This is a genomic window from Paraburkholderia sp. GAS448 (genome assembly GCF_050435685.1).
Classification (GTDB): Bacteria; Pseudomonadota; Gammaproteobacteria; order Burkholderiales; family Burkholderiaceae; genus Paraburkholderia.
This window is the reverse complement of the sequence record NZ_JBNDKT010000026.1, coordinates 1-57,671: the sequence shown is the minus strand read 5'-3', so window position 1 is coordinate 57,671 and position 57,671 is coordinate 1. Positions and strand designations below refer to the sequence as shown.

Here is a 57,671-nt window from a genome sequence, read left to right as displayed (position 1 = left end):
GAGCGAACCGATAACGCCGATCTTGCCGCGCTGTCCAAGCGCGATCTCGCCATCGCCTACAGCTATGCGGGCGACCTCGACGATGCCGGGCGCTACGCAACCGAAGCGCTGGCGTCGCATCCGAAGGCGCCTGAACAGGTCTTTGCGCCCGCGAACAAGGTGCTCGGCGATATCGCGCTGCGCCGGGGCGATCCGCAGGCGGCGCTCGCCGCCTACAACCAGGCGCTCGAAACGGCCTCGGCGCGCTACCGGCCGCTGGTGCTGCTGTCGATCACCAACGCGCAGATCGCTGCGGGCGACACGGCCGACGCGCGCAAGACCTTCGACGCCGCCAGTCCTGCGCCGAGCGCGGAGCTCGCGCCGGCCTACCGGCGCATCGAGGGCAATCTGCTGCTGGCCGAAGGCAAACCGGAAGACGCGCGGCGCGCGTTCAGCGCGCTGCTGTCGGAAAGCGGCGGCAGCGACGCGAACTACGACCGCCTGTGGGCGTACGAAGGCATCGGCCGCGCCGACCTCGCGCTCGGCGAAAGGCAGCACGCGCGCGAAGCCTACCTGCAGGCCGTCGACGATTCGGAAAAGATCCGCGCGCGCTTTCGCAGCGACGAGTTCAAGACGGGCCTGTTCGGCGACACGCAGTCAGTGTTCGAAATGGCGATCGCGCTGACGGTCGAGGTGGGCGACTATGCGTCGGCATGGAACCTGTCCGAGCGCAGCCGGGCGCGCGCGCTGCTCGATGTCGTGCGCAACCGCGTCGACGCGGGCGTGGACGACCGGCAGCTGAACGGCGACGTGCCGGGCCTCGACGTAGTGCGTAACACGCTGAAGCCGAACGAGGCGATCGTCGAGTTTCACAGCCTCGAGAAGTCGATCATCGTGTGGGTGATCCGCAACGAAGGGCTGAAGGGCTATACGCTGCCGATCGCACGCGCCGACATGGATGCGGCGGTCACCGATTTCCGCAATGCGATCGTGCGCCGGCGTCCCACCGCGATCACCTACGGCGACAAACTGTATGCGCTGCTCATCGCGCCGCTTGGCCTGCGCGAGAACGACCGGCTCATCATCGTGCCGCACGGCGCGCTGCACTATCTGCCGTTCCAGGCGCTGCACAATGCGAAAGGCTTTCTGATCCAGAGCCATGCGATCGCGCTTGAGCCGTCAGCGAGCATCGCGGTCCAGCTGGCGCTGCGCCAGCAGCAGGTCGCGAGCAATCTGGTCGCGTTCGGCAATCCGCAGATCGCACCGGCGTATGCGCTGCCAGGCGCCGAAGCGGAAGTCGAGGGCATCGCGCCGCTCTTCGCGAGCAAGGAAATCTTCCTGAAAAGCGCCGCCACGCGTGTCAGCTTCAGCGAAAACGCGCCGGCCGGGCGCGTGCTGCATGTGGCGACGCACGCCGAGGCCGACACGATCGACCCGCTGCATTCGCGCATCCTGCTCGCGCCGCCCACGCAGCCCGCTGACGGACCCGATTCACTGCTTGCGAGGGACATCTATAACCTGAAGCTGAATGCCGTCGCGCTCGTTACGCTGTCCGCGTGCGAGACCGGGCTTGGCCGGATCGCGCGCGGCGATGAAATTCTCGGCTTCACGCGCGCCTTCTTTTATGCCGGCGCGACGAGTCTGATCGTGTCGATGTGGCCTGTCGCCGACGAATCGAGCGCGCTGACGATGCGCACGTTCTACGCGCAGTTGACCGAGGGTCAGGAAGCGATCGACGCGATGCGCACCGCGCAGCTGGCCGTGCTGCAAAACCCGCGGTTTGCGCATCCGTTCTTCTGGGCGCCGTTCGATCTGATGGGAGGCTGGCGCCTGACGATCGCGCGCTAAAACAATAATGAACAAACTCCGAATCCTTGCAGCGGCCGTGTCCTGTGGCAGTGCCCTTGCGTGGGGGCAGACGCTGCCGAATGCGGGCAGCATCCTCAATCAGACCCAGCCGCGCGAGACGCGCCCGGCGCCGCCGGGCGGCGCGGGCGCGCTGCCAGCGGTGCCGCCGGCAGCGCCGGTGCCGGGCGCAACAGCCGGTCCGACGTTCGTGTTGAAAGGCATCGCGTTAAAGGGCAACGATACGATTCCGACCGATCAGCTGCTGGCGCCGGTGCGCGACAGGATCGGCACTGAGATCGGCTTCGCGGATCTCGAAGCGATCGCCGCCCGCATTACGCAGGTGTATCGCGAGCGCGGCTATATCCTCGCGCAGGTGCTGATTCCGCAACAGGACGTGACCTCGGGCAATGTCCAGTTGAGCGTGCTCGAAGGCCGCATCGGCCATGTGCGGCTCGACGTGGCGGCCGGCACGCCGGTGCGCGAGGACCTGCTGCGCGCGCGCATCGAGCAGATCCCGGTGGGCGCGCCGCTGCAACAGCGCGACCTCGAGCGCACCATGCTGCTGCTGGCGGATCTGCCCGGCATCCAGGCCACGTCGGCGATCGAAGCCGGTAACGAGCCGGGCACCGTCGACCTGACGATCAGCGTGACCCCGGCCAAACGCTGGACGTTTTCGACCGACGTCGACAACTTCGGTGCGCAGTCGGCCGGCACGTGGCGTCTTGGGGCGCTCGCGCGGCTCAATTCGCCTTTCATGATCGGCGACAACCTGGACGTGCGGCTGCTGGGCAGCGAGCGGCTCGATACCGTGTATGGCCGCGTCGGCTACGAGGCGCCGGTCAACCTGGAGGGCACGCGGGTCGGCATTGCCGTGGCGCGGCTGAACTATGCGCTCGGCCAGGACTTCTCGTCGCTCGACGCCCAGGGCGAGGCGACTGTCGTGGACCTGACCGTCACGCATCCGCTCCTGCGCACGCGCAACCAGAATCTGCTCGCGCGCGCGAACCTCGAATATCGCGACCTGATCGACAACATCGGCGTCGTCGACCAGCACAGTCACAAGCAACTGGTCGAAGGCAGCATCGGCCTCAGTTACGAAAGTCGCGATACGTTGCTCGGCGGTGGCTTCAACAGCGCGGACGTCGAGCTGTTGCTCGGCAATCTGTATATCGAGGGAGAGCTGAACCGCGAACTCGACGCATCGGCGTTCGGACGCGATACGCAGGGCCGGGAACTGCGCGCGACGTTCTTTGCGAACCGGCTCAACGCGGTGACCGAGCGCATCAGCGTGTTCGTCGGTGTGTCCGGGCAGTGGGCCGCGACCAACCTCGACAATTCGTCGCGCTTCCTGCTGGGCGGCCCGCATGCGGTGCGCGCCTATTCGCCGTCCGAGGCACTGGTCGACGAGGGTTTTGTCGCGACGCTGGAAGGGCGTTATGCGGTCAATTCGAAGTTGACCGTGTTCAGCTTTTTCGATTTTGGGACCGGCTGGTACAACGCGAATTCGCGTCCGGATCAGGGGCCCAACAACATCACGCGCAGCGGCGTCGGCCTTGGCGCGTTCTGGGCCGCCCCGGGTGGCATCTCGCTGCAGGGCACGGTCGCGTGGCGCACGACTTCGGCCGACACCACCGGCAATGATCGCCTGCCGAGGTTTTACGTGCAGTTGACGAAGGCGTTCTAGGCGCCGTCGGAGAAAGGGACTTCCGCGCTCCTTTGCAGGGAACGGAAGATGGCCGTCGTAATGTTGCTCAAGCCGGGATCAGCCCGGCGGTGGGGCCTGCCATGAACAAGCAACGCGGTGCACTTTACCGGAATGCCTCGTGCATCGCCGGCATGGCAGCCATGCTGTTCGCTACGTCGTATGTGTCGTCGCTGTATGCGAACCCGACCGGTGCGCAGATCGTATCGGGTACGGTGAGCGTCAATCCGCCGGCCGCGGGCCAGATGACGATCACGCAGAAGACGCCCAAGGCGATCGTCAACTGGAATTCGTTTTCGATCGGCGCTAACGAATCCGTCAATATCGTGCAGCCGTCCGCGACAGCGGCGCTGCTCAACCGCGTGGTGGGCAGCGATGCGAGCGTCATCGCCGGGCGGTTGCAGGCGAACGGCAACGTGATCCTCGTCAATCCTGCCGGCGTGATCTTCGCGCAGGGCTCGTCGGTGAATGTGGGATCGATGATCGCGTCGACGCTCAATATCGCGGATGCGGACTTTCTGGCGGGAAACTACCACTTCATGCAGACCTCCGCCGCGCCGCTCAGTAACGCGGGCGCGCTCAACGCACAGTCCGGCGGCACGATCGCGCTGCTCGGCGGTACGGTCAGCAACACCGGCACGGTGACCGCGCGCCTTGGCACTGTCGCGCTCGGCGCGGGCAATGACATTACCCTCGACTTTGCCGGCGACGGGCTGACCCTGCTTAAGATCAATCAGGGCGCGGCCAACGCGCTGCTCGGCAATACCGGTACGCTGGCGGCGGATGGCGGGGCGGTCATCATGAGCGCGCAGGCGGCCGATGCGCTGGCGGGCACGGTGATCAATCAGCAAGGCATCGTGCGCGCGCAGAGCCTGAGCGAACGCAATGGCCACATCCTGCTCGACGGCGGCACGAACGGCGTGACCCAGGTGAGCGGCACGCTCGACGCGACGGGCGGCGCGGCGCTGACCGGCGGCCGCATCGATGTGACGGGTTATGACGTCGCGCTGCTGGCTGGCGCGCACGTCGATGCGAGCGGCGCGGCCGGCGGCGGCACCGTGCGTTTTGGCGGCGGCGCGGGCGGGGCGGATCCGGGCATTCGCAATGCCAACGCAATCTGGATGGCGCCGACGGCGACGATCCATGCGGATGCGCTCGTCAACGGGAGTGGCGGCAACGTGGTCGCGTACAGCAACGTGGCCAGCCGTATTTACGGCACACTGTCCGCCACCGGCGGCGCGCAGGGCGGTAACGGCGGCCTGATCGAAACGTCTGGACACTATCTCGACACCTCCGGTGCGACCATCGATGCTTCGGCCCCGCATGGCAAAGGGGGCACGTGGAAACTTGACCCGGCCAATATCGATATCGTGTCGGCGGCATCGGGCACCCAGGCGACCGACACGCCAGGCAGCGGCGGGTCGCCGACCATTTTCACCCCGGCCGCCGGCACCGACAGCCAGGTGGTCAATAACCTGATCGATAACGCACTGAACAGCGGGACCTCGGTGACGGTTACGACGGTCGGCTCGTCGGGCGCAAATTTCGGCAACATCAACATCCTGGCGCCGATCACGAAGACGTTGACCGCCGCCAACCCGAACGGCACGCCAACGCTGACGCTGAGCGCCCAGGGATCGATCTTTGACAGTGGGCAAAGCATCACGTCGACATCCGGCCCGCTCAATCTCGTGCTCGAGGCGAACGTGGGGGCAACCACCCCAGGATTTGGCCCCGTCTTGATCACCAACGGCGCGAATCTTGCCACCAACGGCGGATTCCTTTCGATCAGCGACAACGGTCCGGTTGACATCGAAAATTCGACCCTCTCCACCATGAATGGCAATGTGACGATCAGCGGGCCGCTGGCGCAGAGCACCGGCGTGACTATCGGAGGCTCGACCATCACAACAACAAGCGGCAACGTGACCATCAGTGGGCAAGGGACGTTCGGCGATGGTGTGGATCTCCGCAATTCCTTCATCACTACGTCGAGCGGTAACATCACCATCGCCGGCACGTCATCGAGTAGTGTGGAAGGCAGCACCTTCGGGGTGTTCATCTTCAACAACTTCGGGGCCGGCCCGACGATTACCACGTCCAGTGGCAGCGTGCTTATCTCTGGACAAGCGAGTGGAGGTTTTTCTACTGGCGTCGGCCTGTCGAACGCCTCGATTGGCACCAGTTCAAACACCAGTGCAAACGGTGCAGGTTCAGTCACCATTGCGGGTTCCGCCGACGACGGCGGGACCGGGATTGGCGGTGCTGTTGGCGTCTCGCTGTCTGGCGGCTCGGTGATCGCCACGAACAACAGCCCCGTGACGATCTCGGGGGCCGCTACGAATGGGGGCGCCATCGGTGTCGAGCTCTCGGGCCTTTCTTCGATCACGACCGTCGGCGGCGACATTACCGTCGCAGGGAGCGTGTCATCCAGTCCCTCCTTCGGCTTCGGCATCAACATCGATGGGTCATCGATCACGTCGTCGAGCGGTAATCTGCACCTGTTGGGGCAGAGCACCGGGACGCTTTCCTCGGGGCTCACAGTCGACGGCGTCGAACTTCACAACAGCCTGGGTATTCAGGGCACGCCAGCCACCGTGACAACCGGCAGCGGTGCACTGGACATCTGGGGTAGCGGCTCGGGCCCGAATGCCCAGGGAGTCTTGATCGCGGACGGCTCGTCGATTGTGACCAGCCAGGGGGGACCCATCGATATCCGCGGCGCGATGGTCGGACCGGCAGCGAGCGGGAGCAGCCCGAACCTGGTCTTTGACTACGGCGTGCTGGTCCTGAACGGCACCATTCAGGCGATGGCGCCTGGCAGCACAATCGCGCTCTCCGGGTCGACCAGCACGTCTGATGCGGGTGTGGCGATCGGCGCAGTGCCGCTGTCGTCCGACTTCGGATTCTCGCCCGGAACTGTCGCGATCACGGCGGCGGGACCGGGTTCGATTGTCCTGCGCGCCGCCAACGACGGTACGGCCAGCAGCCTGCTGAGCCGTTCAGCGACCCTCTCGTCACCGAACGGCGTATTGACAGCGATGCCGGCTTCGGTCGATCCGTCGAGCTTCAACATCACGCCACTTGATGCAACGCCGATTACATTGCTGGGTTCCGGCGCCGGTCTTGCCATCGACCCGGTTACCTTCCAGACCTTTTCGCCGACGCTGCAGACGTTGGTGCTGGGTTCCAGCACGCAGACGGGCCTGATCACGGTGAATGGGCAGTGCAGCGGAGCCAGCACGGGCTGCGTCCTGACGCGGCCTACCTTTACCACCAACCTCACGCTGTCCAATCCGGGCGCCGGCAGCCAGGGCATTACGTTGCCGTTTGGCGTGTCGTTGCCGGGAAAGACGTTGACGTTAGCGTCCGCAGGCCCGGTCACCGACCCGGGCGGCATACAGGCCGCGGGCCTGTTGCTCGCGGGCCCAGGCACATTCACGCTGACCGATCCGCAAAACGCGGTCGGCGTGCTGGCGATGGTGGGTGCGGGCAACGTGAACTTCCTGAACTCAACCGGCTTCGTCATCGGCCCGATCGTCAGTCAGACCTTCAATTCGGCCTCCAACCTGGTGACGACCATCGACGGCACGAATTCGACGCTGACCGGCAATCTGGTTGCGCAGGCTGCCACCGGCGGTATCGGACTGGGTGGCGGCACGGCGTCCGCGGGCGGACCAACGGGCGGCGCGAACACAAACCTGAGCGCGGGCGGCTCGATCGACCTCGTCATGGAGAATGGCGTGTTCACCAATGCCGGGACCGGCACCCTGAGCGCCGGCGGCGCATGGCGGGTCTGGGCGCTGACGTGGAATGGCGAGACCCGCGGCAACGTACAGCCCAATACGGCGCAGCCCAATTTCTATGGATGCACGTTCGGTGCGGGATGTGTCTGGGGTGGCGTCGTTCCCGGGACGGGCAATCATTTTGTGTACGTCGACAGACCCACGCTGACCGTGACGGCCAATGACGCACTGCGTTTCGCCCTTACATCGAATCCACCGTTTTCGTTCACGGTGCTCGGCCTGATCAACGGCGATACGGCGGCCGGCGCCCTGAGCGGCACCTTGACGACGCCGGCGACGCTGTTTTCGCCCGCCGGCCGATATGCGATCGACCCTGTTTTCGCCTCTGGCGTCGGCTACCTGGTCAACGAGATCCCCGGCACCTTGACGGTGCTGCCGGTCCCCGATTCGCAATTGCCTTTGGCGGTGAGTGGCCTGCAGTCGTTTTTCGGTAACGCAGAGCAAACGTTCGTCTACGAGAACAACCTGCAAGGCACGAACATCTGCATCGGCTCCAGCCAGCCGCTGTTCACCGGCACGCCGCCAGGCGATGCGCAGGACATTCTGGCGGTGGAATGGAAACGCGTTCGCTCGCAGCCGAACCTGAACAGTTGCCTGCTGGTGAACAGCCAGCATGGATGCGGCGATTTCTAGCCGATGCCGGGCTGGCGCCATACGCAGCGCAGCTGACGGGGGGCGCGGCGTCCCCCCGTTTCCGCATCCGTGCGTGTATCCGTGCGCGCATCGTCCGCTTATGCGTGTGCGCATTCGCCCAGGTGTTCGTCCGCGTATTCGTCGTTATGCAGGAGCCGGCGGCAGATGCAGCACGGTCTCTTCTGACGGGTCGGCGATCCACACCGCAAGGGCACTGTAGTTGTCGTGATTCGCCTTCGCCGTGGCGCGCACCTGCGCGGCCAGCGCGTCGAGCCATGCAAGCGGGGTGGCCGCCTGCGCGAGCGCGTTGAGCATGAAAGCCTCTTCCACGTATTCCCACAGCCCGTCGGAGCAGATCAGGAACGCATCCCGATCGTGGAGTTCGAAGGTGCCATCGAGGCCCGCGATGTCGAGCCCCTCGCGCGTTCCAAGCGCCGAAAACAGGACGTTGCGGCGCGGATGATGACGGGCATCCTGGGCAGCGAGCAACTGTGCATCGACCATTTCCTGGACCATGCTGTGATCGCGTGTTTGCGCACGAATCTGGCCGTCGCGAAAGCAATACAGCCGCGTATCGCCGCAATGTGCCCAGGCCGCTGTATTGAGTTCGCGGTCGATCGCGAGCAACACGGCGGTCGAGCGCATGTCCCGCGTGGCGCGACCGCCGCGCACCTGTTCGTCGAGGATGTCCTCGTTCGCGTGGGACAGTGCGTTCACGAGGCGCTTGCCGGTTGGCGGAAGTTCGTCGACCGTCAGGTATCGCAGGTCCGCCAGCGCAGTGTCGACCACGATGCGCGACGCGACATCGCCGCTGCCGTGGCCGCCGGCGCCGTCCGCCAGCACGCAATAGTAGAGACGTTCGCTCGACCATTCGCCGAGTGAGTCCTCATTGCGTGACCGGCCGCCCTGGTCGGTCAGTCTCGCCGTGGCAAGTTGCACGGATGGCCTCGCACGCGTCAGTCCGGTCCGAATGATTGCGCGGACAGGATGCCCAGTACCAGCAGGATCGCCGTTCGATTGTCCGGAGCGACGTCGATGCCGAGCTTGTGTTCGATCCACTGACCGATCGCGGTACGGGCAAAGTCGGCCGGCACCGCGCCTTTTCTTAGCGTGACGCCGAGCTTGCGCGCGCGATAGTGGTAAGACGCGATGCGATAGCGTGATGCGACCTGCGACAGGCCGCCTCTTGCGTTCGACAGCCAGCCGAGGCTGCCGCCCAGCAACAGGCGGTCCGGCTCGTCGAGTCCCGCAATGAATTCAGCGGCGGATTCGCGCACCGTGGCTTCGTCAAGTCCGTATTGCATCAGCACCGAGCCAACTGGATCAGCGTATACGGTCGCCTGTTGTTCGATCTCGAGCATGACGTCATCGTCATCGAGCGAGATATTGCGCTGATGGCTCGCGCTGCGCAGGTAGTCGATCAGATAGCGGCGAAAATACGCGCGCACCGCGTGACCGCTCGACGGCGCGCTGTGCAGCGGAAACGTTGCCGTTTGCGGGTGCCTCGCCTCGAGGCGGAACACCTTGAGGTAGATGAACTGCGAGATCAGCTCTTCCTTGTCTTCGGCGAGCGCCAGCAATTCGAGTGGATGATAGGTGGTCAGGGCGTGACGGACGATGGTGTAAATCGACGCCATTTCGTCATGGCTGAGCCGTGCGCGGCGCTGCCACAGTTCCGGCAGTGCGCTTTCCCCGACGCCGCAGACTGCATTTGTGCTTTCCATGTTCGCCACGTGTCACCCCGGCTTGGTCGGCCGCGCCCGGTTGTTCCGTAGCGAGGCTGTGCTGGTTTTACAGCAGATTTGTACTGGTTCCAGGGAACGGGTTGTCCAATCATAGCGAAAAAGTACGGAAAGGACGGTTTTTACCCGTTGAAAACCATCAACAATGAAAAATAGATGAAATGCAAAGCGATTTCATCTAATTGTCGTAGTCCAATGCGCCGAATCAAAACTAAGTCTATGACGCCGGTTCGTGATCCAGCAATGAAAAAATGGATAGGCGAAATCAACAGGACTATACGAAAAAATGAAAAGCCGGCGTGCATAATTTCGCGTTTCGTGCTGCAGGGTTTTCCTTAATCCAACCTGGCACGGTTGCGCATTAGTCGAGTCTGGCGCGGTTTGCATCGAACGCCCATCCCATCCGTTCCGGCCGGCGAAAACGAAGCACGGCCATGGCCGCGTTCGCTCGCGCCCTGTGCCCGAGGAATAAGGGCTAAATCACGCAATCCGGCATTGAATTTCACGGATAAAAACTTTGATTTTTCACGGAAATTGTTCTAAGCAGTTTAAATGGCATGGTGCGCATTTCTTTAAATAACTACTAAGTTTATTGAAGCGTATAGTTTCCAGAAATTTATTGTGCTCAGGGGCTTGCGTACTGCCTTTCCGATGTCACTTTCCTTTTGCAAATTGCGTGCTATTCTCCTATCGGACCGTCGTCCGAGAGGCGTGAAGGCGTGGGTAATGCCGCACGATGGGCGAGTGTGTAAGTAATCGAATTAGCCTTGTCGCGCATCAGGGGGAACCAGTTTCGGCAGTTACGGTGACGCGGGTCGTTCTCTTTACGACCGGCGGAGATTACTTATTTCACTAAATCCATTAAAAATGGCCACGCTTGATGCGGGCGTAATGCTTGCCGAAATATCACCGGACAATCCATGCGGAGACGATGTCGAGTACGCCCCAGAGTTTCTTGAACTGGAACAGGTGGTTCACGGAAAGCCCGAGGCGCAATACGGTGAGACCGTCGTCGCCGCTACTCCGCCGGACTGGAAAGCCGCAGAAGCGCTGTCGCTCGGCCTGCTGTCGAGAAGCCGCGACCTGCGCGTGGCCGGATATCTGACGCGCGCGTTGCTGAATCGCAGGGGCTTGACGGGTCTCGCCGAGGGGCTCGCGTTGATCGAAGGGCTGCTGGATCGGCAATGGGACCACGTCTATCCGCAGCTCGATCCTGACGACGACAACGATCCGACCGCGCGCATCAATGCGCTGGCGTTGCTGGTCGAGCAGGCCGGCACGCTCGTCGACGTGCGCGTCGCGCCGCTCGCAGCTTCCCGCCTGCACGGTGTGGTCACGTTGCGCGACATCGAATATGCAACCGGAGAAATACCCACGCCCGAAGGCGTCGAAGTACCGTCCATGGCGTCGGTCGACGCCATCATTGCCGATGCACGTGATGGCGCGATCGCCACTTATGAAGCGGCGCTGGCCGCACGGCGCAGCGCGACGCGCATCGAAACGCTGCTGACCGAGCGCGTGGGCGCCGCCCAGTCGATCGATCTGTCGCCGCTATCAAAACTGCTGCAGCATGCCGCGAGTTTTCTCGGCGAGCGCGTCGGTCAGGAAGAACCGGCGGCCGCCGCCGACGCGCTCGCGCAAGACACGGCCCTGAGCGGCGGCGTGAGCGCCGCGCCGGCGGCGGCGCCGGTGACGGGCGACGTGTCGAGCCGACAGGATGTGGTCAAGATGATCGACAAGATCTGCGCGTACTACGAGAAGCATGAGCCTTCGAGTCCGGTGCCGCTGCTGCTCGTTCGGGCGCGCCGTCTGGTGGACAAGAGCTTTATGGAGATTCTGGAGGACCTGGCTCCCGAAGGTCTGGGGCAGGCCCGGCAGATCGGAGGTATCGAGAACGAGTAACCGGCGGCATGTGTATCACGGCCGTCACGCTCCGCGCTGCTCGCGGCTCGTGCGGCGTCAACCAGGGGAATTGTCGTGGCCAAGGAAAGCAGCCAGAAATTCATTGCGCGCAATCGGGCACCGCGCGTGCAGATCGAGTATGACGTCGAAGTTTACGGGTCTGACAAGAAGGTGAATCTGCCCTTTGTGATGGGCGTGATGGCCGATCTGTCGGGACAGCCGGCGGATCCGCTCGCGCCGGTGGCCGATCGCAAGTTTCTCGAGATCGACGTCGACAATTTCGATGAGCGTCTTAAGTCGATGAAGCCGCGTGTGGCGGTGCAGGTGCCGAACATGCTGACAGGCGAGGGCAATCTCGCGGTCGACATGACCTTCGAGAGCATGGACGATTTTTCGCCGGCTGCGGTCGCCCGCAAGGTCGACGCGCTATCGAAGCTGCTCGAGGCTCGCGGCCAGTTGCAGAACCTCTTGACCTATATGGACGGCAAGACCGGAGCAGAAGAGCTTATCGCGAAACTGCTGAACGACCCGGCCCTGCTGCAATCTTTGGCGTCTGCGCCGAAGCCACAGGAATGAGCGCGACCAACAGGGGAGTTTGACCATGGCTGAACCCACCAGCGAAGGACAGGGACAAGCGCAACCGGGCGCAGTTGCGTTCGAAGCGAATGAATTTGCGAGTCTGCTGCAAAAGGAATTCAAGCCGAAAAGCGACAAGGCCAAGGAGGCCGTCGAGACGGCCGTGCGCACGCTTGCTGAACAGGCATTGCGCGACACCGCAGTCATTTCCGGCGACGTGCTGGCGACAATCGAAGCATTGATTGCGCAGATCGACAGGAAGCTCACGGATCAGGTCAACCAGATCATCCACTCGGAAGAGTTCCAGAAGGTCGAGAGCGCCTGGCGCGGCTTGCACTATCTGGTGAACAACACCGAAACGGACGAGACGCTGAAGATCCGCGTGATGAACATTTCGAAGGGCGATCTGCACAAGTCGCTCAAGAAATACAAGGGCACCGCCTGGGACCAGAGCCCCTTCTTCAAGAAGCTCTATGAGGAAGAGTACGGCCAGTTCGGCGGCGAGCCTTACGGCGCGCTGGTGGCCGACTATTACTTTGACAACAGCGGGCCCGACGTCGATCTGTTGACGCAGATGGCGAAAATCTCCGCTGCCGCACATGCACCCCTTATCACGGGGGCGGACCCGACGGTCATGCTGATGGATTCATGGCAGGAACTGGCGAATCCACGCGATCTGACGAAGATCTTCCAGACGCCGGAGCATGCCGCGTGGCGCTCGTTGCGCGAGTCTGAGGATTCGCGCTATGTCGGCCTTGCGATGCCGCGCTTTCTGGCGCGTGCGCCGTATGGCGCCAAGACCAATCCGGTCGACGAATTCGCGTTCGAGGAAGACACCGCCGGCGCGGACAGCAGCAAGTACGCGTGGGCCAATGCGGCGTATGCAATGGCGACCAATATCAACCGCTCGTTCAAGCTGTATGGCTGGTGCTCGCGGATTCGCGGCATCGAGTCGGGCGGCTCGGTCGAAGGGCTGCCGGTTCACGCGTTCCCGACCGACGATGGCGGCGTCGACATGAAGTGTCCCACCGAGATCGCGATCAGCGACCGCCGCGAGGCGGAACTCGCGAAGAACGGTTTCATGCCCCTCGTGCACAAGAAGAACTCGGATTTCGCCGCCTTCATCGGCGCGCAATCGCTGCATAAACCGGCGGAGTACGAGGACCCGGATGCCACCGCGAATGCGAACCTCGCGGCACGTTTGCCGTATCTGTTTGCCTGCAGCCGCTTTGCGCACTACCTGAAGTGCATCGTGCGCGACAAGATCGGCAGCTTCAAGGAAAAGGACGACATGCAGCGCTGGCTGCAGAACTGGATCCTTCAGTACGTCGACGGCGATCCACTGCATTCGAGCGAGGAGTCGAAGGCCCGCCGGCCGCTGGCTGCCGCTGAAGTGGTGATCGAGGAAGTCGAGGGGAATCCGGGGTACTACACGTCGAAATTCTTTTTGCGCCCGCATTACCAGTTGGAAGGCCTGACGGTTTCGTTGAGGCTGGTATCGAAGCTTCCGTCGGCCAAGGCCGCGTAACGGAAATCCTGAATCATTGACGAAATATTTTGAGCGGAGAGGAACATGGCCGTCGATATGTTTATGAAGCTGGGCGACATCAAGGGTGAGTCTCAGGACAAGACTCACAAGGAAGAGATCGAAGTGCTGGCGTGGAGTTGGGGGCTGAGCCAGAGCGGCACGATGCACATGGGTACAGGCGGCGGCGCCGGCAAGGTGTCGGTGCAGGATCTGTCGTTCACCAAATACACCGACAAGGCGAGCCCGCCCATCATGGCAGCCTGCACCAAGGGCTCCCACATCGCCACTGCGCTCCTGACCGTACGCAAGGCTGGCGGCGACAATCCGCTCGAGTACTACAAGATCACGCTCGAGGGGGTGCTGGTCAGTTCGTATTCGACAGGCGGCTCGGGCGGCGAGGAGCGCTTTACGGAGAACGTGACGCTTAACTTCGAGAAGTTCCACGTCGAATACCAGCCGCAAAATGCGAAGGGTGCGAAGGAGGGCGGCGTGGTCGAAGTGAAATGGAATATCCCGGGGAACGCTGAAACCTAGGCGGCAGGAAGGTTGCGCTGTGTCGCGCCGCGCTTGTCGGCGGCGACGCAGCGTCGCGGAGTCGAAGCAGCGCGCGGTATCGATCGGGCCTCTTGGAGCGAACCAGCATGACGGCAGAACAGAGTTTGCGCGAAGGCGATCTCGAAGAGAGCCTGCGGCAGTTGCAGGTCCAGGTTCGCAACGACCCCGCGAAGGTGGCGTACCGCGTGTTCCTTTTTCAGTTGCTGGCCGTGATGGGCGCATGGGATCGCGCGCTGACCCAGCTCAACGTGACGGGCGAACTCGATGCAGCCGCACTGCCGATGGTGCAGACCTATCGCGAAGCGCTGCAGTGCGAGGCATTGCGTGAAGAAGTGTTCAGCGGCAGGCGTGCACCGCTGATCTTCGGCGAGCCCACCGCGTGGCTCGCGCTGCTGCTCGAGGCATTGCGGCTCGACGCGGCCGGCGATGCCGGCGCGGCCGGGGCGTCCCGCGCGAAGGCGCTCGATGACGCGCCGACCACCGCGGGCGCGCTCAACGGCGAGCCTTTCGAGTGGATCGCGGACGCCGACAGCCGGCTCGGACCGACGCTCGAAACGGTCCTGAACGGGCGCTACTACTGGATACCGTTTTCGCGTATCCGGCGCATCGAGATCGAAGCGCCGTCCGATCTGCGCGATCGCGTCTGGACGCCGGCGGTTTTCACGTGGGCCAACGAAGGTCAGGCTGTCGGCCTGATTCCGACCCGCTATGCAGGCACGCTCGCCGAAAAGAAACACGCACTGTGGCTCGCCCACCTCACGGACTGGATCGACAACGGCACAGCCACGCCGCGGCCAGTCGGCCAGCGCATGTTGACGACCGATACGAACGACTACCCGTTGCTCGACGTGCGCACGATCGAACTGCAGGTCGAAGCGCCGCACGCAGGTCAGGATGGCGGCGACGCCGTGCCAGGCCATGGCTGAGCTGACAGCCCGTGATCGCCTGCAACCTTCGCTCCTCGATCGCCTGACGGATCTCGAGCCCGAGGTCAAACAGGAATCGCGCGAGCGTCGCGTGCTGTCGATGCGCGCGTTGCGCCACAGCGTGCAGCGTGACCTCGCGTGGCTGCTCAACGCCAATGGGCTCGCATCGGTGCAGGACCTGTCGCGCTATCCGTATGTGGCGACGTCTGTCATCAACTTTGGCTTTCCGGATATCGCTGGCAAGACCGCATCGGGCATGAACACCGCGGATCTGGAGCGGCTGATACGTGATGCAATCTGGGCTTTCGAGCCCCGGATCCTGCACGACTCGGTACGCGTGAGCTCTGTGCAGACGGGGGAAACCACGGCGCGCCACAACACCGTATCGTTCATCGTGGAAGGAGACCTGTGGGCGCAGCCGTATCCGGAGCGGCTCTACTTCCGAACGGAACTCGATCTGGAAGCCGGAGAAATCAGGGTGATCGATCAGAGCGGACCACGTTGAATCCATGAACCCGGAACTCATCAAGTACTACAGCCAGGAACTCCAGCATCTGCGGGAAATGGGGGGAGAGTTCGCGAAAGAGTTTCCGAAGGTCGCCGGGCGCCTTGGGATGGAGAGTCTCGAATGCGCGGATCCGTACGTGGAGCGTCTGCTCGAAGGCTTCAGCTTTCTGGCGGCCCGCGTGCAGCTCAAGATCGATGCCGAGTTTCCACGCTTCACGCAGCACCTGGCGGAACTGGTGTATCCGCACTATCTCGCGCCGACGCCGTCGATGGCCGTCGTGCGGATCCAGCCCGACCTGACGAATCCGAATCTCGCCCACGGTGTCCGGATTGCGCGCGGCAGCGCGCTGCGCAGCCTGCTCGACAAGACGGGCTCGACACGCTGCGAGTATCGCAGTGCGCACGAAGTTACGCTCTGGCCGCTGGAAATCGCCGAAGCGAAATTCTTCACCTATGCGGGTTCGCTCGGCGGCACCGAGATAGCCTTGCCGCCCGGCGTCAAGGCGGGCTTGCGGCTGCGCCTGCGTGCGGCCGGCGGCCTCAAGATCAATCAGCTGAAACTGGACCAGCTCGTGCTGTACCTGCGCGGCACGGACGCATTGCCCACGCGCATCTACGAACGTCTCTTGGGTTCGGCGGCCGGCGTGGTCGTGATGCCGGTCACGCGGCCCGCGACCTGGCACGCCCGCCTGCCCGCGACGGCCGTCAAGCCAATCGGTTTTGCCGACGATGAGGCGCTCCTGCCGATCAGCAAACAGTCGTTTCAGGGATACCGGCTGCTGCAGGAATACTTCGCGTTTGCGCAGCGCTTCATGTTCGTCGGCATCGACGGCCTGCAACCGGCGCTGCGGCGCTGCGGCGACAGCGAGATCGAAGTGATCGTGCTGCTCAACCGCAGCGACCCGATGCTCGAACAAACGCTCGATGCGTCGAACTTCGCGCTCTACTGCACGCCTGCGATCAATCTGTTCTCGCGGCGCACGGACCGCATTGCGCTGTCCGCCGAGCAGTTCGAATATCAGGTGATTGCCGATCGCACCCGGCCGATGGATTTCGAGGTATATCAGATCGAGGAGGTGACCGGCTACGGCGCGGGCGCGGGCGCCGAGCAGCGCTTCGAGTCGTTCTATCACGCCCGCGATCTCGGCACGGGGCATGATGCCGACGCGTACTACCAGATCCGGCGCGAAAAGCGTCTGCAATCGTCCCGGCAGCAGGAGCGCGGACCGCGCACCAGCTATCTTGGCAGCGAAACCTTCATCGCGCTCGTCGATGCGGCGAACGCACCGTTTCGCGGCGACCTGCGCCAGCTTGGACTGAAGGTGCTGTGCACGAACCGGGACTTGCCGCTGACGATGTCAGTCGGTGTGGGCCCGGCGGATTTCACGCTCGACGTCGAAGCGCCGGTCGAGAGCGTGCGCTGCGTGAGCGGCCCGAGCCGGCCGTTGCCGTCCTACGCGCACGGCGCGGTGGCCTGGCGTCTGTTGAGCCACCTGTCGCTGAACTACGCGTCGCTGCTCGATTCGGGGCGCGACGAAGGCGCCCGTGTGTTGCGCGATCTGCTCGGTCTCTATTGCCCGGCCGATGACGCCGCAGCGCAGCGCCTGATCGAAGGTGTGCGCTCGATCGATACGCTCGCGGTGACGCGCCGCCTGCCTGCCCACGGCCCGATTGTGTTCGGTCGTGGCCTGCAGGTGACGGTCACGCTCGATGAAACCGCCTTTGAAGGCGCGGGTGCCTTTCTGCTCGGTGCGGTGCTTGCGCACTATTTCGCGCAATACGTGTCGATCAATTCGTTTACGGAGACGGTCGTGAAGACGCTCACGCGCGGCGAGATCATGCGCTGGCCGGTGAGGGCAGGACAATGCCGGACCCTCTGACACTCCTGCGCCAACTGGAGGACGAAGCGTATCGCTTCGACTTCTTCCAGGCCGTGCGGCTGCTCGAAAACGCGCATCCCGACAAGCCGCTTGTCGGTGAATCGCTGCGTCCGCGCGACGATGCGGTGCGCTTCACGCAGGAACCGGAACTGGTGTTCCAGCCGAACACGCTCGGCGCGTTCACGCCGGCGCGCGACGGGCATGCTGCGCGGCTCGCGGTCAAGTTCTTCGGCCTTCTGGGGCCGCACGGTGCGTTGCCGACCCATCTCACCGAATACGTGCGCGATCGCGCGCGCAATTCGAACGATCCGACCTTCGCGCGTTTTCTCGACATTTTCCATCACCGCATGGTGGCGCTGTTCTACCGTGCGTGGGCCAATGCGCAGCCGGCAGTCAACCTCGACCGGCCGGGACGTGACCGCTTTTCCGTCTATGTCGGCAGCCTGTTCGGTCTGGGCGAGACCGCACTGCGCGATCGGGACACGGTGGCCGATTTCGCCAAGCTGCATTTCGCCGGGCTGCTCGCCGGGCCGACGCGCCCGGCTGCGGGGCTCAAGCTCGTGTTGTCGCGCTTTTTCGGGTTGCCGGTCGAAATCGAAGAATGGGTTGGCCACTGGATGACGCTGCCCGCGCAGACCGTTTCGCGGCTCGGCGCGCTGGACGGCTCGTCGGCCCTCGGCGTGTCGACGCTGCTCGGGGCGCGCGTGTGGGATGCCCAGCACAAGTTTCGCATCGTCATCGGGCCGTTGACGATCGCCGACTACGAGCGCTTCCTGCCCGGCGGCGACAGCCTGAGCCGTCTCGTCGACTGGGTGCGCAACTATGCGCGCGACGGCCTCGACTGGGATGTCAACCTGCGTCTCAGGCAGGCTGACGTGCCGCGCCTGAAGCTCGGACGGCATGCGCGCCTCGGTTACACGAGCTGGCTGCTGGGCGGCGCGGCCGCAGGCGACCAGGGTCAGTTGTTGCTCAACCCCGCCGACTCCACGGGCCATCCGCGCGCGTTTGCCCGGACCCCTGCGCAGGCGTCATCGGTGGAACCTCAGACATCGTCAAGGGACTAGCAAAAATGGCCGAGATCAAGCGGGCGGCATTGTTTGGCAAGCTGAACAAGCTGGCCTTCCGTGCAATCGAAAGCGCGAACGTCTTTTGCAAGTTGCGCGGCAATCCGTATATCGAACTGGTGCACTGGTTTCACCAGATCCTGCAACTGCAGGACTCGGATCTGCACCGCATCATCAAGCATTTCGGCATCGATCCTGCGGGACTCGCGCGCGATCTGACCGACGCGCTCGACCGGCTGCCACGCGGCTCGACGTCGGTGACGGATATCTCGTCGCAGGTCGAGGAAGCGGTCGAACGCGGCTGGGTATTCGGCTCGCTGATGTTCGGCGAGTCGCAGGTCCGCACCGGGCATCTGGTGGTGGGACTCCTGAAAACGCCGTCGTTGCGCAACGGGCTGTACGGCATCTCGCGTCAGTTCGAGCGGATCAAGCTCGATGCGCTCGCCGACGATTTTGGCAGCCTGCTCTCCGCGTCCCCGGAAGCGGCGATGACGGCCAGCGACGGCTTCCAGGCGAACGCCGCGCCGGGCGGCGCCCAGGACGGCGCCATGGCGCCCCCGGCGATGGGCAAGCAGGAAGCGCTCAATCGTTTCACGACCGACCTGACCGAGCAGGCGAGGAGCGGCAAGCTCGATCCGATCGTCGGACGCGATGAAGAGATTCGTCAGGTGGTCGACATCCTGATGCGCCGCCGGCAGAACAACCCGATCCTTACCGGCGAGGCGGGCGTCGGCAAGACCGCGGTGGTCGAAGGCTTCGCGCAGCGCATCGTGGCGGGCGACGTGCCGCCGTCGCTGCGCGACGTCCAGCTGCGCACGCTCGACGTCGGCTTGCTGCAGGCGGGCGCGAGCATGAAGGGCGAGTTCGAGAACCGGCTGCGTCAGGTGATCGAAGAGGTCCAGGCGTCGGAGAAGCCGATCATCCTGTTCATCGACGAGGCGCACACGCTGGTCGGCGCGGGCGGCGCGGCCGGCACGGGCGACGCGGCGAACCTGCTCAAGCCCGCGCTCGCGCGCGGCACGCTGCGCACGGTCGCGGCCACCACGTGGGCCGAATACAAGAAGCACATCGAAAAGGATCCGGCGTTGACCCGCCGCTTCCAGGTCGTGCAGGTGCAGGAGCCGGGTGAGGAGAAGGCGATCCTGATGATGCGCGGCGTGACCTCGACGATGGAAAAGCATCACAAGGTGCAGGTGCTCGATGAAGCGCTCGAAGCGGCGGTGCGGCTTTCGCATCGCTACATTCCGGCGCGGCAGCTGCCCGACAAGTCCGTGAGCCTGCTCGATACCGCCTGCGCGCGGGTCGCGGTGAGCCAGCATGCGACGCCGCCATCGGTCGATGATTCGAGAAAACACATCGCGGCGCTCGAGACGGAACTTGAAATCATCGGCCGCGAAACGGCCGTGGGCATTGATACGAAGGAGCGTGAAGCCGCGGCTTCGGCGAAGCTCGCCGTCGAGCGCGAGCGCCTCGCCGCGCTGGACGCGCGCTGGCAGGTCGAAAAGGAACTGGTCACGCGCATCCTTGATTTGCGGGCTCAACTGCGCGGCGAAACCGGCAAGGTTGAAGGCGCGGTTCAGGCGACCGGCGCGGAACAACCCGGCCAATCCGCAGGCCAACCCGCAGGCGCAGCCGCCCCTGAAGCGCTGCTCGCGGAACTGCGTGAGCTGCAGACGAAGCTCTCCGCGCATCAGGGCGAGGACCCGCTGATCCTGCCGACCGTCGATCAACAGGCGGTCGCTTCCGTGGTGCAGGACTGGACCGGCATCCCGGTGGGCCGGATGGTCAAGAACGAGATCGAGAGCGTGCTGAAGATCGCCGAGAACCTGAACCGGCGGATCATCGGCCAGGGGCATGCGACCGAGATGATCGCGAGGCGTATCCAGACCTCGCGCGCCGGCCTCGACAATCCGAACAAGCCGATCGGCGTATTCATGCTGGCAGGCACGTCAGGCGTCGGCAAGACCGAGACCGCGCTGGCGCTGGCCGAAGTGCTGTATGGCGGCGAGCAGAACGTGATCACGATCAACATGAGCGAGTATCAGGAGGCGCACACGGTGTCGTCGCTGAAGGGCGCGCCGCCGGGCTATGTCGGCTACGGCGAAGGCGGCGTGCTGACCGAGGCGGTGCGGCGCCGGCCGTATAGCGTGGTGCTGCTCGACGAAGTGGAGAAGGCCCATCCGGACGTGCACGAGATTTTCTTCCAGGTGTTCGACAAGGGCTGGATGGAAGACGGCGAAGGACGCGTGATCGATTTCAAGAACACCCTGATCCTGCTGACGACCAACGCCGGCACCGACCTGATCACCAGTCTGTGCAAGGATCCGGAACTGATGCCGGAGCCGGAGGGCATCGCGAAGGCATTGCGCGAACCTTTGCTGAAAGTATTTCCGCCCGCGCTGCTTGGCCGGGTCGTGGTGATTCCGTATTACCCGCTGTCCGACGAGATGCTCGGCGCGATCATCCGTTTGCAGCTGGGGCGCATCGAAAAGCGCATTCGCGCGTCGCACAGGATTCCATTCACCTATGACGACGACGTCGTGAAGCTGATCGCGAGCCGTTGCACCGAACTCGAAAGCGGCGGCCGCATGATCGATGCGATCCTGACGAACACACTGTTGCCACGCATCAGTACGGAGTTCCTCACGCGCATGATGGATGGCGGCGCCGTCTCCAGGGTCCAGATCGGCGCGCGTGACGGCGAGTTCGTTTACACCTTCGACTGAGCGTGCGGCGACGAAGCGCTCGCGCACGGTTAACCAGCGTCACGATTGGGAGCTTTCAGATGCCGCAACAGGTCAGCATGGGGGCAACGCTGCAATGCTCGTTCGGCGCGGCGCCGTCGAGCCTCGTCGTGCTGCCGGTCAACCGGGTGATGGGCGAGGGACCGCCGGCGGCGAACATCATGGACCACATTCCGCTCGTCAACATCATGCCGTTCGGTATGTGCAGCTCGCCCGCCAATCCGACCGTGGCGGCGGCGACGACCGCCGCGCTCGGCGTGCTCACGCCGATGCCATGCGTGCCGGCGACGCTGTCGCCGTGGGTGACGGGCGCGCCGACCGTGATTCTCGGCAACCAGCCATCGCTCGACAATGTGTCGAAGTGCATGTGCAACTGGGGCGGTGTCGTCACGATTGTCAATCCGGCCACCGTCAAGACGATGATTCCCTGATATGACCGCGCAAGATACGAACCGCCATGTCACTGTCAGCTGCGCGCCTGCCGGGCAGGACCTGCTGTTCCTGCGCCTTGCCGGCACCGAGGAACTGGGCCGGCTGAGCGAGTTCCATGTCGACCTGCTGAGCACGCGCAACGACCTTCAGCCGGGCGACCTGCTCGGCCAGGACATGTCGATCGCCGTGTCGCTGCCGGCGGGCGGTGAACGGCAGATCAACGGCATCGTCACCGCGTTTCGCATCACGGCGCCGGGCAACAGGACGGGCAATCAGCTGGCGCGCTACGAAGCGATCGTGCGGCCGCGGCTGTGGCTGCTCACGCGGGCGTCACACAGCCGCTTTTTCTACGAGATGACGGTGCCGGATATCGTCATGAGCGTGCTGAAGGATTACAACGTCGATGTCAGCAACAAATGCTCGGCGACCTATCCGACGCTGGAGCACTGCGCGCAATTCCGCGAGACCGATTTCGCGTTCGTCAGCCGGCTGATGGAGCACGAGGGCATCTATTACTACATCGAGCACCAGGGCGGCAAGCACACGCTCGTGCTGACCGATTCAGGCGATGTGCACGTGCCGATCGACCACTACGGCACGATCTCATACGACGCGTGGTACGAGCCGGGGAACGAGAAGGAGTGCGTGTATCAGTGGTCCTCAGGCGCCGAGCTGCAGACGGGCAAGTACGAGGTCAACGACTACGATTTCGAGAAACCGTCGTCGAGCACCCAGCAGGGATTGCTGTCGCGGGCGACGCGGCCGAAGGTCTACGATGCGCCGGTCTACACGATGCAGGAGCATCTGACTGGCCATATCCAGTCGAGCGACGGCGACCGCTACGCGAAGGTCGGCGTCGAGATTCGCCAGGCCCGCAACGACAGCATCTACGGACGTTCGAGCGCACGGGGCATCTGGCCGGGCGGCCTGTTCAGGCTGACGGGCCATGCGTGCGACGGGCAGAACCACGATTACCTGGTTGTCAGCGCCACCTATGAAGTCAACTCGGATACCTATGTCTCGACGCGCCACGACGAGGCCATCCTGCCGTTCTTCGACTGCACTTTCACCGCGCTGCGCAAGGAGAACCACTTCCGCTCGGAACGCCTGACGTCGAGGCCGGTGGTGGGCGGTTTGCAGACCGCGGCCGTGGTCGGGCCGGAGGGCGAGGAAATCCTCACCGACAAATACGGCCGCATCAAGGTGCAGTTCCACTGGGAGCAGTTCGCCCCGCCGGCGGATTCGAGCGCGCGCATGCAGCGCTGCTGGGTGCGCGTGGCGCAGGATTGGGCGGGCAAGCGATGGGGGACGTTCTTCGTGCCGCGCATCGGCCAGGAAGTCATCGTGGAGTTCATCGAAGGCGACCCGAACCGCCCGCTCGTCACCGGCTGCGTGTACAACGCGAACACGATGCCGCCGTATGACCTGCCGGCCAATGCGGCGCTGTCGACGCTCAAGAGCAATTCGACGAAGGGCGGCAATGGCTACAACGAGATGCGCTTCGACGACACGAAGGGCAGCGAGCAGCTGTTCTTTCACGCCGAGAAGGATCACGAGACGTGGATCATCAACGACACGCTGACGAATGTCGGGAACGACCGTCACCTGAAAATCACCGGCAATGAATTTATCGCCGTCAGCGGCGCGCGCCATGACGCGGTGACGGGCGACCAGAACACGAAGGTCGACGGCACGGCCTCGCTGAAGGTCGGTCAGAAGCTGCAGGAAAAGGTCGGCATGGACTACGCGATCGATGCGGGCATGAATATTCACATCAAGGCAGGCATGAACGTCGTGATCGAGGCGGGCGTGAGCATTACGCTGAAGGCGGGCGGCGCGTTCCTGGTCGTCGGGCCGGCGAGCGTCGCCGTATCGGGCACGCCGATCCTGCTGAATTCGGGGGGCTCGGCAGGATCGGGCGACGGCTCGTCGCCGACCGCCCCAACCGCACCAAAGGACGCCGATGACGGCACCAGGAAACTAAAATCGTAGAGTGACGCTTACCTGAAAAGGGTCCGGGGATGCAATCGAACTATCCGATGCTTTTGCTGCGCGTCGCCGCCTATAACGACGCGCCGCTTGCCGAACCGATCACGGTCGAGTTCGGGCCAACGGGCGGCACGATCGGCCGTGCGACCACCTGCACGCTCGTGCTGCCGGACCAGCAGCGGGCGATTTCGCGTGTCCATGCGCGCGTCGAGTTTCGCGCCGGCGACTATCTGCTGTGCGATCTCGGCAGCAATCCGAGCGTGCTGAATCAGCGTGCGCTCGGCGGCACCCGCGAGGCGCGCCTCACGGACGGTGACCGGCTGCTGATCGGCGCTTATCTGCTGGAAGTGACGCTGGCCGAACGGGGCGCGGGGCTGCAGGGCATGCCGGGCGCGCATGATCCGCTGGCGTCGGCCCAGGTGTTGAGCGGGGCAGCGCCTCAGGGTGCGCAGGGTGATCCGTTCAGCTCGGCGGCGCTCGATCCGCTTGGGCAACCCGGGTTCGGTGGAGAGCCGCGCATTTCGTCGCAACCGGGGTTCGCCGGATCGGAGAGCGACCACGTGTCGCCGGAGTGGCAGGCCTTCTCGGCGCCGGTGCCGGCAGCCATGCCGCAGACAGGTGGCGGGCAGGCGCCCGCCACCTCTGCCGCCGCGCCATTGGGCGGAGGGATTCCGGCTGACTACGATCCGCTGGCGGATGCCTTGGCGCAATGGGAGTCGCCGCAGCAGCCTGCGCATCCGTCCCCGCCGCCGATGCGGCAGCATGAGCCGGCGGACATATCCTCGCCGTTCGCGTTGCCGCCATTCGGTGCGCCGCACGCGGCGCCGACTGATCTGCAAACTGGGGCGCCAATTGCTTCGCCGACGCCGCCGGGCGGCCCGACCGGTTTGCCTGCCAGCCTGCTCGATGGACCTGCGACGGGCGGGGGTGCCACACCATTCGACGACCTGTTTGCAGCAACGCCGGCCGCAAAGCCGTCTACGCCAGGGTTTGCGATCCCGCCAACGGCTTTTCCGGGCGACGCGGCGAGCGCACCTCATGCGATGCCGCCGGCAGCGCCCGCACCGACGTTCCCTGCCGCAGCGACGAGCGCGGCGACGCCTGCCGCAGCGCCAGCAGCATTCGGGACCGCATCGGGACACTCGCCTGCGCCGGCACCCGTCGCCGCGCCGGCGCCTGAGGTTGAACCTGAACCTGCCGTCGCACCCGCGCGCGAGGCCCCAGCATCCGCTGCCCCAGCCACCTCATCCGCCACCCCCTCCGCCACCTCATCCGACAGCGCGGTAACCCGCGCGCTGGTCGAGGGTCTCGGCCTGGACCCGTCGCGTGCGCCGAACCTTCCGGCGCCGGAACTCGCGCGGCTGACCGGCGTGATGCTGCGCGAAGCGCTGCGCGGCGCAATGGCCGTGCTGCGTTCGCGTTCGATGACCAAGCGCGAGGCGCGCCTCGACGTCACGCTGATCGTCGCGCGCGATAACAACCCGCTCAAGTTTTTCCCGGACGTGGACAGCGCGTTGGCGCAGATGCTGACCGGCCGCGGCGCAGGCTATCTGCCGCCGGCCGAGGCCCTCGAACGTGCCTTCGACGATATCGAATCGCACGAGCTGGCCGTGATCGTCGGCATGCGCGCGGCGCTCGCGCATGTGCTCGGGCGCTTCGATCCCGCCTTGATCGAGAAGCAACTGAAAGAGCAGGGCCTGCTGGACAAAGTCCTGTCGAACCGCAAGGCGAAACTGTGGGACCGCTTCGTCGAATTGCAGGCGGGGATCGCACGCGAAGCGGAAGACGATTTCCAGAAGCTCTTCGGCGAGGCATTCAACGACGCGTACGAAGCGCAGATCGACGCATTGCGCAACGCCCGCAAGGCCGGCAAGACGGACCCGGCCGACAAGACCTGACCCACTTCAAAACGAGAACAACGTGTCCTGGAACAGCAAAGTTATCTGGTCGGAAGGCATGTTTCTGCAGCCGCAGCATCTGCAGCAACATGATCGCTATCTGCAAACGCAGCTGGAGACGCGCGCCTCGGGCTTGCGCCCGTATAGCTGGGGCTTCGCTTCGCTCGAGTTCGACGAGCAGTTGCTCAAACTGGGCAAGGTCGCGCTGCTGGCGTGCTCGGGCGTTTTTCCGGACGGCACGCCGTTCAACCTGCCGGCCGACGACGATCTGCCGGTGCCGCTCGATATTCCCGAAGGGGTGCGCAACGGGCTCGTCGCGCTCGCGCTGCCGGTACGGCGCCCGGGCGTCGCGGAGACCGGCAACGCCGATACCGAAGAGAACTTCGCGCGGCATCGTATCGCCGAAATCGACGTGCCCGACAGCAACGACCCGAACGCCGGAGCGGCGTTGATGCAGATCGGCAAGCTGCGCGTGCGTCTCGCGCTCGAGCCGGATGTCGCGAACGCCTATGCGGTGCTCGGCGTCGCGCGCGTGATCGAGCGTCTGCCCGACAACCGCGTCGTGCTGGAAAACGACTACAGTCCGCCGTGTCTCGACTATCGTGTGGCGCGGCGCCTCGCTGCTTTCGTCGACGACCTGGTCGGCCTGTTGCACCAGCGCGGCGAGGCGCTGGCCGCCCGCCTCGCGCAGCCGGGCGTGACAGGCGTGGCGGAGGTCGCGGATTTCCTGCTGCTGGAGCTGATCAATCGCCACGAGCCACTGGCGTCGCACCTGTCGACGATGTCCGGTCTGCATCCGGAAGACCTGTACCGGCTTGCCGTGCAGCTGGCCGGCGAACTGGCCACCTTCAGCCAGAAGTCGAAGCGCCCGCCGGCCTATCCGGTCTACCGGCACGAGCGGCTCAAGGAGACCTTCGCGCCGGTGATCGACGATCTGCGCGCGTCGCTCAGCATGGTGATCGACCCGCACGCCGTGCCGATCCCGCTCGAAGAACGCAAGTTCGGCCTGCGGGTCGCGGTCGTGCCGGACAAGAACCTGTTTGCCTCGGCGACCTTCGTGCTCGCGGTGCGGGCGCAGATGCCGGCGGAGAGCATCCTGACGGGCTTCGCGCCGCAGGTGAAGATCGGGCCGGTGGAACGCATCCGCGACCTCGTCAACCTGCAGTTGCCCGGTATCGGCCTGCGTGTGCTTCCCGTGGCGCCACGGCAGTTGCCGTTTCATGCCGGCTTCACGTACTTCGAACTCGACCGTGGTAACGAACTGTGGAAGCAGCTCGCGGCGTCGGCGGGCATGGCGCTGCACGTCGCCGGAGAGTTTCCGGGGCTCGCCATGGAGTTCTGGGCGATCCGCCGCTGACGCATTCATTGACGAGGATGTTCATCGTGACTCCTGAAGAACCGCGTGGCCCCACCGAGGATCCTGGCGCCACGATCCTGATTCCGACGCCCGGGGGCGCGCGCGCCGCGTACGTCGCGGCCGCGGCGGCGGCCCTGACGCCGATCCCGGCGACGGCGGGCGGACTCAATCCGCTGCTGCGCGCCGCGAACCCGCTGCTGGAACTGGCGCTGCCGCTGCGCCAGTTGCCGACCCATCCGAACGTCGAGGAGCTGCGCACGCAGATGATGCAGATGGTGCGGACATTCGAAACGCAAGGCCGCGCGAGCGGCTACGACGACGAAAAACTCGGCGCATCGCGCTACTGCCTGTGCACGTTTCTCGATGAAGCCGTCTCCAGCACGCCGTGGGGGGCGGGCATGTGGGCGAGTCGAAGTCTGCTCATCACGTTTCATAACGAAGGCTCGGGTGGCGAACGTTTTTTCGTGATCCTGCAACGGCTCGCCCAGAACCCGGCGGCGAACATCGATGTGCTCGAGCTGCTCTACGTGATCCTCGGTCTTGGCTTCGAAGGGCGTTACCGTCTGATCGACGGCGGACGCTCGCAACTCGACACCATCCGCGAGCGTCTCGAACAGATGATCCGCTCGCAGCGCGGCGCGGCCGAGCGCGATCTGTCGCCGCACTGGCTGCCGGTCAAGGTGGAACGCAAACCCCTGCTGCAACTGGTGCCGCTGTGGGTCGCCGCGGCGCTCGCCTGCGTCGTGCTGGTGATCGTCCACCTCGGCTTGAGCTTCAGCCTGAACGATGCCTCCGACAGCGTGTTCGGCGCGTTGCACGCGATCCGTGTGACGCCCGCGCTGGCGCTCGCACCCAGGCAGCCAGTGGCGCCCACACTCGCGCCGAAGCTGTCGCAGTTCCTCGCGCCGGAGATTGCGCGCGGTCTCGTGCGTGTCACGGAGACGCCGGACCGCACGGTCGTCGAGCTCAATGGCGACGGTCTGTTCGCGTCGGGCAGCGCCGAACTGGAGCCGGAGTATGCAGCGCTCGTCCAGCGCATCGGCGACGCACTGAAAGATGTGCCAGGCAATGTCGTCGTGGCGGGTCACACCGACAATCAGCGCCTGATCTCCGCACGCTTCCCGTCGAACTGGCATCTGTCGCAGGCGCGGGCGGAAGTGGTGAGGAACATGCTCGCCGCGCGCGCAGGCTCGCCCGGGCGCTTCACCGCCGAAGGGCGCGGCGACACCGAGCCGATCGCACCGAACGACTCGCCCGCGAACCGCGCGAAAAACCGCCGTGTCGACATCACGGTTCTGGCGCCGGGAGCGGCATCATGAGTGCGCTTGCGGTGCGTCCGTCAGGCACGGGAGGGCTCGCCCATGAAGCTGCTTAACTGGCTCAGACGGCCGATCGTGCTGTCGCTGTTCGGCGTGCTCGCACTGGCGCTGATCGTCTGGATCGAAGGGCCGCTCTTCGGGTACGCGGGCAGTGCGCCGCTCGAGACGTCCGGCAGCCGCTTTACCGTCATCGTTATTCTGCTGCTGCTGTGGGCGTTGTACTGGATCGTGCGCTGGCTGATGCTGCGGCTTGCGAACGTGAAGTTTACGCGTGTGGTGGCCGAAGGCGCGGCGCAGCCGGAACCCGGCACAAAGGAATCGGAAGCGGATGTCGCCGCACTGAAGCAGCGTTTCGAAGAAGCCATGGCGATGCTGCGCAAGGCGCGCGTGAAGGGCCGGTTCGGCAGTCAGTACGTGTATCAGCTACCCTGGTATGTGTTCGTCGGCGCGCCAGGCACGGGCAAGACGACGGCGCTCATGCACTCCGGGCTCAAGTTTCCGCTCTCCGACCGGCTCGGCAAGCAGGCTGTCGGCGGGGTGGGCGGCACGCGCAATTGCGACTGGTGGTTCACTGACGATGCCGTGCTGCTCGATACCGCCGGCCGCTTCACGACGCAGGACAGTTTCGCGGCCGCCGACCAGGCGGGATGGCTCGGCTTCCTGCAACTGCTGCGCAAGTACCGGCCGCGCCGCCCGCTGAATGGCGTGATCGTCGCGCTCTCCGCGCAGGATCTGCTCCAGCTGTCCGACACGCAGCGCGCGGTGCAGGCGAGCGCAGTGCGCGAACGCCTGAAGGAGCTGTACACGCAGCTCGGCATGCGCTTCCCGGTCTATGTGGTCGTGACGAAATGCGATCTGCTCGCCGGCTTCGCGGAGTTCTTCGACGATCTCGGTCGTGACGAACGCGAGCAGGTCTGGGGCATGACGTTTCCATATGCGGAGAACGGTACACCGGACGAAACGCTCACGGCGTTTCCCGCCGAGTTCGATGCGCTCGAAAAGCAGTTGCAGGCGCGCGTGCTGCACCGCATGCAGCAGGAGACCGACACGCGTCGGCGCGGGCTCGTGTACGGCTTTCCGCAGCAGTTCGCCGGGCTCGAGAATGCATTGCAGGGTTTTCTCAACGAGACGTTCAGCACGTCGCGCTTTGAGCAGTCGGCGTTGTTGCGCGGTGTCTATTTCACCAGCGGCACGCAGGAAGGGCGGCCGATCGACCGCGTGATGAGCGCGGTTGCAGCGGCGCTCGGCTTGCAGCGGCAGGTCGTGCTGCCCGATCCGTCCGGTGCGCGCGCGTACTTCATCACCCGGTTGCTGCGCGACGTGATTTTCCAGGAGGCGGGGCTCGCTGGCCTCAACCAGAAACTCGAGCGCCGCCGCGCGTGGCTTCAACGGATCGCGCTTGCTGTGATCGGCGTTCTGGTGGTGCTGGCGCTGGCCGGATTCTTTGTCAGCTATCAGCGCAATCGCACGTATATCGCGAACGTGCAGCAGCATGTGACCGAGTTGCAAAAGCTCGCGCAGAACACGCAGCCGGGCGACAACCCGCTCGCACTGTTGCCGCTGCTCAACGCGGTGCGCGATATTCCGGGCGGCTACGCGGACCGCGACCGAAGCGTGCCGTGGTTGTCGCGGCTCGGGCTGTATCAGGGCGACAAGCTCGGCCTCGAAGCGCAGGCGAGTTATCGCCGGCTGCTGCGCCAGACCTTGCTGCCGCTCGTCGTGCGCCGCATGGAAGAGGAATTGCGCCGCGGCGACGCGAACAATCCCGATTTCCAGTACGAAGTGCTGCGCGCGTATCTCATGCTCGGCGATGCCGCCCACTACGATGCCGATTCGGTGCGGCTGTGGGCCGACGTCGACTGGCGGCGCGGGCCGTTGCGCGATGCCAGCGACGAACAGCGCAATGACATCGACGGGCATCTCGCCGCGCTGTTCCAGCCGGCCCAGTTCGATCCGTCGCTGCCGCTCGACAAGGATCTGATCAGCGAGGCGCGCACGACGCTGGCGAAAATGCCGCTCGCCCAGCGCATGTTCAACCGCGTCGTGCGCGATCTCGAACAGGCGAAGCTGCCGGAGTTCAGCGTCGCGAACGCGGCCGGACATAACGCGGCGCTGGTGCTGACGCGCAAGAGCGGCGCGCCGCTGACGCGCGGCGTGTCCGGCGCCTATACGCGTGCGGGCTATCAGAAGTTCGGTGAGTTGCGCGATCAGGCGGCGATCGACGTCGCGCGCGACAACTGGGTGCTCGGCCGGGAAGAGTCGGTGCTGACGCCGACCGGCATTGCCGATCTGAAGGCCGGCATGACGCAGCTGTACTACGACGCTTATATCCAGCAATGGGACGCGTTGTTGAACGATATCCATGTTGTGCCGTTCGATGGTGTCGAGCAGGGCGCGCGCGTCGCCAATGCGCTCACGGCTCCCGATTCGCCCTTGCGTGCGCTGATGCTCGCCGCCGCGCAGGAGACCACGCTCAGTACGGTGAAGACCGGCGGCTCGCTGGCCGAACAGGGCACCGCGGCGTTGAGCGGCAAACTCGATGCGGTGAAGAAGCGCCTCGAGAGCGCACTCGGCAATCAGCCTGACGAAACGGCAGCGGCGCCCGCGCCGATCAATCCGGTCGACGCGCACTTCCAGTCGCTGCACGATCTCGCCGGCAAGCCGGGGGCGCAGGGGCCGGTTCCGCTCGACACCCAGCTCGCGGCGCTCAAGGATGCGGCCGCGTATCTCTCCGCAGCGGATGCGGCGCGCCGCCAGGGCCTGCCGCCGCCCCCCGGCGATGCGCTCAACAAGCTGAAGCTCGCGGCGCAAGGCGCGCCCGCACCGCTCGCCGCAGTGGTCGATGACGTGGCGACCGGTGGGTCGTTGCTGATGGTCGGCGGCGAGCGCGCGCGGCTCAATGCGCTGTGGCAGGCGAACGTGGTGCAGCTGTGCCGGCAGGCGCTCGATGGCCGCTATCCGCTGGTGCGATCGTCCACCCGCGATGCCACGCCGGATGACTTCGGCAAGATACTCGGGCCCGGCGGCCTGATCGACGATTTCTTCCAGAAGAACCTGGCGGCGAAAGTCGATATGTCGGGGCAGCAATGGCGCTGGCGAGATGGCGCCGATTCGCTCGGCATTCCGCCGGACGTGCTCGCGCAGTTCCAGCGCGCTGCGCAGATCAAGGATGCATTTTTCCGCGCGGGAGGGCACGACGTATCGGTTCGCTTCACGCTAAAGGTGCTCGATATCGATCCCGCGATCGACCACGCCACCATCGATATCGACGGGCAGCAGCTCGTTGCCGCCCATGTAGATCAGTCGATGGTGTTCCAGTGGCCGAGCGGCAAAGGCACAGGACAGGCGCATGTCGATTTCGAACCGTCAGGGGATGCTTCGGCGCCACGGGCGGATGGGCCGTGGGCGCTGCTGCATCTGATGGACAGTGCGCGCTTGCAGCCGACCGCGCAAGCGGACCGGTTCAAGATGACCTTCGACTCGGACGGACGCACGCTGGTGCTCCAGCTTGACGCAAGCAGCGTAACGAATCCGTTCCGTCGAGGCGTATTCGAACAGTTTCGCTGCCCTGACCGGCTATGAGCGGGTTCGTCGCAGAAGGCCCTGGTTTTTTCGGCAAGGTGCGCACGCACGGCGACTTCGTGTCGCGTCGCTTGCCGCCTGAGTTCGTGACGCCATGGGACGAGCGTCTGCAGGAAGGCATGCTGTTCGCGAGGCAAACGTTCGGTGCGCAATGGCTGCCGATCTACCTGAATGCGCCGCTCTGGTGTTTCGTGGCGGGGGCCGGCGTGTGTGGCACGAAGGCCTGGGCGGGCGTGCTGATGCCGGGCGTCGACCGGGTCGGACGGTATTTTCCGTTCACCATCGCGGTGCCGCTGGAAGGGGGCGAGCTTGCCGGATGGCTCGGCGGCGCTCAGGCCTGGTTCGACGAAGCCACGCAACTGGCGTTGTCGACGCTTGCCGCCGATTTCGTTCTCGAGCGCTTCGATGGGCAATTGACTGAACTGGGGCGCACAGGCGGCGGACAGGCTGCCACTGCATGGCGGTTGACGGTGGCCGACGCTTCCAGCGCCGGCGAGGAATTTTCCGACCTGCTCGCGGCGTGCGCGACGCCAGGATCAAGCGCATGGTGGAGTGAAGGATCGGATGCCGTGCCGGCCTCGCTGCGGGTTGGCGCAGGGCTGCCCGATGCGCAGCGTTTTGCCAGTCTGCTGGATGCGGCGTGCCTCGGCGCAGGGTGGCAAACGGTCGTTGCGCTGCGGCCCGTGGAGGCGAAGCAATGATTACGGTGCGGCATGGCTGCGCCGCAGGGTCGTAGAAGTGCGAGGTGTTACATCGATCGTGGTCAATTCGCCTTGACAGGACGGAGGACCACGCTGGTTTCTGGTCGGCGCTCGCTGACAGACCGCAGGCAGGATTGCGGGCTGCTCGCGGGCGAATCATTGGGAGATCCCGACATGTCAGGCCTGATCCATTCCGCCTTCCGTGCGCACGCGCCGCGCGGCATGTTCATTGCGGCGCTGTGCTTCGTTGCCTTCGGACGTATCGCTTATGCGGCCGGACCGGTGATGAAAGAGCAGGATATCAACCCGCAATCCATCACCAATGCGCTGACGCCGGCAGACACGGGCGACAACATCGTCACGCGCGGCTTCGTGCTGTCGAACAAGAACCCGGGCGCGCCGGCGCCTGCCCCGGCAAAAAGGCCGTCTGCGCAAATACTGATCACCTTCAACACCAATTCGTCGACGCTGACCGACACGGCGCGCGCCGCGCTCGACAAGGTCGCGGTTGCCTTGCAGTCGGAGAAGCTTTCGTCGTACAAGTTTCGCGTTGAAGGACACGCCGACCCGCGCGGCTCTGCCGACGCCAATATGAAGCTTTCGGAAGATCGTGCCGCAGCCGTTGTCGAATACCTCACGCAGAAGGACGGTATTGCGTCCGAGCGCCTGAGTTCGGTAGGCAAGGGCTCGACCGAGCCACTGAACCCGCGCAATCCGACGGCGCCGGAGAATCGCCGCGTGACCATCGTGACCGTGGTGGACTGACGGCCGCGTGGCGGGCGGCGGCCGATGAAACCGTCAGACGCACGACGCGCACGCCTCGCAAGCGGGGCGATTGCGCTGGCCCTTTGCATCGGGGCGGCGCTCGCCGGCGGCGTCGCGCCGCCGGCATCCGGGACGCGTGAGGAACAATGGGCACAGCGTGTCGACGAGGTGCGCATACCGCTGGCCCAGCTCGACGCGTCGCTGCCCGATGGCCCTGCCTTGCGGCTCTTCACGATCACGGACCGGCCTGGTCTGCATGTGATGCATGCGCCGAGTCTAGCTGTACAGGGAGCGATGTTTTCGCGCGTCGTTGCGCTGCTCGAGCGCAGGGACATGCCGCGCGATCGTGTCGTGACGATGGCGGCGATTGCGGCGCATGCTCGACGCTTTGGCACCGATCCCGCGGGCCTGACGGCGGGCAATAACTTCAGCGCGGCAGAGCTCGCCCACTTCTTCGAGGTGGCCCGCCAGCAGCACGTGGCGCTGACGAACGGCGAGAACGCGCTGCGCTCGATCCTTGTTCGCTGGAGGCTGATACGCGAGGAAACAGGAAGCTGGCAAGCCGTGAGCACGCGGGACTTTCTGATCACGATTCCGGGGCTTGGAAAGGCGCCCGGCGGGGAGGTGATCGATATGCCGGTCAGGGCGGCGATACTCAGTCACGAACTGGGACACTGGCAATATTTTTCCGATGCGGCTTACGCGCACGCGTGTCGTTCGTTCTGGTGGCAAAAGCTAAGTTATGCGGAGCGTGCGGAGTTGACGCGCCAGCTGGAGGGCATGGGGTACGACCCAAGCGACCGGATCGTGATCGACGAAACGCAAGCCTACCTGCTGCATACGCCTGCACCGTATATGCCGCTTGCCGACACGCCGGGCTCCGGCGGGATCGATGTGGCGAAGGTGAAGCGCGGACTGGAGCAGAGCGTTGGGGAGGCGCAGAGATAGGGCAGGGAGCGTTCCCGGTCAGGCGTTTTCGGTGCTATGGCAATCGAGTGATCGCCAGATGCGATCATCCGTATCCCCAACGAGAATGCGCGAAAACGAGGCCCCACAGGCGACACACCTGTAGTGCTCAACCGCCGGTACGCCGCAGAGTTCACCGACGCCCAGCAGGGCGAACCCCTGGCGCAGGTCTGTTGCCGAAGGGCGACCAGGAAGGTCCGTACAGAATTCGCAGGCTGCCATGTTGCGCTCTCCCTGACGACTTACGAGTCGAGCGTATCACGATCCGGCGACGCGTCAGAATTCCGTTGGGGCAAATGACCCACTACCCCGGAGGTGGTTGGCGCACGTCGAGCTAACCCGTCGCCCCGGCAAACTCAGTGCGCAGGTCCTGCAGTTGCTGGCGAGCCTTGTGCAAACGCTCGACGAGTAGTGCCGAAGCGGGCGCAATCGGCATGCGTGTCTCGTCGGCCATGGGATGATCGAATGCCAGCATCGCTTTGATCGCAGCCGGATTTGGCGCAGCAAACAATAGCCTCAACATCGGGAGCATTGCGTCGAACAGAATGCGAGCCTGGGCACCGAAACCTGCCCGCGCAAGTTCGTGCACTTCGACAAGGAGATCGGGGCAGACATGCGCGCTTGCCAGAATGCCGCCTGATGCGCCGGCGCCCAGGGAATCGACAAAAGCTTCGTCGGCGCCACAGAGCACACTGATCGGCAGGCCGCGTAGTTTGCCGAAGTGATCCTTGACGCATTCCTTGATCGCCACGATGTTCTCATGCTCGAGCAATCGCGCGACCGTGTCCGGCGCGATCGCCACACCGGTCCGATGGGGCACGTCGTACAGCACAATTGACCGTTCGGTTGCCAGCGCGACCTGATCGAAGTGCCACTTTATGCCCGCTTGATCCGGGCAGACATACGAAGGCGCGGATACGAGGTAGCCAGCGCAATCCCAATGCTCGTAGCGCTGGATCTCGCGCACGACCTGACGCGTGTCCGGACCGCCGATGCCGACCAGCACTGGCAGGCGGCCGCCGACGACATCGTTGAGTGCCTGCAGCACCGTGATGCGCTCTGTCTCTGACAACAACGCGGCTTCGCCCGTGGTGCCCAATGCGACGAAACCACTGATTTCGGTTCGCAGATAGTAATCTGCCAGACGCTGTAGCGCGTCGATGTCAACCTCGCCGCTGCGAAACGGCGTGACGATCGGCAACCAGACACCTGAATACATGACTAGCGCGCCTCGTTGCTGGCATTGCGTCGCTTCACCGGCCCAATCATTGCCTGGGGCAGCGTCGCGATCAACGTGTGCATCGTGAAGTCGAGGTCGTCGGGCGCGATGTTCAACTGCACGCGAATTTCGTCGCGAACGACCTCCGTGCTTGCGACGTAGACGCCGAGGGGAGAGTGCAATAGCGCCCAGAGTTGCGCACGTGATCGATCCGCCGACTCGCGAAGAAGGGTCACCGGCAACAGCACGCGAGGCGAAGGGAAAGGGATGACTTTGTTGCGGGAGCTCGGCCGTGCGCGGTGGCGCCCGGGATCGAAGAGCTCGAGTGATTGAGTGAGAGCCATGGGATGCGGCTAAACCGCTGCGGTTGGTTACGACAGTTCAGAGAGTAGACGCCTCGACATAAATGCTTTGCAAAAATACGGTCATCAGGCGGAAAAAACAGGGTGTTCCTCCTGACAACCGGTGATCCCTATTCGTTTTCGCCGCCACGAGGCTGTGAGATCAAGAGCCAGCGACAATACCGGCAAGCTCCTGAAACTTGCGTAAATTCGGCTGGGAGCGAAATAAAGGACGTGTATTCCAGAACGATTCCATCCGGCACTGTGTGGCCGGGCGGGTGGGCCTGTCTCACTCATCGTCCTCGTCATCTGCGTCGTCGCATCCACAGTCGTGGTCATCACAACAGCGCGTGCAACAAGACGGCTCGCGGCACCTCCGCTTGCATGGCTCGGCGCGGGAGTCGTCGCAACATACCTCTGGCCAGACCGTGCTCGCCAACAGTTCGAGGCATAGGGTTGGCATCGCCGGGTCATCGGAATGGATGAGCAGATCACAGGATCGCGCGAACTTTTCCGTGGCCTTGTACCGGATCACCACATTCAGGCACGAACCCGGGTGCAGCGTTGCCGGGAACGGATTGTTGACCAGCTTCCAGTGCCGGCTCTTGCGGCGGAACGCCACGCTCGACACATCCAGTTTGCAGTCGCCTGTGTTACAGATGGCGATCATACGTTCGTCGACACAGCAGGCCCGTACCCGCCCGAAATGGGTGGAACCCGTCACCGCGATCTTCCCCGACGGCGCCTGGCCCCGTACCGAGACCTGACCCGGGCTTGCCGGATCGTCACTGAAGACTTTGATCGTCGCCGATTTTGTCCCAAAGGAGGTCGGCGCGAACCTGATTGGCAACGCGACCGCATCGCCAGGCCCGATGAGAATCGGATACGACGCGACCGTCGGCAAAGCGAAATCGGTCGAGGTCGTCGTGATGTCCGCCACGGATAACGGGCAGGTGCTGCCATTGCTGAGGACTAGCGATAGTCGAAGCCCTCTGACTACAACAGGACTACACTGAGGTGTGACAAATCCGGAGCAGTACGATAACCCTCGAAGCACCTTTCGCGGTCTACTCTTGCTTCCGGAACAAGACGCAGAAGTCAGACACTACATGAAGAGGCAAAAGCAGCGAGGCCTGCCCTGGGACACGCTGGAACTGGCGGCCATGCGTAAGATCAGCCTGTCAGGGACCCGCATCCCGGAATGCTTGCAGAGACGTTTGCACAGACGTTGCCCCCGTGGCGTTATCGCGGGGAGTGTAATCGTACCCGGAACAGGAGCTGATTATGAAACGGGATATGAATCTGGCGCTCGCGATATTGAAAACGCTCGAGCAAAACAGATCGCCGCATCTTAGCGAATTCGACATAGAGGCAGCGCTCAAGGATGCGTTCGATGTTTCGAACAAAGGTGTGTGGTACCAGTTGAACCTGCTGGCCGACGCACATCTCGTGCGTTCCATGGGTAGCGACTGGCGGCTGACATGGGATGGACATGAGTTCCTGAAGTCGGCAACACCGAACGACTACGAGGGCGCTTAAGGCTCGGCATGAACACCGCAACATGAACGGGCTAGCGCGTGCTCTGCTTGAATATCACGAACGCAGCAAGCACCGCGTCAACGGCTATGCGCCAGGCCCAATGGGCCTCGACTGGGCAACCCAGCCGGACCCGTTCCGCGTCTTTGACGGTGCTCCGCGCATTGGTTTGCCGTTAGCGGCGGACAGCCTGGCCACACGCTACGACGAACTTCGCCGCGGTGTTCTACCGCCCGCGCAGAGATTCGATATTTCCACTCTGGCAATCCTTTTCGAACTCTCGCTCGGTCTGTCGGCGTGGAAATCCTATGGCGCCCAGCGTTGGGCGTTGCGCTGCAACCCTTCGAGCGGAAATCTCCATCCCACCGAGGGCTATCTTCTATGTCCGGCGCTTTCCGGTGTGCCCGGTGGGGTCCACCACTACCTGAGCCGGGATCATGTGCTCGAACATCGTGCGACGGTCGATGACCCGCAATGGGATGAGGCGTTCCGGGATAGTGGTGTTCTGGTCGGCATAACCTCGATTCACTGGCGCGAGGCGTGGAAATACGGCATGCGCGCCTGGCGCTACTGCCAGCATGATTGCGGGCACGTCATCGCCGCGCTGAGTTATGCCGCGGCCGCGCTCGGCTGGCAGACGCGACTGGTAGAGGCCGCTGGGGACGATGTCGTGACCAACCTGCTCGGATTGAACCGCGACGAAGATTTCTTCGCGGGCGAAGCAGAAGTAGCGGATGCCCTGCTGTGGATAGGCGCCCCTGAACTACTGCCTGACCTTGAGCGTATGCGGACCGCTTTGAATCAGGCGAAGTGGCATGGATCCGCGAACCCGCTAAGCCCCGGACACGTAACGTGGCCGGATATCGATTCGATCCAACGCGCCACGTATAAGTCCTGTACTCCCGAACCGACCTCGCTGCACCTGGAGCCGCGCCCATTGCCTGCGATGCCAGCCCTTGACCTTGGCTTTGCGGGGATCGCCAGGCAGCGTCGCAGCGCTGTGAATTTCGACGCTACGACGCGTATCACCGACTCGGCCTTTTTCAGCATGCTGGCGTGTCTGCTGGCTCGTAGCGACACGCCGCCGTGGAATGCGCTGACGTCGCTTGCCGAGGTCCATCCGGTGTTACTGGTGCACCGCGTCGATGGGTTGGAGCCGGGCCTGTATGTGCTTGTGAGAGATCCTGGCGCGCTGCCGGCTCTCAGGCAGTCAATGCGTCCAGAATGGCTTTGGCAGAAAACCGGACCAGACCATCTGCCGCTGTATCTGCTGCTGCCTTACGATCTGCGCGGCGCGGCGAAATTGATCTGCTGCCATCAGGATATCGCCGCCGACTCCTGTTTTGCGCTCGGGATGCTCGCGAGATTCGAGATCGCCTTGAAGCAACCATGGCGCTATCGCCATCTGTTCTGGGAATGCGGCATGCTCGGCCAGGCCCTCTATCTCGAAGCCGAAGCTGCCGGCCTGAGTGCTACGGGTATCGGCTGCTTTTTCGATGACGAAATGCACGGGCTGCTCGGAGTCCAGAATCACACCTGGCAAAGCCTGTATCACTTCACGATTGGCGGGGCGGTGGCCGATCCGCGGCTGTCCGCATTTCCGCCCTATGAAGTTCAGCCTTGAGGCGCACGCCTCGCGTCCCGCCTCTTTAGAGGGGTTGTATCAACAGGACAAGCGGGCTTCATAGTATGACATCGTATGTGTTAGACCGTTGTTTTTACGCGATTTCGCCAAATATCGGCTGTAAGCGGTTCAAATTGGTCAGGGTAAACGCTAAATTGTAATTCATCTGCGCATCGAAGATAGTACGTCATCGTATGATTGACTTGCCGGTCAGGGCGGCGACGGAGATCGCACCCGTCAGTCACTTCCAGTCAGCCCGATCCTCAATGCCCCCGTACCGGGCTAAACCAGCGCTGACGCGCCGCTTTTAGTCGGCCGGTATCAGGTTTGTCTGCGGGCCGATGTCAGCGGCCTCGCGCCGGGCCGGACGACGGCTAAATCGCCCGCAATGTCGTAAAGGAACCTTGTAATGAAGATTGCGCTTAGTGGAGCCGGCGGCCAGCTCGGCTCGGTAGTGCGTACCGCATTGCTCGCACGTGGCGTCCCGTTGCGCTCGGCCGGGGGCTCCCGCCCTCTGGCTCCCCTGGTGGAGGGAGAGGATCTGATGCACGGCGACCTGCGCGAGCGCGGCGTCGTCGATCGCCTGCTGGAGGGGGTGGACGTGCTGATCCACTTCGCGGGCACAAGCGTGGAGCGTCCGCTCCCCGAGATCATCGACAACAACCTGCGTGCTCTGGTCGAGGTTTACGAAGGTGCGCGGCGGCACGGCGTACGGCGTGTGGTGTTCGCCAGCTCGAATCACGCAATCGGCATGTACCCGGTCACCGAGCACCTCAGTCTCGACTGCGAGTTGCGTCCCGACGGTTTTTACGGCTTGAGCAAAGTCTGGGGCGAATCACTGGCGCGCATGTATTGGGACAAGCACGGCATCGAGACCATTTGCGTGCGCATCGGCAGTTGCATTGAGCGACCGACCGAGCCGAGGCACCTGAGCACCTGGTTCGGACACGGCGATCTGCTGCATTTCATCGACCGCTGTATCGAGGCCACCGACGTCGGCTTCATGGTCGTTTGGGGTGTCTCTGCCAACAAGCGCAGCTGGTGGGATAACCGCGGCGCCAAGCGTCTCGCTTACCAGCCGACTCAGGACGCCGAGGAATATGCAGCGGAGGTGCTCGCGCAGCCTAACCCGCTCGATGCTTTGGGCCAACGCTTTCAAGGCGGCAGCTTCGTCGGCATCGATTACTCGCGTGCCGACACCGACGCCGACGCTTCGACCGCTCAAGCCAGCAAGCCGGTTTGATTCAGTACAGATTTTGAGGAGACAAAGCAGTGAAAGTTAAAGGTATACGCTGGTGGATGGTGAGCCTCGTCGCGGCCGGGCTGATCATCAATTACCTCGCACGGAACACGCTGTCCGTGGCCGCGCCCACGCTGATGAAAGACCTTGACATCAGCACATTGCAGTACTCGCATATCGTTGTCGCATGGCAGTTGTGTTATGCGTTCATGCAACCGGTCGCCGGCTACCTGCTCGACGCTATCGGTACCAAGCTCGGCTTTGCGGCCTTCGCCGTGGCGTGGTCTTTGGCCTGCGCAGCGGCAGCATGGGCCACGGGCTGGCGAAGCCTTGCGTTCTTCCGCGGGCTTCTCGGTATCGCCGAAGCGGCCGGGATACCCGCCGGCGTCAAGGCGACGACCGAGTGGTTCCCGGCCAAAGAGCGCTCGGTGGCGATTGGCTGGTTCAATATCGGCTCTTCCGTCGGCGCATTGCTCGCGCCGCCGCTGGTTGTCTGGGCCTTGCTGCATGGGCAATGGCAATGGGCCTTCCTGATCGTCGGCGGGCTGGGGCTCGCGTGGAGCGCCGTGTGGATGCTGTTGTACAAGCACCCCCGTCACCAGAAGCTGCTGAGCGACGTCGAACGGGACTACATCCTTAGCGGGCAGGAAGCGCAGTTCAACGATAGCAGTGTCGCCAAACGCAAGTGGACTGAAATGCTCGGCAGTCGCGATTTCTGGGCGATCGGCATCCCGCGGATTCTTTCCGAGCCGGCCTGGCAGACTTTCAATGCCTGGATTCCGCTCTACATGATGACGGAGCGGCACATGAATCTTAAGGAAGTCGCGCTGTTCGCCTGGATGCCGTTTCTGGCTGCGGACATCGGCTGCGTGCTCGGGGGCTACCTCAGCCCGTTTTTTCACAAGTACGCTAAGGTCTCGTTGTTCACGTCGCGCAAGATGGTTTTCGTCTTTGGTGCCCTCTGCATGATCGCGCCGGCGTCCGTTGGGCTGGTGGCCAGCCCTTACGTGGCCATTGCGCTGCTGTGCATCGGCGGCTTCGCGCACCAGACCTTGTCGGGGGCGCTGTACGCCATCACTTCCGACATGTTCGGCAAGAACGAAGTTGCCACAGCCACAGGGATGGGCGGCATGGCGGGCTACCTGGGCGCGGCGGCATTCACCGCACTGTTCGGCGTGCTGGTCACGCAGGTTGGCTACAGCCCGCTGTTTGTCGTCCTGGCGGTGTTCGACCTCATTGCGGCTGTTGTCGTGTGCGTGCTGGCCAAAGGCAGCGATCGGACGCCGCTGCAGCACTTTGGGGTAGCAAGTCCGGCAATCAAGTAAGCAATCGTCGGGAAGTTGATCGCCTGCGTCAGGATAACCAGGCGCTTGATATGCGCAGGTGCCCGGCGCGCCGGCACAAGGAAGTCGACCCACGCGGGCCGTTTGCTTTTTCCAACTGGCGTTGACCGGGAGGAGCGACCTCCCGCGTTTGTGGGGCTAATGTTATAAGTCGTCATACATCATGTTTAAGGTTTGTGTCCAGCATGGTTCAGGTGCTGGTCCCGCAGTTTGAAGGCGCAATGATGGGCACCTTGCACTTTGGGCCTCCGTTGTTATAGGATGACTGATATCAATCGTAGTCATCAAGGAAACGCAGAATGTCTATTACCGGCGAAATGCTGATTGGCCGTCAGGCGGTGCGCGGCAACGAAAAGCCTTTGCGCGCTTTCAATCCCGCTAGGGGATCCGACATCGCTGAGCCCGTATTCGGCAGCGGAACGGTTGCGAACGTGCACGAGGCCTGCGAACTGGCCGCGAAGGCGTTCGACCCGTACCGGCAACTGCCGCTTGCGACGCGCGCCGAGTTTCTGGAACGCATTGCAGACGGCATCACGGCGCTCGGTGACGGTTTGATCCAGCGTGCGCACGAAGAGTCGGGCCTGCCGAAGGCGCGTCTCGAAGGTGAGCGCGGTCGCACGACGGGCCAGCTCAAGCTGTTTGCAGAAGTCGTGCGTACCGGTCAGTGGCTCGCCGCGACACTCGATTCGCCGTTGCCAGAGCGCAAGCCGTTGCCGCGCTCCGACCTGCGGATGCAAAAGATTCCGTTGGGCCCGGTTGCCGTGTTTGGCGCAAGCAATTTCCCGCTCGCCTTTTCGGTGGCCGGCGGCGATACCGCTGCGGCGCTCGCAGCGGGCTGCCCGGTGGTGGTGAAGGCGCATCGCGCTCACCTCGGAACCTCGGAGATGGTGGGCAGGGTCATCCAGCGCGTTGCGCAGGCGATGGATTTGCCTGAAGGCGTGTTTTCGATGATCGTGGGAGCGGGAAGCTCGGTTGGTGAGGCGCTGGTTGCACACCCGGCGATCAAGGCAGTCGGCTTCACGGGCTCGCGCGCGGGCGGTACCTCGCTGATGCGGGTCGCCGCCGCCCGCCATGAGCCGATTCCGGTGTATGCCGAAATGAGCAGCATCAATCCAGTGTTCCTCCTGCCGGGCGCGCTTGCAGCTCGTGCAGAGGCCATCGCGCGCGGTTTTGTCGACTCGCTCGTGCTCGGCGCGGGGCAGTTCTGTACCAATCCGGGGCTCGCGATTGCCGTCGATGGCGACGCGCTCAACGATTTCGTTGCGGCAGCGTCTGCGGCATTGGCCGCCAGGCCGGCGCAAACCATGCTCACCGCCGGCATTCACGCGGCGTATGAGGACGGGGAGGGCAAGCTGGCTGGTACCCAAGGGGTAGAAGCTGTTGCTCACGGCGCCGCGCCGACCGGACCGACACAGGCGCGCGCTGCGCTGTTTGTCACCGATGCCCGGACCTTCCTTTCGACCCCGGCGCTGGAAGATGAAGTTTTTGGCCCTGCGTCGACGATCGTGCGCTGCAAGAATGAACAGGAACTGCTGGAGGTGGCTGAGCATTTTGCCGGCCAGCTCACCGCCACGTTGCAGATGAGCGGCGACGATCTGCCTGCCGCACGCAAGCTGGTTCCAGTTCTTGAGCGCAAAGCTGGACGCATTCTGATCAACGGTTTTCCGACGGGTGTCGAGGTTTCGCACGCGATGGTGCATGGCGGTCCGTTCCCCGCCACGTCCGATAGCCGGGTGACCTCAGTCGGGACGACGTCGATTGAGCGCTTCCTGCGCCCGGTGTGTTATCAGGATTTCCCGGCTGACCTGTTGCCCGAGGCGTTGGCCGACAGCAACCCTCTGGAGTTGTGGCGCCGCGTGGATGGGGAAATCACACGCAGCTGAGCGTCGTAGCTCGGTGTCGTAGCTCAGTGTCGTTGAGCGAACAAAAATGGCCGGGATTCCCGGCCATTTCCTTTATCACTTCGTCAACAGTCAGTCGTCAGGTGTTCGCTTCGGCGGCTTCGTTGGCACGCCGCAGGCGCTCACGGCTGTTCGACAGGTGCATGCGCATTGCCGCGCGCGCGCCTTCTGCATCGCGCCGGGTGATCGCTTCAAGGATGCTTTCGTGCTCGAGATTCACCAGCGTAAGGTAGGCGTCGGGGTCCGCGTGGGCGATGCCGGCTGAGTCGAGACGCTTGCGCGGAATCAGCGCACTGCCAATCTGCGTGAGGATGTCGACAAAATACCGGTTGCCCGTCGCGCGCGCGAGGGAGGTGTGAAACTGGAGATCGGCTTCGACGCTGTCGCGGCCGTTACGGCGTGTGGCTTCGATCGCGTCGAGCGCTGCGCGCATACGCGCGATATCTTCCGGTTGAGCACGTTGGGCGGCGAGACCTGCGCATTCCGTTTCCAGGCTGATGCGCAACTCGAGGACGGACAGAACATCCTGCAAGGTTGTCGCCGGCACCATCTCGATACCGAGCTTTTCACGCGGCGGCTCCAGTACGAAGCTGCCGATGCCGTGCCGCGTCTCGATGACCTTGCCCGCCTGCAGGCGCGAAATCGCTTCGCGGATGACGGTGCGACTCACGCTCAGCGTGACCATCAGTTGCGACTCGGTCGGTAGCTTGTCGCCGGGTTTCAGGACGTTGGCCGCAATCTGCTCGGTGACGTAGTTGACGACAAACTCGGCCAGGTTGCGGGCGCGTCGTGGCGGTGAGGTGGAAACCACAGGTGTTGCCATCGAAAACGCTCCTCAAATCAAATAGTTGCTGTACTTCGTGTTTTTTATTATACCGTCGTCCGATGACTGATCATACTGCGCCTGGGTGGGGAATGGCGGGATCTCCGGCCTCATCCTGGATCTTTCGAGGGCATGCGCCAGCGACGCTCGCAGCCTACGCCGGACGCAGTTCGACCCGCTTGATGTCCTTCACGATCACGAGGTAACTGAACACGGTGAGCAACGCATTGAGTCCGACGAAAACCAGCGCGCCATTGAACGATCCGGTTTTTGCGACGAGGTAGCCGATCACGATCGGCGTCACGATCCCGGCGATATTGCCGAACATGTTGAAGATCGAGCCCGACAGACCGATCGCTTCTTTCGGCGACGTATCGGCGACAACCGCCCAGCCCAGTGCCCCCACGCCTTTACCGAAGAACGCAAGCGACATGAGCGCAACGACGATCCAGTCTGCGGTGACGTAGTTGCAGCCGATGATGCACACGGACAACAGCATGCCGCCGACAATCGGCACCTTGCGCGCAACCGTGAGCGAATGCCCACGACGGATGAGCGAGTCCGACAGGATGCCGCCGAGCACGCCCCCGGAAAAGCCGCAGATGGCGGGCAGCGACGCGACGAGACCTGCCTGCAGGATTGTCATCCCGCGAGCCTGAACGAGATAAATCGGAAACCAGGTCAGGAAGAAGTAGGTCAGGACGTTGATGCAATACTGGGCAAGGTACACGCCGAGCAGCATCCGGTTGCTCAGCAAGCGGCGCACGAGCGCCCAGCCGCTGTTATGTGCACCTACGCCGGGCGCGGCTTTTTTCTGCCCATTCTCGACGCCGCCGCCCTGCTCGATATAGTCGAGTTCAGCGCGGTTGACCCGCGGGTGATCCGCGGGATGTTTCATCACCTTCAGCCAGGTGAGCGCGAGCACCAGGCCGCCAGCACCCATCACCAGATAGACCTCGTGCCAGCCGAATGCGTGCGTGAGCCAGGCCATCAGCGGCGTAAATACCACTGCCGCGAAGTATTGGGCCGAGTTGAAAACGGCGGACGCCGTGCCACGCTCGGAGGTTGGGAACCAGCTCGCGACGACTTTGGCGTTGGCGGGGAACGCAGGAGATTCGGCTGCACCCATCGCGAAGCGTAGTACGAACAATGCCGTGACCGCGGCGGCAGCGCTGCCCAACAAACCGATCGAGCTTTGCAACAGTGTGAACAGGGACCAGAGAAAAATGCTCGCGGCGTAGACGCGACGCGCACCGAAACGGTCAAGCAGCCATCCGGCCGGCAACTGGGAGAGTACATAGGCCCAGCTGAATGCAGAGAAGATGTAACCCATCTTGATAGCATCGAGGCCGAACTCGCCGCGCATGGCGGACCCGGTGACAGACAGGGTTGCCCGGTCCGCGTAATTGAACGTCGTAATGACAAAGATCAACAGCAGGATCGTATAGCGGACTTTCGTGCGCTTCGCGATGTCGGCCGGGTTCGCCGTTTGGCTCGTTTCCATGATGATTTCCTGAAATCCGGACATGGGAGAAATGCTCCCGAGCTTCGATGTCGTTGTGGCAGACGGCCTGTACGAACCAACGCCCGGCAACGTTTCCGTTCCGGGCGTTTCAGGTCACCATGATGCGGGCGCGCTCAGGCGCGCTTAGGCGCGCGCAGGCAGGCTGGTGCGTCTGGCTGTACTTACTGGGCGCCCAGCTTCTTGATGAGTGCGTCGAGTTGGCTCATTTCGTCTTCGGTCAGGTCGGTCAAGGGTGCGCGCACCGGACCTGCGCTGTGACCGACCAGCTTCGCGCCCGCCTTCACGATACTGACCGCGTAGCCCGCGCGACGATTGCGGATGGCCAGATAGGGCAGGAAGAATTCGTCGATCAGCTTGCCCGTCGTTTCGTGGTCGTTGGCTGCAATCGCGCGGTAGAAATCCATCGCGGTCTTCGGGATGAAGTTGAACACCGCCGACGAATACACCGGAACGCCAAGCGCCTTATAGGCCGCGGCGTAGACCTCTGCCGTCGGCAGGCCGCCGAGGTACGAGAAGCGCTCGCCAAGGCGGCGACGGATCGTCACCATGTTCTCGATCTCGCCCACCCCGTCCTTGAAGCCGATCAGGTTCGGGCAGCGATCGGCCAGGCGTTCGAGCATATCGGCGTTGAGCTTCGAGTTAGCACGGTTGTAGATGATCACGCCCATCTTCGGCACCGACTTGCAAACCTCTTCGGCGTGCGCGGCGATGCCTTCCTGGCTTGCTTCGGTGAGATAGTGGGGCATCAGCAGGATGCCGTTTGCGCCGCTGCGCTCGGCTTCCTGAGCGAAGGCGATCGCGACGCGGGTCGGGCCGCCCGCGCCAGCGAGGATCGGCACCTTGCCCTTGCACACTTCAGTCGCAGTGCGCACGACGTTCGAATAGTCGCTGTGCGTAAGCGAGAAGAACTCGCCCGTGCCGCCTGCGACGAACAGCGCGGAGGCGCCGTACGGCGCAAGCCATTCAAGCCGCTCGGCATAGGTGTCGGCGCGGAAGTCGCCCTTTTCATCGAAGTCGGTGACGGGAAAGGAGAGAAGGCCTTCGGAAACGATCTGCTTGAGTTCTTGCGGTGTCGTCATGATTGAGTGTCCAGGGCAACAAGTTTGGTTACGTGTAGTTCTTATACGTCATCGTACAACAAGACGATGCGCCTATCAACCATGATTCGCGTAATAATGGAGGGTATAGGGTAAACACGAAAATGGTTTGCCAGACGGATGTTGTAGGATGACGTATGAATTAGCATGGCGTGCAGGCGCCGATGCGCTAAAAGGATCGATGCAATGGAACAGTCTCCGCTTTACATCCGCGTTCACCCCAACGACAACGTTGCAATTGTCGTCAATGATGGCGGTCTGGGAGAGGGCGCGGTATTTGCCGATGGCCTCGCGCTGCGCGAGCGCGTGCCGCAAGGGCACAAGGTCGCGCTGGTGGACCTCGCCGAAGGCGACGAAGTCGTGCGCTACAACGTGATCATCGGTTATGCGCTGAAGGCGCTGCCGAAGGGCAGTTGGGTCAACGAGCACGTGATTCGCATGCCCAGTCCGCCCGGGCTCGAAGATCTGCCGATCGCGACCATCCAGCCGCCGCCCATGCCGCCGCTCGAGGGCTATACCTTCGAGGGCTACCGCAACGCGGACGGCTCGGTGGGCTCGCGCAACATCCTCGCGATTACCACCACGGTGCAATGCGTGGCAGACGTGGTCGAGCACGCGGTCAAGCGTATCAAGGCCGAACTGTTGCCGCACTATCCGAACGTCGACGACGTGGTCGGGCTGGGGCACACCTACGGCTGTGGCGTCGCAATCGATGCCCCCGACGCGATGATCCCAATTCGCACCGTGCGCAACATCAGCCTGAATCCGAATTTCGGCGGCGAGGTGATGATGGTCAGCCTGGGCTGCGAGAAACTGCAGCCCGAGCGCCTGATGCCTCCTGGCACGATCCCCATCGTCAACTCGATGGACGATGACGTCGCAGACGTCGGCGACCTCGACGCGGATCTGAACGGAGATGTCGTCGTCCTGCAGGATCAGGATCACGTGGGCTTCCAGTCGATGATCAACTCGATCATGAAGACTGCTGAAGGTCATCTGAAGCGGCTCAACAATCGGCGTCGTGAAACCTGCCCGGCATCGGATCTCGTGATCGGTGTGCAATGCGGCGGCAGCGATGCCTTCTCCGGGTTGACTGCCAATCCCGCCGTCGGTTTCGCAACCGACCTGCTGGTGCGCGCGGGGGCGACGGTCATGTTCTCCGAAGTCACCGAAGTTCGCGATGGTGTCGATCAGCTGACGGCGCGCGCCGCCAACGCGGACGTGGCAGCGGCGATCATCCGCGAGATGCAGTGGTACGACAATTACCTCAAGCGCGGCGGCGCCGACCGCAGCGCCAACACGACACCTGGCAACAAGAAGGGCGGCCTGTCGAACATCGTCGAAAAAGCGATGGGTTCGATCATCAAGTCGGGCAATTCGGCGATCTCAGGCGTTTTGTCTCCCGGCGAAAAGGTCCGGCAGAAAGGCTTGATCTACGCGGCGACGCCGGCAAGCGATTTCATCTGCGGCACGTTGCAACTGGCAGCCGGCATCAACCTCCACGTATTCACTACGGGGCGCGGCACGCCGTACAGCCTGGCGGAAGTGCCCGTCATCAAGGTGGCGACGCGCTCGGACCTCGCGCGCCGCTGGCACGATCTGATGGACGTCAACGCCGGCACCATCGCGACGGGCGAGGCCACCATCGAAGACATTGGCTGGGAGCTGTTTCGTCTGATGCTGGACGTGGCGAGCGGACGCAAGCAAACCTGCGCCGAGAAACTCAAGCTTCACAATGCGTTGACGCTGTTCAACCCGGCGCCGGTGACCTGATTTTCGCGCAGCTGCGCGTGGCACCCGGCACGCGTACCGACCGTCGCGGATAGACGTGAGGACGATTCGCCGCGCGCCGCAGCGGCGACACCGCAGCCCGCGTCGCGTGGCCTCATCCGTAACGAATCCACTTCTCATTTTTTGCATCAGCCGGTCGATGCGCTATGCTGGACTGACAGGTCACGGGCACGTGTCGCATGGAGGGTCGAGCCGTGGCTGCCACGGGCTGGAGCCGCGTGTTTGATGAGCGCCCCCGGGCTCGCTGTGAGGTTTCCTCGAATCCGGTCAAGGAGGCGATATGCAAGGAGACAAAAAGGTCCTCGAATATCTGAACGCCCAGCTCAAGAACGAACTGACTGCGATCAACCAGTATTTCCTGCATGCGCGAATGTACGACCACTGGGGACTGGAAAAGCTCGGCAAGCACGAATATGACGAATCGATCGGCGAGATGAAGCACGCTGATCTGCTGATCGAACGTATCTTCGTGCTCGACGGACTGCCCAACCTCCAGGACCTGCACAAGTTGCTGATCGGCGAGGAAACGAAGGAGATCCTTGAGTGCGATCTGAAGCTTGAACAGATGTCGCAGAAGACCTGCAAGGAAGCCATTGCCTACTGCGAATCTGTCCAGGATTTCGTCTCGCGCGAGATTCTCACCCATATTCTCGACGACACGGAAGAGCACATCGACTGGCTCGAAACGAATCTGGAGTTGATCGACAAGGTTGGAATCCAGAACTATCAACAATCGGGAATGGATTCTCCGGACTGACTTCATCGAATATTTCCCGGGCGTCGAGGGGGCATGCCGCCTGTGGCGAAAACATCCCAGGCGGCGCGCTCACGACGACATGGCGACGCGTCGGGACCGTCACGGATCTGAATCGCCGAGACTGGCCGCGCGCAACCGGTCGAAATCCAGAATGACGATCTCCCCGAACTTCAGGCTCAATATGCGTTGACTCTCGAGGTTCTTGAGCAACTGATTCGTGGTCTGTCGCGACAGGGACACCATTGAAGCGAGACTGTCTTGCGAGAGCCTTATCCGGCTCTGCGTGGCGTTAAGCCCGCCATAACCTCCCGCGATCATCAACAGACGGTTGGCCACGCGCTGCGCCGCGGGCAACAGTGCCATCGCTTCGGTGAACTCGAACGAAACCCGAAGTCTTTGCGCCATCAACAACGCAAAATCGCGCCAATAGTGCGGCGTGGAGTCGAGCAGGCTGTGGAGCGCGGTCTCGGGTACGTGCAGCAAAAGCGTCCTGCTGATCGCGGTGGCGTCGTGCGGACGTGGCAGCCCATCGAACAGCGAGATTTCCCCCACCCATGCAGTCGGCCCGAGCACCGCGAGCAACGCCTCCTTCCCATCCACCCCGACTGTGCCGATAGCCACTGCACCGCCCAGCACGGCGTACAGGCCAGACGACTGTTCGCCGCGTCGATACAGGAAGTGGCCTTTTTCCAACCGGAGCAGGCTGGCATGGCTGATCAGATAGTCGCGCAACTCGACGGGCAGGCCTCGGAACCACGGAGTCGTTTCGAGTTGCGACCGGTAGCGGTGCAGGCTGGATTCCATGGACGCTTCGACCTGTCGGGTATCGGACAGATTTTAGGCGGGTTTAGGGACATCATGTGGGCACGCATCCGACGACCCGCTTGCGTTGGCACGTGACGCACCCCGTTGCGTCGCACGGACCGGATTTGCCAGCGCAGCGTGTAGCCCAGGATTAATCCATAGCCTGAATCATCGAACAAGGAGCGTCGACATGACCTCATCTGATGTAAGCCTGAAGAACGATGTATCGCCTGCCGAATGGGAAGCGCGAGTGAATCTCGCCGCGACGTACCGTCTCACTGCGCTGTTTGGCTGGGATGACCTCGTGTTTACGCACATCTCGGCGCGCGTGCCTGGCCCGGATCACCATTTCCTGATCAACCCCTACGGCATGATGTTCGACGAGATCACAGCGTCCTCGCTGGTCAAGGTCGATCTCGACGGCCACAAGGTTTCAGAGTCGCCGTATGACGTCAATCCGGCCGGCTTCACGATCCATAGCGCCGTGCATGCGGCGCGCGAAGACGCCCTTTGCGTGATGCACACCCACTCGGTCAACGGCGTCGCCGTGTCGGCGCAGGAAGCGGGGCTGCTGCCGCTGTCCCAGCAGTCTCTGGCCGTGCTGGCGTCCCTCGGCTACCACGACTACGAGGGCATCGCACTCAATGAAGGCGAAAAGCCTCGCCTCGTTCACGACCTCGGAAGCAACACTTACCTGATGCTGCGCAATCACGGCCTGCTGACCGTTGGCGCGACGCCAGCGGACGCCTTCGTCGCGATGTACTTCTTCGAAGCGGCTTGCATGATCCAGGTGCGTGCCCAGGCGGGCGGCGCAAAGCTGCTTCCCATCGCGCAGCCGATTCTCGAGGGCATCAAACAGCAGATTGGGCAGGTGACGAGGGGTGTCAGCCCAGGAGCGTTGGTGTGGCCCGGGCTGCTGCGTCGGCTCGACCGCCGGAACCCCGGCTATGCAGACTAGCCGTGTCGGTCAGGACGCGCCGCATGATTGCGATGCGCGGTGCGAACGGCGTGAGCGTATCAGGCGAGGTCAGCCCGTTAGACGCAGCGCCGATGTAAATGATCAGGTCACTTGAGAAACGGTATGGCGAAAATCTGTGTCTACGGCGCTGGTTCCATCGGCTGCTATATCGGCGGACGGCTTCTTGCCGGGGGCAGCGAAGTCAGTTTTGTCGGGCGTGCGCGCATCGGCGACCAGTTGCGCCGGCAAGGCATCATGCTGTCGCAGTACGACGATCGCCGCTGGCACGTGCCGCCGGAGCGGATCGACGTATCGACGGACGGAGCGACGGCCGCCGCAGCCGATCTCGTGCTGGTGACCGTCAAGTCTGCCGCGACACCCACGGCCGCGGCAGAACTGGCGAACGTGCTTCGCCCCGGCACCATCGTCGTCAGCTTCCAGAACGGAATCGGCAACGCGGATGTGCTGCGCGCCGCGCTCCCGCAAAACACGGTGCTGGAGGGCATGGTGCCGTTCAATGTCGTCGAATGCGGCCCCGGCGCATTTCATCAGGGATCAGCAGGCGAACTGGAGATCAGGCATGCGCCGGCCTTGCAGCCGTTCGTCGACGAGTTCAGGAAAGCGGGTCTGCCTCTGACCCAGCACGCCGACATGCTGCCGGTACAGTGGGCGAAACTGCTGCTCAATCTCAACAATGCGATCAACGCGCTGTCGAACCGGCCATTGAAGGAGGAACTCTCGCAACGCGCCTACCGGATCTGTCTCGCCATGGCCCAGAAGGAGGCGCTGGCGCTTCTGAAGCGGGTGAACGTGCGACCGGCCAGGGTGACGCCGCTTCCGGCCACCTGGATTCCGCGTGTTCTCGGCGTACCCGATGCATTGTTCGAGCGGTTGGGCCGCGCGATGCTGACAATCGATCCGCTCGCGCGCTCGTCGATGTCCGACGATCTGGCGGCGGGACGCGCCACGGAAATCGACTGGATCAACGGCGAAGTCGTGTGCCTTGCCCAACGCCTCGGGCGAACGGCGCCGGTGAACGAGCGGCTCTGCGCGCTCGTGCGCGAAGCCGAGCGATGCGACGTGCGTCCATCATGGCGGGGCGACGCGCTGCTGGCCGAACTGCGGGCGGCGGCGAATGCCTCATCGGCGCGGCACGGCGGGAACTGAATGCCCGCGCACGACGACCCGGAATCGGCCTCGCTCGCCGAACATCCCATCGAACATGGCGTAAGCTGAGCGCTTGACCGGTTGATGGCGTTGGCGGCGAACCTGCGAACGGGGTCGGTCAACCCGCGTTCGCGTCTTTCAAGGGAAGAAAGCGATGCGGACGATGAAAGCAGTACAGGTGACTCAGGCTGGTGGTCCTCTGGAACTTGTCGAACGGGAAGTGCCAGAGCCCGGCGAAGGACACGTGCTCATCAGGATTCAGGCCTGCGGCATCTGTCACAGTGACGTGCTGACGAAAGATGGCCTGTGGCCAGGCCTGCAATATCCACGGGTTCCGGGGCATGAGATTGCCGGTGTCATCGATACCGTCGGCGCGGGCGTCGAAGGATGGCAGAAAGGGCAGCGCGTCGGCGTAGGCTGGCACGGCGGACATTGCGGACGGTGCGAGCATTGCCGCCAGGGCGACTTCGTTCTGTGTCAGCGCGCGCTCGTGCCCGGCATCAGCTACGACGGCGGTTACGCCGAATACATGGTGGCGCCGGTCGAGGCATTGGCGCGCGTTCCGGACGATCTGTCCGATGTCGACGCAGCCCCGTTGCTTTGTGCGGGCATTACCACTTTCAATGCATTGCGCAACAGTGGCGCGCGCGCTGGAGATGTGGTCGCGATTCTCGGAATCGGCGGTCTGGGCCATCTCGGTGTGCAATACGCGCAGAAGATGGGTTTTCGCACGGTGGCGATTGCCCGCGGGCAGGACAAGGCGGCGCTCGCGAAGCAACTCGGTGCACACCATTACATCGACAGCAAGGCGGAAAACGTTGCCAAGGCACTGCAGGCGCTCGGCGGAGCGCGTGTCATTCTTGCGACCGTGACCAGCGGCAAGGCGATGAGCGCTGCAGTCGGAGGTCTTGGTTTGAACGGCAAGCTGATCATGGTTGGACTGTCCGAGGAGCCTGTCGAAGTCCCGATCGCGCAGTTCATCATGGGACGGAATTCGGTACAGGGCTGGCCATCGGGTACGTCAGCGGATTCCCAGGACACGCTGGCCTTCAGCGCGCTGACCGGCATCAAGCCGATGATCGAGGAGTTTCCGCTCGCTCGTGCAGCCGAAGCCTACGAGCGCATGATGAGTGGCGCCGCGCGCTTCAGGGTCGTGCTGAAGACTGCCTAGCGAGGGCGTGAAAGCCCGACTACGTACGGACCCGCCAGGGCGTGCCGCAACGTGCGTGGAACTTACTGAGCGGGCAGGGGGCACAGGCGAATGCGGTCTGCGCAGATCCATGCTGGCGATCCTTGCTCCGAAGGGTATCAAGCGGTGCGTCGCCCTTCGACGGGGTATCCAGGATCGGTATAGCCCGGCGTCGAAGCATGACCCGGCGTAACGAGGCTGTCGACCAGTTGCTCGTCGTCCGGTCCGAGCTGCAGCTTCAGCGCCTCGACATAGCTGTCCCACTGTGCTTCGGTTCGCGGACCCGCGATGGCCGCGCTGACGAGCCGGTTGTTGAGCACCCAGGCGAGCGCGAAGGCGATCGAAGTCGTGCCGCGCCGCTCCGCATGAGCCGCGATCGTTTGTGCGATCCTGAGTGACTCCGGCCGCCATTCGGTCTGCTGGATCCGCCTGTCGCCGCGGCCTGCGCGCGAGTCGGACGGCGGTGGCGCATCGACGGCATATTTGCCGCTGAGCACGCCACGCGCGAGCGGACTATACGAGACCACGCCGACACCATAGTGGGCCGCCGCCGGCAGCTGCTCGACCTCCGCGGTGCGGTCGACGATGTTGTAAAGCGGCTCGCTTGCGACTGGCCGGTCGATTCCGAGCTGATCGGCGAGCCGTGCGATCTCGGCGATGCGCCAGCCGCGGAAATTGGACACGCCGAAGTAGCGGATCTTGCCCTGACGGATCAGGTCGGCAATGGCGCGCACGCCTTCTTCCAGCGGCGCATCGGCGAGCGCGCGATGAAAGTAAAGGATGTCGATGTAGTCGGTACCGAGCCGCTTCAGGCTTGCCTCGACCGACTGGATGATCCACTTGCGCGACTGACCCTGCTCGTTCGGCCCCTGAGTGGTGGGATAACCGAACTTCGTGGCGATCACCCAGCTGTCGCGGCGCTCCCCAACGGCGCGTCCCACGATTTCCTCGGAACGCCCGGCGTGATAGACATCAGCCGTGTCGATGAAATTGATGCCCTGGTCGAACGCCTTGTCGATGATGCGCTTCGAGGTCGACTCGTCGGTCTCTCCACCGAACATCATCGCTCCGAGGCACAAGGGAGACACTTTAAGGGCGCTGCGCCCGAGGAATCGATAGTCCATTTCGTCTGCTCTGTAGATGCGCCGCCTGGGTCTCAGGTTGCTGGAAAAAGTGGGTTCAGGGGTCAGGCGCCGCTGTCCTTGATCACGGTCCGGGCAATCGTCAGCGCCGTATTCGCAGTCGGCCAGCCCGAGTAGAAGGCGAGGTGGGTGATCAGTTCGATCAACTCATCCGCGGTGACGCCGTTCTCGCGTGCTTTTCTGAAGTGAAACGGAAGCTCGTTGGTCCGGTAAAGGGCGACGAGGCTCGCGACGGTAATCAGGCTGCGGTCGCGCGGGCTCAGGCCTGGACGCTGCCAGACGTCGCCGAACAGGACCTGGTCGGTGTAATCCGCGAGTGCTGGTGCGAGGTCGCCGAACGCCTCGCGGGCTGCGGTGGTTTCATTAGCCATGAAGTGATCTCCAGTTCAGCTCCGGAGTTGCGCTCCGTTGCAGGGACGCGAGGCGCGCATGCCGGTTCGAATACTTGAAGCGCCGAATTTACCGGCTGCAGATGCGGGCAACTAGACGGTAGAATCGGCATGCACATATGAACTGGATTCATCAATGGCACGCGAAAACCTTAACGACCTTCTTGCCGTCCTCGCGGTCGCACGTGAACGCAGCTTCACGCGCGCAGCCGCGCAACTCGGCGTATCGCAATCGGCACTCAGTCACACGATTCGCGGACTCGAATCGAGATTGGGACTTCGCCTGCTGACCCGGACGACGCGCAGCGTTTCTCCGACCGTCGCCGGCGAGCGGCTGCTCGCAACCGTGGGACCACGGTTCGAGGAGATCGACGAAGAGCTTGCGGCGCTCAGCGAGCTTCGCGACAGGCCTGCCGGCACGATTCGCATCACGGCCGACGAACACGCGGCACGCTCCATACTCTGGCCGAAGCTCGCACAGCTTCTGCCCGACTACCCGGACATCAAGGTCGAGGTGATCATCGACTATGGGCTCAGCGACATCGTTGCAGAGCGGTATGACGTCGGCGTACGTCTGGGCGATCAGGTGGCGAAAGACATGATTGCCGTACGCATTGCGCCGGACATGCGCATGGCCGTCGTCGGCGCGCCGTCCTACTTCGCGAAACGATCGCGGATAAGGACGCCTCGGGATCTGACTGACCACAACTGCATCAATCTGCGGCTACCGACGTACGGTGGCCTTTATGCGTGGGAGTTCGCGAAGGGCGGTGACGAATTGAAGGTTCGTGTCGAAGGCCAGTTGGTGTTCAACGCAACGACCCAGATGCTCGATGCGGCACTGGACGGTTGCGGCCTCGCGTATCTACCGGCGGAGCTGGCGCAGCCCTATGTCGCCGAGGGACGTCTCAAGTCGGTGCTGAAAGACTGGTGCCCGACGTTTCCGGGTTATCACCTGTACTACGCACACCGTCGTGAATCGTCACGGGCCCTGGCTGTGCTGGTCGACGCACTGCGCTACCGGGCTTAGTGCGAGGGTGATACGAATGCCGCGGTTCGGTCGAAAGACTCATGACGCTGAACACTGACGTTCACCTTACGAGTGGCGCGTCATTACGAGGGCACGATCGGTGTTTTTAAACTTTCACATCATCACGGTATAAGAGACGCTGCCGACCTGCCTCAAGAGGGAGCATGGCGCCCACGGCAAGCCGTTCGGGCCGTTCGACGGTGCATTCATCGTACTTATTGGCTAAGGGTATTTACCTAGATTAATGTATCTCAAATACTGGAAACGGTACGTTAGAATGAATATTCTAATGGTGCGTCGCACAAGCGGCGGCGTGCGCCCGGCAAGGCAAGTCCCGCAGCCCGAGGCACCAGGTTTTCGATCCCTCTGACACCCGTCAGGCATGTGTTGAGTTGAACTAACGGAGAACATGAATGAGCGTTTTCACACCTGAGCAACTCGTATCAGCGCAGCAAGGCAACGTTACAACCCTGTTCGCGTTGACGAATCAGGCGTTTGAAGGTTTTCAAAAGCTGGTTGAACTGAATCTGCAGGCAGCGAAGTCTGCGCTCGCAGAGAGCGAGGCAGGCTGGCAGGAAGCGCTGTCCGGGAAGGCGCCGGGGGCATTCTTCACGAGCCAGGTCAGCGCCGCGCAGCCCGCAGCGGAGAAGGTGCTGTCGTATAGCCGTCACCTGTATGAAATTGCGTCCGGCACCCAGGCAGAGTGCCTGAAGATTGCGCAGGCGCAATACGAACAGCAGACCCGCAACGCGCAAACGCTGGTCGACGATTTCGTCAAGAACGCGCCCGCCGGTTCTGAAGCCGCCGTCACAGCACTGAAGTCGGCGCTTTCGACTGCCAGCCTGACCTATGAAACGGTGCGCAAGGCGGCCACGCAGGCGATCGAAGCGGCGCAAGGCAACTTTGCCGCTACGACTGCCGCTGCTTCGAAGGCTGGCCAGCAGGCCGCGGCGCAAGTGTCGCGCGCTGCGAAGTAGTCATCGCAAGCTGAGCGGTTGTCACGGCGCTGAGCGAAGCGACCCGCTCTATTCATGGACCGGCCCCCGAACAGATTCGGGGCCGGTCCGCCTGTCGCGAAGCTCAGCCCATTGATCGTCGTCACTCGTTCAGGCGTCATGGGTGAGGGCGATACCCGGGAATGCCAGGGACAAGAGTCGCGGGCAACCAACTGGTGCCTGCAGGTTCTTTTTCCCTTCGAGTGCCATGACGAATCCTTCGATGCCCAACGCCATCTGTTTCATATTCATGTAGGGAATAGACATGACGGACGTAGTAATCGTATCGGCCGCGCGTACTGGCGTCGGCAAATTCGGCGGGTCGCTTGCGAAGATCGCAGCGCCCGAGCTGGGCGCAACGGTGATCCGCGCCGTGCTCGAACGCGCGGGCCTGAAGCC

Annotated in this window: 45 protein-coding genes and 1 pseudogene (1 of these 46 running past the window's edge); 34 read left to right on the top strand and 12 right to left on the bottom strand. The window is 63.5% G+C overall.

Going from position 1 to position 57,671, the window contains the following annotated elements:
• From P3T23_RS33750 to P3T23_RS33740, 3 genes are all read left to right on the top strand, one after another.
• Positions 1-1,827, top strand: the 3' portion of a protein-coding gene (locus P3T23_RS33750; RefSeq protein WP_429320409.1) for a CHAT domain-containing protein. Its footprint begins 447 nt before the window's first position; only the last 1,827 of its 2,274 coding nucleotides appear in the window; its start codon lies beyond the left edge, outside the window; the stop codon is at positions 1,825-1,827.
• A gap of 7 nt (positions 1,828-1,834) precedes the next feature.
• Positions 1,835-3,511 (top strand): ShlB/FhaC/HecB family hemolysin secretion/activation protein, encoded by a 1,677-nt coding sequence (locus P3T23_RS33745; RefSeq protein ID WP_429320408.1) that lies wholly within the window; start codon positions 1,835-1,837, stop codon positions 3,509-3,511.
• Positions 3,512-3,612: 101 nt separating this feature from the next.
• Positions 3,613-7,968: a beta strand repeat-containing protein gene (locus P3T23_RS33740; RefSeq protein WP_429320407.1), complete on the top strand. Its 4,356-nt coding sequence runs from the start codon at positions 3,613-3,615 to the stop codon at positions 7,966-7,968.
• 144 nt (positions 7,969-8,112) lie between these two features.
• On the opposite strand, the gene P3T23_RS33735 is transcribed toward P3T23_RS33740, so the two are convergent.
• Together P3T23_RS33735 and P3T23_RS33730 are read right to left on the bottom strand one after the other, a co-directional pair.
• The gene (locus P3T23_RS33735; RefSeq protein ID WP_429320406.1) at positions 8,113-8,907 is read right to left on the bottom strand and encodes a PP2C family protein-serine/threonine phosphatase; all 795 of its coding nucleotides are present in this window, start codon (positions 8,905-8,907) and stop codon (positions 8,113-8,115) included.
• A gap of 17 nt (positions 8,908-8,924) precedes the next feature.
• Positions 8,925-9,692, bottom strand: coding sequence for a hypothetical protein (locus P3T23_RS33730; RefSeq protein WP_429320405.1), 768 nt, complete (start codon positions 9,690-9,692; stop codon positions 8,925-8,927).
• Positions 9,693-10,577: 885 nt separating this feature from the next.
• On the opposite strand from P3T23_RS33730, the gene tssA reads away from it, so the two are divergent.
• From tssA to P3T23_RS33640, 18 genes are all read left to right on the top strand, one after another.
• Positions 10,578-11,612, top strand: a complete 1,035-nt coding sequence (gene tssA, locus P3T23_RS33725; RefSeq protein ID WP_429320404.1) for a type VI secretion system protein TssA — start codon at positions 10,578-10,580, stop codon at positions 11,610-11,612.
• A gap of 75 nt (positions 11,613-11,687) precedes the next feature.
• Entirely contained in the window at positions 11,688-12,188 is a 501-nt protein-coding gene (gene tssB / locus P3T23_RS33720) for a type VI secretion system contractile sheath small subunit (RefSeq protein ID WP_429320403.1), read from the top strand.
• Between the two features lie 25 nt (positions 12,189-12,213).
• The gene (gene tssC, locus P3T23_RS33715; protein ID WP_429320402.1) at positions 12,214-13,716 is read left to right on the top strand and encodes a type VI secretion system contractile sheath large subunit; all 1,503 of its coding nucleotides are present in this window, start codon (positions 12,214-12,216) and stop codon (positions 13,714-13,716) included.
• Between the two features lie 45 nt (positions 13,717-13,761).
• Entirely contained in the window at positions 13,762-14,250 is a 489-nt protein-coding gene (locus P3T23_RS33710) for an Hcp family type VI secretion system effector (protein WP_429320401.1), read from the top strand.
• A gap of 107 nt (positions 14,251-14,357) precedes the next feature.
• Entirely contained in the window at positions 14,358-15,197 is an 840-nt protein-coding gene (locus tag P3T23_RS33705) for a type VI secretion system accessory protein TagJ (protein WP_429320400.1), read from the top strand.
• Entirely contained in the window at positions 15,190-15,702 is a 513-nt protein-coding gene (gene tssE / locus P3T23_RS33700; RefSeq protein WP_429320399.1) for a type VI secretion system baseplate subunit TssE, read from the top strand. Before P3T23_RS33705 ends, tssE begins: the two co-directional genes overlap by 8 nt.
• Positions 15,703-15,706: 4 nt before the next feature.
• The gene (gene tssF / locus P3T23_RS33695; RefSeq protein ID WP_429320398.1) at positions 15,707-17,584 is read left to right on the top strand and encodes a type VI secretion system baseplate subunit TssF; all 1,878 of its coding nucleotides are present in this window, start codon (positions 15,707-15,709) and stop codon (positions 17,582-17,584) included.
• Entirely contained in the window at positions 17,569-18,648 is a 1,080-nt protein-coding gene (tssG, locus tag P3T23_RS33690; RefSeq protein WP_429320397.1) for a type VI secretion system baseplate subunit TssG, read from the top strand. The genes tssF and tssG overlap by 16 nt, the downstream gene beginning before the upstream one ends.
• A gap of 5 nt (positions 18,649-18,653) precedes the next feature.
• Positions 18,654-21,374 carry a type VI secretion system ATPase TssH gene (gene tssH / locus P3T23_RS33685; protein WP_429320396.1) on the top strand — a complete coding sequence of 907 codons (2,721 nt, stop codon included), beginning with the start codon at positions 18,654-18,656 and terminating at the stop codon, positions 21,372-21,374.
• Between the two features lie 59 nt (positions 21,375-21,433).
• Positions 21,434-21,823: a DUF4280 domain-containing protein gene (locus P3T23_RS33680; protein WP_429320395.1), complete on the top strand. Its 390-nt coding sequence runs from the start codon at positions 21,434-21,436 to the stop codon at positions 21,821-21,823.
• 1 nt (position 21,824) lies between these two features.
• Positions 21,825-23,816: a type VI secretion system Vgr family protein gene (locus P3T23_RS33675; RefSeq protein WP_429320394.1), complete on the top strand. Its 1,992-nt coding sequence runs from the start codon at positions 21,825-21,827 to the stop codon at positions 23,814-23,816.
• A gap of 29 nt (positions 23,817-23,845) precedes the next feature.
• On the top strand, positions 23,846-25,711 hold the full coding sequence (gene tagH / locus P3T23_RS33670; RefSeq protein ID WP_429320393.1) for a type VI secretion system-associated FHA domain protein TagH: 1,866 nt from the start codon (positions 23,846-23,848) through the stop codon (positions 25,709-25,711).
• Positions 25,712-25,733: 22 nt separating this feature from the next.
• On the top strand, positions 25,734-27,068 hold the full coding sequence (gene tssK / locus P3T23_RS33665; protein ID WP_429320392.1) for a type VI secretion system baseplate subunit TssK: 1,335 nt from the start codon (positions 25,734-25,736) through the stop codon (positions 27,066-27,068).
• 26 nt (positions 27,069-27,094) lie between these two features.
• Positions 27,095-28,387 carry a type VI secretion system protein TssL, long form gene (gene tssL, locus P3T23_RS33660; protein ID WP_429320391.1) on the top strand — a complete coding sequence of 431 codons (1,293 nt, stop codon included), beginning with the start codon at positions 27,095-27,097 and terminating at the stop codon, positions 28,385-28,387.
• A 42-nt stretch (positions 28,388-28,429) separates the two neighbouring features.
• Entirely contained in the window at positions 28,430-31,969 is a 3,540-nt protein-coding gene (gene tssM, locus P3T23_RS33655; RefSeq protein ID WP_429320390.1) for a type VI secretion system membrane subunit TssM, read from the top strand.
• On the top strand, positions 31,966-32,670 hold the full coding sequence (gene tagF, locus P3T23_RS33650; RefSeq protein ID WP_429320389.1) for a type VI secretion system-associated protein TagF: 705 nt from the start codon (positions 31,966-31,968) through the stop codon (positions 32,668-32,670). Before tssM ends, tagF begins: the two co-directional genes overlap by 4 nt.
• Positions 32,671-32,844: 174 nt before the next feature.
• The gene (locus tag P3T23_RS33645) at positions 32,845-33,435 is read left to right on the top strand and encodes an OmpA family protein (RefSeq protein ID WP_429320388.1); all 591 of its coding nucleotides are present in this window, start codon (positions 32,845-32,847) and stop codon (positions 33,433-33,435) included.
• 24 nt (positions 33,436-33,459) lie between these two features.
• On the top strand, positions 33,460-34,383 hold the full coding sequence (locus tag P3T23_RS33640; protein ID WP_429320387.1) for a hypothetical protein: 924 nt from the start codon (positions 33,460-33,462) through the stop codon (positions 34,381-34,383).
• 352 nt (positions 34,384-34,735) lie between these two features.
• On the opposite strand, the gene P3T23_RS33635 is transcribed toward P3T23_RS33640, so the two are convergent.
• From P3T23_RS33635 to P3T23_RS33625, 3 genes are all read right to left on the bottom strand, one after another.
• Complete coding sequence (locus P3T23_RS33635) at positions 34,736-35,620, bottom strand: 4-hydroxy-tetrahydrodipicolinate synthase family protein (RefSeq protein ID WP_429320386.1); 885 nt, start codon at positions 35,618-35,620, stop codon at positions 34,736-34,738.
• A 2-nt stretch (positions 35,621-35,622) separates the two neighbouring features.
• Positions 35,623-35,964 carry a hypothetical protein gene (locus P3T23_RS33630; RefSeq protein ID WP_429320385.1) on the bottom strand — a complete coding sequence of 114 codons (342 nt, stop codon included), beginning with the start codon at positions 35,962-35,964 and terminating at the stop codon, positions 35,623-35,625.
• 286 nt (positions 35,965-36,250) lie between these two features.
• A complete protein-coding gene (locus P3T23_RS33625) occupies positions 36,251-37,018 on the bottom strand; it encodes a choice-of-anchor D domain-containing protein (RefSeq protein WP_429320384.1) in 768 nt (255 codons plus the stop codon).
• Between the two features lie 227 nt (positions 37,019-37,245).
• Here P3T23_RS33625 and P3T23_RS33620 point away from each other — a divergent pair, with 227 nt between their 5' ends.
• The 5 genes from P3T23_RS33620 to P3T23_RS33600 all read left to right on the top strand — a co-directional run bounded on the left by P3T23_RS33620 (position 37,246) and on the right by P3T23_RS33600 (position 43,587).
• The gene (locus tag P3T23_RS33620; RefSeq protein ID WP_429320383.1) at positions 37,246-37,500 is read left to right on the top strand and encodes a hypothetical protein; all 255 of its coding nucleotides are present in this window, start codon (positions 37,246-37,248) and stop codon (positions 37,498-37,500) included.
• Positions 37,501-37,522: 22 nt separating this feature from the next.
• Positions 37,523-39,121 carry a SagB/ThcOx family dehydrogenase gene (locus P3T23_RS33615; protein ID WP_429320382.1) on the top strand — a complete coding sequence of 533 codons (1,599 nt, stop codon included), beginning with the start codon at positions 37,523-37,525 and terminating at the stop codon, positions 39,119-39,121.
• Between the two features lie 409 nt (positions 39,122-39,530).
• The gene (locus P3T23_RS33610; RefSeq protein ID WP_429320381.1) at positions 39,531-40,364 is read left to right on the top strand and encodes an NAD-dependent epimerase/dehydratase family protein; all 834 of its coding nucleotides are present in this window, start codon (positions 39,531-39,533) and stop codon (positions 40,362-40,364) included.
• Positions 40,365-40,393: 29 nt separating this feature from the next.
• Positions 40,394-41,686 carry an MFS transporter gene (locus P3T23_RS33605; RefSeq protein WP_429320380.1) on the top strand — a complete coding sequence of 431 codons (1,293 nt, stop codon included), beginning with the start codon at positions 40,394-40,396 and terminating at the stop codon, positions 41,684-41,686.
• A gap of 317 nt (positions 41,687-42,003) precedes the next feature.
• A complete protein-coding gene (locus tag P3T23_RS33600; protein WP_429320379.1) occupies positions 42,004-43,587 on the top strand; it encodes an aldehyde dehydrogenase (NADP(+)) in 1,584 nt (527 codons plus the stop codon).
• A 97-nt stretch (positions 43,588-43,684) separates the two neighbouring features.
• Here the strand turns inward: P3T23_RS33600 and P3T23_RS33595 are convergent, their stop codons facing one another.
• The 3 genes from P3T23_RS33595 to kdgD all read right to left on the bottom strand — a co-directional run bounded on the left by P3T23_RS33595 (position 43,685) and on the right by kdgD (position 47,032).
• Entirely contained in the window at positions 43,685-44,428 is a 744-nt protein-coding gene (locus P3T23_RS33595; RefSeq protein ID WP_429320378.1) for a FadR/GntR family transcriptional regulator, read from the bottom strand.
• 154 nt (positions 44,429-44,582) lie between these two features.
• Positions 44,583-45,932: an MFS transporter gene (locus P3T23_RS33590; RefSeq protein ID WP_429320377.1), complete on the bottom strand. Its 1,350-nt coding sequence runs from the start codon at positions 45,930-45,932 to the stop codon at positions 44,583-44,585.
• A gap of 182 nt (positions 45,933-46,114) precedes the next feature.
• On the bottom strand, positions 46,115-47,032 hold the full coding sequence (kdgD, locus tag P3T23_RS33585) for a 5-dehydro-4-deoxyglucarate dehydratase (protein ID WP_429320376.1): 918 nt from the start codon (positions 47,030-47,032) through the stop codon (positions 46,115-46,117).
• Positions 47,033-47,236: 204 nt separating this feature from the next.
• Here kdgD and garD point away from each other — a divergent pair, with 204 nt between their 5' ends.
• Positions 47,237-48,823: a galactarate dehydratase gene (garD, locus tag P3T23_RS33580; RefSeq protein ID WP_429320375.1), complete on the top strand. Its 1,587-nt coding sequence runs from the start codon at positions 47,237-47,239 to the stop codon at positions 48,821-48,823.
• Between the two features lie 298 nt (positions 48,824-49,121).
• Entirely contained in the window at positions 49,122-49,598 is a 477-nt protein-coding gene (gene bfr / locus P3T23_RS33575; RefSeq protein WP_429320374.1) for a bacterioferritin, read from the top strand.
• Between the two features lie 99 nt (positions 49,599-49,697).
• Here the strand turns inward: bfr and P3T23_RS33570 are convergent, their stop codons facing one another.
• Positions 49,698-50,402, bottom strand: coding sequence for a Crp/Fnr family transcriptional regulator (locus P3T23_RS33570; protein WP_429320373.1), 705 nt, complete (start codon positions 50,400-50,402; stop codon positions 49,698-49,700).
• A gap of 190 nt (positions 50,403-50,592) precedes the next feature.
• Here P3T23_RS33570 and P3T23_RS33565 point away from each other — a divergent pair, with 190 nt between their 5' ends.
• From P3T23_RS33565 to P3T23_RS33555, 3 genes are all read left to right on the top strand, one after another.
• A complete protein-coding gene (locus tag P3T23_RS33565; RefSeq protein WP_429320372.1) occupies positions 50,593-51,360 on the top strand; it encodes a class II aldolase/adducin family protein in 768 nt (255 codons plus the stop codon).
• 123 nt (positions 51,361-51,483) lie between these two features.
• The gene (locus P3T23_RS33560) at positions 51,484-52,527 is read left to right on the top strand and encodes a 2-dehydropantoate 2-reductase (protein WP_429320371.1); all 1,044 of its coding nucleotides are present in this window, start codon (positions 51,484-51,486) and stop codon (positions 52,525-52,527) included.
• A gap of 154 nt (positions 52,528-52,681) precedes the next feature.
• Positions 52,682-53,698: an alcohol dehydrogenase gene (locus P3T23_RS33555; protein WP_429320370.1), complete on the top strand. Its 1,017-nt coding sequence runs from the start codon at positions 52,682-52,684 to the stop codon at positions 53,696-53,698.
• 137 nt (positions 53,699-53,835) lie between these two features.
• Here the strand turns inward: P3T23_RS33555 and P3T23_RS33550 are convergent, their stop codons facing one another.
• Both P3T23_RS33550 and P3T23_RS33545 read right to left on the bottom strand, forming a co-directional pair.
• Positions 53,836-54,840: an aldo/keto reductase gene (locus P3T23_RS33550; protein ID WP_429320369.1), complete on the bottom strand. Its 1,005-nt coding sequence runs from the start codon at positions 54,838-54,840 to the stop codon at positions 53,836-53,838.
• Positions 54,841-54,902: 62 nt separating this feature from the next.
• Positions 54,903-55,229 (bottom strand): carboxymuconolactone decarboxylase family protein, encoded by a 327-nt coding sequence (locus P3T23_RS33545; RefSeq protein ID WP_429320368.1) that lies wholly within the window; start codon positions 55,227-55,229, stop codon positions 54,903-54,905.
• Positions 55,230-55,383: 154 nt separating this feature from the next.
• Between P3T23_RS33545 and P3T23_RS33540 the strand changes: the two genes are divergently transcribed.
• Both P3T23_RS33540 and P3T23_RS33535 read left to right on the top strand, forming a co-directional pair.
• Positions 55,384-56,277 (top strand): LysR family transcriptional regulator, encoded by an 894-nt coding sequence (locus P3T23_RS33540; RefSeq protein ID WP_429320367.1) that lies wholly within the window; start codon positions 55,384-55,386, stop codon positions 56,275-56,277.
• Positions 56,278-56,690: 413 nt separating this feature from the next.
• Positions 56,691-57,254 (top strand): phasin family protein, encoded by a 564-nt coding sequence (locus P3T23_RS33535; protein ID WP_429320366.1) that lies wholly within the window; start codon positions 56,691-56,693, stop codon positions 57,252-57,254.
• Between the two features lie 129 nt (positions 57,255-57,383).
• Here the strand turns inward: P3T23_RS33535 and P3T23_RS33530 are convergent, their stop codons facing one another.
• The gene (locus P3T23_RS33530; RefSeq protein ID WP_429320365.1) at positions 57,384-57,539 is read right to left on the bottom strand and encodes a hypothetical protein; all 156 of its coding nucleotides are present in this window, start codon (positions 57,537-57,539) and stop codon (positions 57,384-57,386) included.
• Between P3T23_RS33530 and P3T23_RS33525 the strand changes: the two are divergent.
• Positions 57,538-57,671, top strand: a pseudogene (locus tag P3T23_RS33525) (acetyl-CoA C-acetyltransferase); the annotation flags it as partial. The gene P3T23_RS33530 and the pseudogene P3T23_RS33525 sit on opposite strands and share 2 nt — an antisense overlap.

Excerpts from the sequence above, each read along its gene's own strand:
- P3T23_RS33745 (WP_429320408.1), top strand. The coding sequence starts at position 1,835 with ATGAACAAACTCCGAATCCTTGCAGCGGCCGTGTCCTGTGGCAGTGCC.
- P3T23_RS33740 (WP_429320407.1), top strand. The coding sequence starts at position 3,613 with ATGAACAAGCAACGCGGTGCACTTTACCGGAATGCCTCGTGCATCGCC.
- P3T23_RS33730 (WP_429320405.1), bottom strand. The coding sequence starts at position 9,692 with ATGGAAAGCACAAATGCAGTCTGCGGCGTCGGGGAAAGCGCACTGCCG.
- tssA (WP_429320404.1), top strand. The coding sequence starts at position 10,578 with ATGGCCACGCTTGATGCGGGCGTAATGCTTGCCGAAATATCACCGGAC.
- tssC (WP_429320402.1), top strand. The coding sequence starts at position 12,214 with ATGGCTGAACCCACCAGCGAAGGACAGGGACAAGCGCAACCGGGCGCA.
- P3T23_RS33710 (WP_429320401.1), top strand. The coding sequence starts at position 13,762 with ATGGCCGTCGATATGTTTATGAAGCTGGGCGACATCAAGGGTGAGTCT.
- P3T23_RS33705 (WP_429320400.1), top strand. The coding sequence starts at position 14,358 with ATGACGGCAGAACAGAGTTTGCGCGAAGGCGATCTCGAAGAGAGCCTG.
- tssE (WP_429320399.1), top strand. The coding sequence starts at position 15,190 with ATGGCTGAGCTGACAGCCCGTGATCGCCTGCAACCTTCGCTCCTCGAT.
- tssF (WP_429320398.1), top strand. The coding sequence starts at position 15,707 with ATGAACCCGGAACTCATCAAGTACTACAGCCAGGAACTCCAGCATCTG.
- tssG (WP_429320397.1), top strand. The coding sequence starts at position 17,569 with ATGCCGGACCCTCTGACACTCCTGCGCCAACTGGAGGACGAAGCGTAT.
- tssH (WP_429320396.1), top strand. The coding sequence starts at position 18,654 with ATGGCCGAGATCAAGCGGGCGGCATTGTTTGGCAAGCTGAACAAGCTG.
- P3T23_RS33680 (WP_429320395.1), top strand. The coding sequence starts at position 21,434 with ATGCCGCAACAGGTCAGCATGGGGGCAACGCTGCAATGCTCGTTCGGC.
- P3T23_RS33675 (WP_429320394.1), top strand. The coding sequence starts at position 21,825 with ATGACCGCGCAAGATACGAACCGCCATGTCACTGTCAGCTGCGCGCCT.
- tagH (WP_429320393.1), top strand. The coding sequence starts at position 23,846 with ATGCAATCGAACTATCCGATGCTTTTGCTGCGCGTCGCCGCCTATAAC.
- tssM (WP_429320390.1), top strand. The coding sequence starts at position 28,430 with ATGAAGCTGCTTAACTGGCTCAGACGGCCGATCGTGCTGTCGCTGTTC.
- tagF (WP_429320389.1), top strand. The coding sequence starts at position 31,966 with ATGAGCGGGTTCGTCGCAGAAGGCCCTGGTTTTTTCGGCAAGGTGCGC.
- P3T23_RS33645 (WP_429320388.1), top strand. The coding sequence starts at position 32,845 with ATGTCAGGCCTGATCCATTCCGCCTTCCGTGCGCACGCGCCGCGCGGC.
- P3T23_RS33640 (WP_429320387.1), top strand. The coding sequence starts at position 33,460 with ATGAAACCGTCAGACGCACGACGCGCACGCCTCGCAAGCGGGGCGATT.
- P3T23_RS33635 (WP_429320386.1), bottom strand. The coding sequence starts at position 35,620 with ATGTATTCAGGTGTCTGGTTGCCGATCGTCACGCCGTTTCGCAGCGGC.
- P3T23_RS33630 (WP_429320385.1), bottom strand. The coding sequence starts at position 35,964 with ATGGCTCTCACTCAATCACTCGAGCTCTTCGATCCCGGGCGCCACCGC.
- P3T23_RS33620 (WP_429320383.1), top strand. The coding sequence starts at position 37,246 with ATGAAACGGGATATGAATCTGGCGCTCGCGATATTGAAAACGCTCGAG.
- P3T23_RS33615 (WP_429320382.1), top strand. The coding sequence starts at position 37,523 with ATGAACGGGCTAGCGCGTGCTCTGCTTGAATATCACGAACGCAGCAAG.
- P3T23_RS33610 (WP_429320381.1), top strand. The coding sequence starts at position 39,531 with ATGAAGATTGCGCTTAGTGGAGCCGGCGGCCAGCTCGGCTCGGTAGTG.
- P3T23_RS33600 (WP_429320379.1), top strand. The coding sequence starts at position 42,004 with ATGTCTATTACCGGCGAAATGCTGATTGGCCGTCAGGCGGTGCGCGGC.
- P3T23_RS33595 (WP_429320378.1), bottom strand. The coding sequence starts at position 44,428 with ATGGCAACACCTGTGGTTTCCACCTCACCGCCACGACGCGCCCGCAAC.
- P3T23_RS33590 (WP_429320377.1), bottom strand. The coding sequence starts at position 45,932 with ATGGAAACGAGCCAAACGGCGAACCCGGCCGACATCGCGAAGCGCACG.
- kdgD (WP_429320376.1), bottom strand. The coding sequence starts at position 47,032 with ATGACGACACCGCAAGAACTCAAGCAGATCGTTTCCGAAGGCCTTCTC.
- garD (WP_429320375.1), top strand. The coding sequence starts at position 47,237 with ATGGAACAGTCTCCGCTTTACATCCGCGTTCACCCCAACGACAACGTT.
- bfr (WP_429320374.1), top strand. The coding sequence starts at position 49,122 with ATGCAAGGAGACAAAAAGGTCCTCGAATATCTGAACGCCCAGCTCAAG.
- P3T23_RS33570 (WP_429320373.1), bottom strand. The coding sequence starts at position 50,402 with ATGGAATCCAGCCTGCACCGCTACCGGTCGCAACTCGAAACGACTCCG.
- P3T23_RS33565 (WP_429320372.1), top strand. The coding sequence starts at position 50,593 with ATGACCTCATCTGATGTAAGCCTGAAGAACGATGTATCGCCTGCCGAA.
- P3T23_RS33560 (WP_429320371.1), top strand. The coding sequence starts at position 51,484 with ATGGCGAAAATCTGTGTCTACGGCGCTGGTTCCATCGGCTGCTATATC.
- P3T23_RS33555 (WP_429320370.1), top strand. The coding sequence starts at position 52,682 with ATGCGGACGATGAAAGCAGTACAGGTGACTCAGGCTGGTGGTCCTCTG.
- P3T23_RS33550 (WP_429320369.1), bottom strand. The coding sequence starts at position 54,840 with ATGGACTATCGATTCCTCGGGCGCAGCGCCCTTAAAGTGTCTCCCTTG.
- P3T23_RS33545 (WP_429320368.1), bottom strand. The coding sequence starts at position 55,229 with ATGGCTAATGAAACCACCGCAGCCCGCGAGGCGTTCGGCGACCTCGCA.
- P3T23_RS33540 (WP_429320367.1), top strand. The coding sequence starts at position 55,384 with ATGGCACGCGAAAACCTTAACGACCTTCTTGCCGTCCTCGCGGTCGCA.
- P3T23_RS33535 (WP_429320366.1), top strand. The coding sequence starts at position 56,691 with ATGAGCGTTTTCACACCTGAGCAACTCGTATCAGCGCAGCAAGGCAAC.
- P3T23_RS33530 (WP_429320365.1), bottom strand. The coding sequence starts at position 57,539 with ATGTCTATTCCCTACATGAATATGAAACAGATGGCGTTGGGCATCGAA.